This is a genomic window from Mycobacterium sp. (genome assembly GCF_052145595.1).
Taxonomy (GTDB): Bacteria; Actinomycetota; Actinomycetes; order Mycobacteriales; family Mycobacteriaceae; genus Mycobacterium.
Genome location: NZ_JBKQOI010000172.1, coordinates 1 through 56,517, shown reverse-complemented (window position 1 = coordinate 56,517; position 56,517 = coordinate 1). Strand labels below are relative to the sequence as shown.

At 65.3% G+C, this 56,517-nt stretch carries 48 protein-coding genes, 1 tRNA gene and 1 pseudogene; 23 read left to right on the top strand and 27 right to left on the bottom strand.

Annotated features, from left to right (window positions below; all coding sequences use genetic code 11):
• Positions 1-104: 104 nt before the first annotated feature.
• Complete coding sequence (locus ACLP4W_RS16315; RefSeq protein WP_442387619.1) at positions 105-1,301, bottom strand: L,D-transpeptidase; 1,197 nt, start codon at positions 1,299-1,301, stop codon at positions 105-107.
• 327 nt (positions 1,302-1,628) lie between these two features.
• On the opposite strand from ACLP4W_RS16315, the gene ACLP4W_RS16310 reads away from it, so the two are divergent.
• Positions 1,629-1,701: transfer RNA gene (locus ACLP4W_RS16310), tRNA-Lys, on the top strand.
• Between the two features lie 44 nt (positions 1,702-1,745).
• Here the strand turns inward: ACLP4W_RS16310 and ACLP4W_RS16305 are convergent.
• A complete protein-coding gene (locus ACLP4W_RS16305; protein ID WP_442387617.1) occupies positions 1,746-2,213 on the bottom strand; it encodes a tyrosine-type recombinase/integrase in 468 nt (155 codons plus the stop codon).
• Between the two features lie 161 nt (positions 2,214-2,374).
• Between ACLP4W_RS16305 and ACLP4W_RS16300 the strand changes: the two genes are divergently transcribed.
• Positions 2,375-2,521 (top strand): helix-turn-helix domain-containing protein, encoded by a 147-nt coding sequence (locus ACLP4W_RS16300; protein ID WP_442387622.1) that lies wholly within the window; start codon positions 2,375-2,377, stop codon positions 2,519-2,521.
• Here the strand turns inward: ACLP4W_RS16300 and ACLP4W_RS16295 are convergent.
• The 3 genes from ACLP4W_RS16295 to ACLP4W_RS16285 are packed head-to-tail and all read right to left on the bottom strand — an operon-like array spanning position 2,506 to position 5,725.
• The gene (locus ACLP4W_RS16295; RefSeq protein ID WP_442387615.1) at positions 2,506-3,129 is read right to left on the bottom strand and encodes a helicase associated domain-containing protein; all 624 of its coding nucleotides are present in this window, start codon (positions 3,127-3,129) and stop codon (positions 2,506-2,508) included. The two genes, ACLP4W_RS16300 and ACLP4W_RS16295, sit on opposite strands and share 16 nt — an antisense overlap.
• Entirely contained in the window at positions 3,014-3,304 is a 291-nt protein-coding gene (locus tag ACLP4W_RS16290; protein ID WP_442387613.1) for a helicase associated domain-containing protein, read from the bottom strand. The genes ACLP4W_RS16295 and ACLP4W_RS16290 overlap by 116 nt, the downstream gene beginning before the upstream one ends.
• Before the next feature lie 48 nt (positions 3,305-3,352).
• Positions 3,353-5,725, bottom strand: coding sequence for a Helicase associated domain protein (locus tag ACLP4W_RS16285; protein ID WP_442387611.1), 2,373 nt, complete (start codon positions 5,723-5,725; stop codon positions 3,353-3,355).
• A gap of 558 nt (positions 5,726-6,283) precedes the next feature.
• On the opposite strand from ACLP4W_RS16285, the gene ACLP4W_RS16280 reads away from it, so the two are divergent.
• Both ACLP4W_RS16280 and ACLP4W_RS16275 read left to right on the top strand, forming a co-directional pair.
• Positions 6,284-6,493, top strand: a complete 210-nt coding sequence (locus ACLP4W_RS16280; protein ID WP_442387609.1) for a dodecin family protein — start codon at positions 6,284-6,286, stop codon at positions 6,491-6,493.
• Positions 6,494-6,640: 147 nt separating this feature from the next.
• The gene (locus ACLP4W_RS16275; RefSeq protein ID WP_442387607.1) at positions 6,641-7,552 is read left to right on the top strand and encodes a universal stress protein; all 912 of its coding nucleotides are present in this window, start codon (positions 6,641-6,643) and stop codon (positions 7,550-7,552) included.
• A gap of 115 nt (positions 7,553-7,667) precedes the next feature.
• On the opposite strand, the gene ACLP4W_RS16270 is transcribed toward ACLP4W_RS16275, so the two are convergent.
• Complete coding sequence (locus tag ACLP4W_RS16270) at positions 7,668-8,267, bottom strand: TetR/AcrR family transcriptional regulator (protein WP_442387605.1); 600 nt, start codon at positions 8,265-8,267, stop codon at positions 7,668-7,670.
• 466 nt (positions 8,268-8,733) lie between these two features.
• Between ACLP4W_RS16270 and ACLP4W_RS16265 the strand changes: the two genes are divergently transcribed.
• On the top strand, positions 8,734-8,970 hold the full coding sequence (locus ACLP4W_RS16265; protein WP_442387603.1) for a hypothetical protein: 237 nt from the start codon (positions 8,734-8,736) through the stop codon (positions 8,968-8,970).
• Between the two features lie 258 nt (positions 8,971-9,228).
• Here ACLP4W_RS16265 and ACLP4W_RS16260 read toward each other — a convergent pair whose 3' ends face one another.
• A complete protein-coding gene (locus ACLP4W_RS16260; protein WP_442387601.1) occupies positions 9,229-9,801 on the bottom strand; it encodes a TetR family transcriptional regulator in 573 nt (190 codons plus the stop codon).
• Positions 9,802-9,879: 78 nt separating this feature from the next.
• On the opposite strand from ACLP4W_RS16260, the gene ACLP4W_RS16255 reads away from it, so the two are divergent.
• A complete protein-coding gene (locus ACLP4W_RS16255) occupies positions 9,880-10,758 on the top strand; it encodes a lysophospholipid acyltransferase family protein (RefSeq protein WP_442387599.1) in 879 nt (292 codons plus the stop codon).
• A 29-nt stretch (positions 10,759-10,787) separates the two neighbouring features.
• Here ACLP4W_RS16255 and ACLP4W_RS16250 read toward each other — a convergent pair whose 3' ends face one another.
• Positions 10,788-11,015, bottom strand: a complete 228-nt coding sequence (locus ACLP4W_RS16250) for a DUF3618 domain-containing protein (protein WP_442387597.1) — start codon at positions 11,013-11,015, stop codon at positions 10,788-10,790.
• A gap of 93 nt (positions 11,016-11,108) precedes the next feature.
• Here ACLP4W_RS16250 and bcp point away from each other — a divergent pair, with 93 nt between their 5' ends.
• Entirely contained in the window at positions 11,109-11,588 is a 480-nt protein-coding gene (gene bcp / locus ACLP4W_RS16245; RefSeq protein ID WP_442387596.1) for a thioredoxin-dependent thiol peroxidase, read from the top strand.
• Positions 11,589-11,668: 80 nt separating this feature from the next.
• Here the strand turns inward: bcp and ACLP4W_RS16240 are convergent, their stop codons facing one another.
• Positions 11,669-12,334, bottom strand: a complete 666-nt coding sequence (locus tag ACLP4W_RS16240; protein ID WP_442387594.1) for a TetR/AcrR family transcriptional regulator — start codon at positions 12,332-12,334, stop codon at positions 11,669-11,671.
• A gap of 209 nt (positions 12,335-12,543) precedes the next feature.
• Here ACLP4W_RS16240 and ACLP4W_RS16235 point away from each other — a divergent pair, with 209 nt between their 5' ends.
• The 5 genes from ACLP4W_RS16235 to ACLP4W_RS16215 all read left to right on the top strand — a co-directional run bounded on the left by ACLP4W_RS16235 (position 12,544) and on the right by ACLP4W_RS16215 (position 18,330).
• Entirely contained in the window at positions 12,544-13,329 is a 786-nt protein-coding gene (locus ACLP4W_RS16235) for a spirocyclase AveC family protein (RefSeq protein WP_442387592.1), read from the top strand.
• 13 nt (positions 13,330-13,342) lie between these two features.
• Positions 13,343-14,539, top strand: coding sequence for a cytochrome P450 (locus ACLP4W_RS16230; RefSeq protein WP_442387590.1), 1,197 nt, complete (start codon positions 13,343-13,345; stop codon positions 14,537-14,539).
• A gap of 76 nt (positions 14,540-14,615) precedes the next feature.
• Complete coding sequence (locus ACLP4W_RS16225; protein ID WP_442387589.1) at positions 14,616-15,725, top strand: NAD(P)H-dependent amine dehydrogenase family protein; 1,110 nt, start codon at positions 14,616-14,618, stop codon at positions 15,723-15,725.
• Positions 15,726-15,831: 106 nt separating this feature from the next.
• Complete coding sequence (locus ACLP4W_RS16220; protein ID WP_442387587.1) at positions 15,832-16,902, top strand: dihydrodipicolinate synthase; 1,071 nt, start codon at positions 15,832-15,834, stop codon at positions 16,900-16,902.
• Positions 16,903-17,052: 150 nt separating this feature from the next.
• A complete protein-coding gene (locus ACLP4W_RS16215; protein WP_442387585.1) occupies positions 17,053-18,330 on the top strand; it encodes a spirocyclase AveC family protein in 1,278 nt (425 codons plus the stop codon).
• On the opposite strand, the gene ACLP4W_RS16210 is transcribed toward ACLP4W_RS16215, so the two are convergent.
• From ACLP4W_RS16210 to ACLP4W_RS16195, 4 genes are all read right to left on the bottom strand, one after another.
• Entirely contained in the window at positions 18,254-19,588 is a 1,335-nt protein-coding gene (locus tag ACLP4W_RS16210) for a dipeptidase (protein ID WP_442387584.1), read from the bottom strand. The two genes, ACLP4W_RS16215 and ACLP4W_RS16210, sit on opposite strands and share 77 nt — an antisense overlap.
• 37 nt (positions 19,589-19,625) lie before the next feature.
• Positions 19,626-20,018, bottom strand: coding sequence for a holo-ACP synthase AcpS (gene acpS / locus ACLP4W_RS16205; RefSeq protein ID WP_442387582.1), 393 nt, complete (start codon positions 20,016-20,018; stop codon positions 19,626-19,628).
• A gap of 28 nt (positions 20,019-20,046) precedes the next feature.
• Positions 20,047-29,301 (bottom strand): fatty acid synthase subunit beta domain-containing protein, encoded by a 9,255-nt coding sequence (locus tag ACLP4W_RS16200; RefSeq protein WP_442387581.1) that lies wholly within the window; start codon positions 29,299-29,301, stop codon positions 20,047-20,049.
• A gap of 503 nt (positions 29,302-29,804) precedes the next feature.
• Positions 29,805-30,527: a DUF1906 domain-containing protein gene (locus tag ACLP4W_RS16195; protein WP_442387579.1), complete on the bottom strand. Its 723-nt coding sequence runs from the start codon at positions 30,525-30,527 to the stop codon at positions 29,805-29,807.
• Between the two features lie 482 nt (positions 30,528-31,009).
• On the opposite strand from ACLP4W_RS16195, the gene ACLP4W_RS16190 reads away from it, so the two are divergent.
• A complete protein-coding gene (locus ACLP4W_RS16190; RefSeq protein ID WP_442387577.1) occupies positions 31,010-31,207 on the top strand; it encodes a hypothetical protein in 198 nt (65 codons plus the stop codon).
• Between the two features lie 23 nt (positions 31,208-31,230).
• Here the strand turns inward: ACLP4W_RS16190 and ACLP4W_RS16185 are convergent.
• The 4 genes and pseudogenes from ACLP4W_RS16185 to glsA form a co-directional block, all read right to left on the bottom strand.
• A pseudogene (locus tag ACLP4W_RS16185) lies at positions 31,231-31,329 on the bottom strand (NADPH:quinone oxidoreductase family protein); the annotation flags it as partial.
• 34 nt (positions 31,330-31,363) lie between these two features.
• Entirely contained in the window at positions 31,364-32,407 is a 1,044-nt protein-coding gene (locus ACLP4W_RS16180) for a zinc-binding metallopeptidase family protein (protein ID WP_442387576.1), read from the bottom strand.
• A 5-nt stretch (positions 32,408-32,412) separates the two neighbouring features.
• Positions 32,413-33,873: a C45 family autoproteolytic acyltransferase/hydolase gene (locus ACLP4W_RS16175; RefSeq protein WP_442387574.1), complete on the bottom strand. Its 1,461-nt coding sequence runs from the start codon at positions 33,871-33,873 to the stop codon at positions 32,413-32,415.
• Between the two features lie 2 nt (positions 33,874-33,875).
• Positions 33,876-34,832: a glutaminase A gene (gene glsA, locus ACLP4W_RS16170; protein WP_442387572.1), complete on the bottom strand. Its 957-nt coding sequence runs from the start codon at positions 34,830-34,832 to the stop codon at positions 33,876-33,878.
• Positions 34,833-35,026: 194 nt separating this feature from the next.
• Here glsA and ACLP4W_RS16165 point away from each other — a divergent pair, with 194 nt between their 5' ends.
• Entirely contained in the window at positions 35,027-36,175 is a 1,149-nt protein-coding gene (locus tag ACLP4W_RS16165) for an aromatic ring-hydroxylating oxygenase subunit alpha (protein ID WP_442387570.1), read from the top strand.
• A gap of 84 nt (positions 36,176-36,259) precedes the next feature.
• Here ACLP4W_RS16165 and ACLP4W_RS16160 read toward each other — a convergent pair whose 3' ends face one another.
• Positions 36,260-37,630 carry a secreted hydrolase gene (locus ACLP4W_RS16160; RefSeq protein ID WP_442387569.1) on the bottom strand — a complete coding sequence of 457 codons (1,371 nt, stop codon included), beginning with the start codon at positions 37,628-37,630 and terminating at the stop codon, positions 36,260-36,262.
• A 108-nt stretch (positions 37,631-37,738) separates the two neighbouring features.
• Between ACLP4W_RS16160 and ACLP4W_RS16155 the strand changes: the two genes are divergently transcribed.
• The gene (locus tag ACLP4W_RS16155; RefSeq protein WP_442387567.1) at positions 37,739-39,205 is read left to right on the top strand and encodes an aldehyde dehydrogenase; all 1,467 of its coding nucleotides are present in this window, start codon (positions 37,739-37,741) and stop codon (positions 39,203-39,205) included.
• Here the strand turns inward: ACLP4W_RS16155 and ACLP4W_RS16150 are convergent.
• From ACLP4W_RS16150 to ACLP4W_RS16125, 6 genes are all read right to left on the bottom strand, one after another.
• Positions 39,200-39,754 carry a maleylpyruvate isomerase family mycothiol-dependent enzyme gene (locus ACLP4W_RS16150; protein ID WP_442387565.1) on the bottom strand — a complete coding sequence of 185 codons (555 nt, stop codon included), beginning with the start codon at positions 39,752-39,754 and terminating at the stop codon, positions 39,200-39,202. The two genes, ACLP4W_RS16155 and ACLP4W_RS16150, sit on opposite strands and share 6 nt — an antisense overlap.
• Positions 39,735-40,190 (bottom strand): MaoC family dehydratase, encoded by a 456-nt coding sequence (locus tag ACLP4W_RS16145; protein ID WP_442387563.1) that lies wholly within the window; start codon positions 40,188-40,190, stop codon positions 39,735-39,737. The genes ACLP4W_RS16150 and ACLP4W_RS16145 overlap by 20 nt, the downstream gene beginning before the upstream one ends.
• Complete coding sequence (locus ACLP4W_RS16140) at positions 40,187-40,669, bottom strand: FAS1-like dehydratase domain-containing protein (RefSeq protein WP_442387620.1); 483 nt, start codon at positions 40,667-40,669, stop codon at positions 40,187-40,189. The genes ACLP4W_RS16145 and ACLP4W_RS16140 overlap by 4 nt, the downstream gene beginning before the upstream one ends.
• 70 nt (positions 40,670-40,739) lie before the next feature.
• Positions 40,740-41,165, bottom strand: a complete 426-nt coding sequence (locus tag ACLP4W_RS16135; protein WP_442387561.1) for a nuclear transport factor 2 family protein — start codon at positions 41,163-41,165, stop codon at positions 40,740-40,742.
• A 92-nt stretch (positions 41,166-41,257) separates the two neighbouring features.
• On the bottom strand, positions 41,258-42,865 hold the full coding sequence (locus ACLP4W_RS16130; RefSeq protein WP_442387559.1) for an AMP-binding protein: 1,608 nt from the start codon (positions 42,863-42,865) through the stop codon (positions 41,258-41,260).
• 22 nt (positions 42,866-42,887) lie between these two features.
• Positions 42,888-44,015: an aromatic ring-hydroxylating oxygenase subunit alpha gene (locus ACLP4W_RS16125; RefSeq protein WP_442387558.1), complete on the bottom strand. Its 1,128-nt coding sequence runs from the start codon at positions 44,013-44,015 to the stop codon at positions 42,888-42,890.
• Between the two features lie 110 nt (positions 44,016-44,125).
• On the opposite strand from ACLP4W_RS16125, the gene ACLP4W_RS16120 reads away from it, so the two are divergent.
• Positions 44,126-45,376 carry a cytochrome P450 gene (locus ACLP4W_RS16120; protein WP_442387556.1) on the top strand — a complete coding sequence of 417 codons (1,251 nt, stop codon included), beginning with the start codon at positions 44,126-44,128 and terminating at the stop codon, positions 45,374-45,376.
• Between the two features lies 1 nt (position 45,377).
• Here ACLP4W_RS16120 and ACLP4W_RS16115 read toward each other — a convergent pair whose 3' ends face one another.
• Together ACLP4W_RS16115 and ACLP4W_RS16110 are read right to left on the bottom strand one after the other, a co-directional pair.
• Positions 45,378-45,569, bottom strand: coding sequence for a ferredoxin (locus ACLP4W_RS16115; RefSeq protein ID WP_442387554.1), 192 nt, complete (start codon positions 45,567-45,569; stop codon positions 45,378-45,380).
• Between the two features lie 12 nt (positions 45,570-45,581).
• A complete protein-coding gene (locus ACLP4W_RS16110; RefSeq protein WP_442387553.1) occupies positions 45,582-47,978 on the bottom strand; it encodes a CoA transferase in 2,397 nt (798 codons plus the stop codon).
• Positions 47,979-48,071: 93 nt separating this feature from the next.
• Between ACLP4W_RS16110 and ACLP4W_RS16105 the strand changes: the two genes are divergently transcribed.
• Positions 48,072-48,905: a FadR/GntR family transcriptional regulator gene (locus ACLP4W_RS16105; RefSeq protein WP_442387551.1), complete on the top strand. Its 834-nt coding sequence runs from the start codon at positions 48,072-48,074 to the stop codon at positions 48,903-48,905.
• Between the two features lie 14 nt (positions 48,906-48,919).
• Complete coding sequence (locus tag ACLP4W_RS16100) at positions 48,920-49,639, top strand: SDR family oxidoreductase (RefSeq protein WP_442387549.1); 720 nt, start codon at positions 48,920-48,922, stop codon at positions 49,637-49,639.
• A 3-nt stretch (positions 49,640-49,642) separates the two neighbouring features.
• Here ACLP4W_RS16100 and ACLP4W_RS16095 read toward each other — a convergent pair whose 3' ends face one another.
• The gene (locus ACLP4W_RS16095) at positions 49,643-50,512 is read right to left on the bottom strand and encodes an LLM class flavin-dependent oxidoreductase (protein WP_442387547.1); all 870 of its coding nucleotides are present in this window, start codon (positions 50,510-50,512) and stop codon (positions 49,643-49,645) included.
• Between the two features lie 73 nt (positions 50,513-50,585).
• On the opposite strand from ACLP4W_RS16095, the gene ACLP4W_RS16090 reads away from it, so the two are divergent.
• Genes ACLP4W_RS16090 through ACLP4W_RS16070 form a run of 5 tightly spaced genes read left to right on the top strand, consistent with a single transcriptional unit; the run spans position 50,586 to position 56,347 of the window.
• The gene (locus ACLP4W_RS16090; protein WP_442387545.1) at positions 50,586-51,674 is read left to right on the top strand and encodes an acyl-CoA dehydrogenase family protein; all 1,089 of its coding nucleotides are present in this window, start codon (positions 50,586-50,588) and stop codon (positions 51,672-51,674) included.
• Positions 51,671-52,768, top strand: a complete 1,098-nt coding sequence (locus ACLP4W_RS16085; RefSeq protein ID WP_442387543.1) for an acyl-CoA dehydrogenase family protein — start codon at positions 51,671-51,673, stop codon at positions 52,766-52,768. The genes ACLP4W_RS16090 and ACLP4W_RS16085 overlap by 4 nt, the downstream gene beginning before the upstream one ends.
• The gene (locus tag ACLP4W_RS16080; protein ID WP_442387541.1) at positions 52,765-53,922 is read left to right on the top strand and encodes an acyl-CoA dehydrogenase family protein; all 1,158 of its coding nucleotides are present in this window, start codon (positions 52,765-52,767) and stop codon (positions 53,920-53,922) included. Before ACLP4W_RS16085 ends, ACLP4W_RS16080 begins: the two co-directional genes overlap by 4 nt.
• Positions 53,919-54,854 (top strand): acyl-CoA dehydrogenase family protein, encoded by a 936-nt coding sequence (locus tag ACLP4W_RS16075; RefSeq protein WP_442387539.1) that lies wholly within the window; start codon positions 53,919-53,921, stop codon positions 54,852-54,854. The genes ACLP4W_RS16080 and ACLP4W_RS16075 overlap by 4 nt, the downstream gene beginning before the upstream one ends.
• Positions 54,851-56,347 (top strand): class I adenylate-forming enzyme family protein, encoded by a 1,497-nt coding sequence (locus tag ACLP4W_RS16070; RefSeq protein ID WP_442387537.1) that lies wholly within the window; start codon positions 54,851-54,853, stop codon positions 56,345-56,347. The genes ACLP4W_RS16075 and ACLP4W_RS16070 overlap by 4 nt, the downstream gene beginning before the upstream one ends.
• Positions 56,348-56,517: the final 170 nt, after the last annotated feature.

Below are 56,517 nucleotides of genomic sequence, written 5' to 3'. Positions count from 1 at the left end.
TACCCCACCGGCCGGAGGGTATTTTCCTTTACGCCGAAAGTGCAACTAGCGACGCGCTTTCTCGGCGTTTGCGTCGCCGAATGCACTTTCGCGAAGTTCTCCCGTCAGGTGTTGGCGTTGCCCGCTTTCCACACCGGCCAGGGGATGTTCCAGTCGCCGAGCCCCTCGGTGCCCGGGAGCGTGGACCCGACGGTGTTGGTGATCTCGACGATGTCTCCGCTCTTGCTGTGGTCGTAAAACCATTCGGCGTTGCTGGGGCTCACGTTCAGACACCCGTGGCTGGTGTTCCTGTGTCCTTGGGCGCCCACCGACCAGGGCGCGGAGTGCACGAAGACACCGCTGTAGGAAATCTGCGTGGCCCAGTCGACATCGGTGCGATATCCGTTGGGCGAGTTGACGGGTACTCCGTAGGTCGAGGAGTCCATGATGATGTGCTTGAACCGCCCACCGACGATGTAGAAGCCATTGGCCGTCGGGGTGCTGTCCTTCCCCATCGACGTCGGCATCGTCTTGACGACTTCGCCGTTGACCCGCACGGTCACCATCTTGGTGGTGTCGTCAGCGGTCGAGATGACCTCATCGCCGATGGTGAAGCGCGTCTTGACGTTGTCCTCGCCGAACATCCCGTCGCCCAGATCGACGCCATAGGTGTTGACCGCCACGTCAATGGCCGTGCCCGGCTTCCAGAAATGCTCTGGGCGCCAACGTACTTCGCGGTTGTTCAGCCAATAGAACGCACCCTCAACGGGCGGGTCGGTGGTGATGGCGATGGCCTTCTGGGCGGCGGCGCGGTTCGCGATGTTCTCGTCGAACCGGATCGCCACCGGCTCGCCGATGCCCACCACCTCGCCGTCGCCCGGGTTGACGTAGGGCATCGTCAGGTGGGCGGGAGAACTGGTCTGGAAGCTCATCTGGCGGTTCGCCGCACCACCGAGCCCGAGCGCCTTCGCGTTGAGCGTGTAGCGCCTGTTGTAGCCGAGCTGCTCGGTGGTCGACCAGCGCAGCCCGTCGGGGCTGAGCTGACCGCTGATCGTCCTGCCGTTCTCGTTGACCATGGTGACCGACGCCAGCACGCCGTCGGCAACGTTCACCGTCACGGGCGCATCCACGGTGACGCCGACGGCGCCCTCGGTCACCGAGGAGGTGAGCTTGGGGACAAGCAAATCGGCGAACGGCGTGCCCTTGTCGAAGATGACCTTCGCCGGCGCGGCGGCGTGGGTGCTGCTGCAGGCGGCACCGACCACCGCAATCATGATCATCCCAGCAGCCAGCCACGATCGACGTCTGCGCAAAGGCGCCATCAAGTGACCTTCCCCGAGATTCTGTTTATTTTGGTCACAGCTGACCCTGAATAATTGCGAGCATTTTAGTGCGATTGCGCCCCTCATCGCGCCAACATGGGCCGGTTTATCCGGTCCTTGATGCCATCGCGACGAATCTCACACCAAAGCGTGAGCCGCGCGCTGGTTCGGCGACGTTAGACACAAGCCAGTGACCCTAAGCCAGCGTTGCGGCGTCCGCAAACGGCAGAAGGCGGCCACCGCGCAGGTTCTACACTGGAGCGGTCCGGGATTTCGCTCTGCGACAGAACGCCTGTTATTGTCGCAACGCGATCTCGGCCGACCAAGGCGCCGTTAGCTCAGTTGGTAGAGCAGCTGACTCTTAATCAGCGGGTCCGGGGTTCGAAACCCTGACGGCGCACTTCAAAGCCCATCTTTGGAGTCTCACGGGCTCCGGGGCGCCGTTTATGCGCCGCTTATTGCGTCGTCGAGCAGGTCGGCCACCTGCGCATGCACTTTGCCACGCGCCATGTAGACGTCCTGCGTCATGCTGACCTTGGAGTGCCCCAGGTGATCGGCTCCAACGCGTGCGGACAGGCCGCCCTCGTCGATGAGGGTCGCGAGCGTCTTGCGGAAGCTGTGTGCGGTCACGTCCGGCACACCCAGGTCCTTGCGGACGGTGCGCCAGTCCCTGCCGAAGTTGTTCGGGTCGCGCCATGTTGCCGCCGTGGACGGGAAGATGATCTCGGGATGTTGGCCCAGGTAAGGCAGTGAGCGTCGTTGCCGCAGTACGTCGATGGCGAAGCTGGGGAGGGCAATCGTGCGACGACCGGCTGCGGTCTTGGTTTCGTCCATCCGGATCAGCCCCTTGCCCGTGATCCGCACCACTTTGCCGGACACCGCCAGCGTTTCCCGCCGTCTCGTCGAAGTCACTCCATCTCAGCCCCAGCAGATCGTGAACGGGTCGGCAAGGTCATGCTTCTGGCAGTATTCGGAGGCTCGCAGCCTCACCAACAGATCGCGCGACTGGTCAGCTGTCAGTGACGGAGCGCCCTTCGGAGGCCGCTTGGACTTGATCTGTTCCACGTCACGAACTGGGTTGGTGGCCAAGACATTCGCCAGCACCGCAAGCTGCAGCCAGTGAGCTACGCGAACGCCTGGCCAAGGGCGAATCTGCTACCGCGCTCGCCACGGAATACCGTGTAAGCCGTCAGACCGTCTACAACTACAAGACCGCTTGACGCCCCTCTGTAGACTTCATGGCGCGAGTCGGCCATGACCATCCCGGCAAGTCCTGAAGTCGGATTCGGCGGTCGTCGTCGAGGATGCCATTGGCGAAGTTACTGCGTTGCATGTTGACCCAGTTGCCAAGCCGGAAACCGTCAATGACGTGGGACTGTGGCACACGAGCGTGGCCGTTCTTTTTCACGTATTCCTGAAGGTATCGAAATCCCTTGTCCCATCCGGCCTGTCGGGAATCCCATGTCCAGCCTGGCTGGGCTTCCAGGCGTCGTTGACGTTCGGGATCAAGGCGTCCCCTGGAGCGGAAAATCCGTTGTGTGTTAACCCATTTGCCTAGTTTGTACCCGTCAACGGTGTAGTTCTGGGGGACGAGGGCGTCGCCGTGGCGACGGATGTACTCATGAAGTCGGCGAAATCCCGCCTCCCACTCAGCGGCGCGGGCGTCCCAGAACCAGCCGGGCAATGCATCGAGGCGGCGTTCGCGTTCGGAATCAAGGGTCCCTTTGGCATGCTTGTGCCGCTGCACCGTGGCCCAGGAGCCGAGCTTGTAGCCGTCGACAACATACGATTGCGGCACGAGCGAGTCGCCGTGGTGTTCGATATACACCTGAAGTCGGCGCAGTCCTTCCTCCCACACGCCGTCGTAATCGGTCGCGGTCCACGTCCAAGCAGGCAGTTCTTCGAGACGCTGCCGGGTCCAGGTTTCCCTTAGCGTATTTACCGCGTTGGATGCTCACCCAGTTGCCGAGGTTATACCCGGCCGCCTTGTTGGACTGCGGCACGCGGGCATCTCCGTGCGCCTTGACGTAGGCCAGAAGTCGCCCGAACCCCTATTCCCATTGAGCGTCCAAAGGGCTCCAGACCCAGCCTGGAAGGGCTTCCAGTCGAGCGCGACGCTCATGATGAAGGGTTCCCTCGGAGTGCCTGTCGCGTTGCACGTTGACCCACTGGCCGAGCCGGTAGCCATCGACGTTGCAGGACAACGGGACACGGGCGTCACCGTGGTGTTCGACATAGTCCAGGAGCCGGCGGAAGCCTTCATCCCACTGCTCCGCATGGGCGTCCCAGGTCCAGCCGGGAAGGTTCTGGAGTCGCGACTTACGGTCGGCGGCGAGGGTGCCGTTGGAGTACTTGTTGCGTTGTCCGTTGACCCAAGCCCCGAGACGGTAGCCATCCACTGTGCACGGTCGTGAGACGCGGGCGTGACCGTGACGTTCGACGAACTGTTCCAACATCCCAAACCAGAACTCCCACGACACGCTGGACTCCTCCAACAGCCGCACGTCGAAGGCGGCGACGAAATCCAGACCCACCTTGACCGGAAGGTCGAGGTGAATCTTGTCCGGCAACTTCGGGACACCGCCGATGCGCCCAAGTTGGCGTCGCAGTTCGTCGATCTGCTCAGCCAACTCCTCGTCATGGGCGCGGAGCGCCTGGATCACGTTCCACACAGGCTTGAAAGACGAGTCATTCAGCGCGATCTCGGGATCGGTCTCGGTATCGATAAACACCGGGATGACGATGGTGCCGACGTTCTTGTCCTCGGACTTACGGATCGCACGCCCGACCGCCTGGACGATGTCCACCTCGGACCGACGGGGGTCGATGAACGCAACGCCGTCGAGGGTCGGCACATCGACGCCTTCGGAAAGGCACCGCGCATTGGCCAGCAGACCCCGCTGCCCGTCGTCAAGGCGGCTCAAGTGCAGGAGGCGAACGTGCCGCTCGCCAGCGGTCATCTCACCCGATGCGTAACTCGACCACAGCGCACCCTTCGGGCGCTGCCGGGCAGGCATCCACGCGATGACTTCGGGGATTTCTGCGGCGAACTCGCGGGCACGGGCGACGCGGGAGTGGAACGAGATGGTCCGGTGTAAGTCGTACTTCCGCATCGCCTTAGCCAGACCGATCTGCCCCGCAAGCGTTCGTGCGTCGGTGACCTTCTTCCCATCGAGGGTGACGAGAGTGCCCCTCTCCGCCCAATCGAGGTAGGTGTCATTGTCCACGCCGACCACGGCGACCTGGTAGTCAGTGAGCAGGTCGCGTTTGATCGCCTCGCCGAAAGTGAGTCGGTGGAACACCGTCCCGAACTTGGAGTTGTCGTCCATCGAGGCGACCTCAAGGTCGGCTTCCTGCGCCGCCTTTAGCACCCTGCCTGTGAAGTAGCGCGGGGTCGCGGTCATGAACAACCGCCGCCGTGCCTTGATCGCCGCATCGTCAAGAACCGTGGCGAAATCGGAGGATTCGATTCCAGCGACCCTGTGCGCCTCATCGGCGATCACCAGATCGAACGTTGGTAGCCGCCCAACGGCGAAGGCGGCGGCGATCTTGGGGGAGGACTGGTAGGTCGAGAACACCACACGCGGTCCCGACCGGCGTCGCAGGAACGCGCCGATGTCATTCGGATCGGTAGTTACGGGCACACCCAGCTCGCTGGTATGCGCGACCGCCGCGTCTTCGCCGGACAGCCCCACGGTCTGGTCGCTGCACACGGGCAGTGCCTCGAACGGAACCCTTCTGCTGACCGTCCACATCTGCATCGTCTGCTTCAGAAGAGATAGCGAGGGCACCAGGACGAGGGTCCGGTCGGCGGCGAGCTTCTCCTTAATGAAAAGAGAGGTCAGGGTCTTGCCTGTCCTGCACGCCATGATGAGCTGACCGCGATCCGACTTCGTGAATCCCTTCACCAGAGCGCGGATTGCCTCGCGCTGATGCTCTCTCGGCTCGGCGGGCTTCGGCGGCGGGGACGGGCGCATGTCGAGGGGGTTGGTGTGCCAGTTCACCTCAGAGGTGAGAAGGTCGCTCAACCCGACGAAGGCGACCTGCTTCTCCTGGTCGTTGATCGTCCGCCGTGCGACGTGGTGCAGCTTGTCGGTGGTGGCGATCAGCAGTCGGTAGGAGAACACCGCCCGCGAGGACTCTGCCAGGAACTTGTCCACGTCAGCCTTTGTGACGGTGTTTTCGGGGGCATACGCCTTCGCCTGGATCGCCCACAGCCGTCCATCGTGGTCTTCGGCGACCAGGTCGATACCCGCGTCTCCGCCCCACCGACCCGTCCACTCGCTCCACACCCACACCCTTCGCAAGGTGTTCTTGTACATCGGGTCGTTGGTGAGAAACCACTTACAGACATGCTCGAACTGCTTGCCTCGGACCCTCGGGTCGGGGTCGAGGCGGGCGAACAGGTCGCTGAATGTCGCCACGGCGGGGATGCTAATCGACGGCTGCGACGTTAACGACGCTTTCCCCACACCGGTGCGCCGTCATGGCAGCACCGCGAACGCCACCCTGGAAGTGTTGACCGGTGTGGCGTTTGGCGTAAGCATTAGCCCATCACGGCGTTATCCGCCAACCACCTTCGCGTCGTATGTCAGGTGTGTGGTGGGCCGAAATTCAGACAAACGTCTAGCCGTCGGCGGGCTCGTCTAGGAAGCTGTGCCCGCGGCAGTCCAGGACAGCACACCGCCGCCTCCTGGGCGAAATTTCTATCTGATGCTTCTCACCGTCCCGATGCACAAAACCGACCGAAACCAGCTCCGTTTCGCCCCCACAGATCGGGCAGCGATGGTGAGGGTCACGTTCAGTAATTGCCTCTACCGCGTCCATGTCCGGCATGCTAGAACCTGGTGGATGTTGCAACGAGTGGCCGAAAGTCCTCAGGCGCGGAGTACATCTTCCCTACTTTGCTTCTGTCGCGCCGGAGTTGAATGGTCACGGTCTGGGATCGTCCGATCATCCAACATCGACTCTGGGAGGTCATCATGCCAGGAGGCACTGTCGCTCGCGTCACCGAGATCAGCGCGAGGTCCGACACCAGTTTCGAAGACGCCGTGAAGACTGGCATCGCTCGGGCCGAGCAGACGCTGCGTGGTGTCAAGTCGGCCTGGATCAAGGAGCACTCTGTGGATGTGCAGAACGGCGGGATTGTTGCCTACCGCGTCAACATGCTGGTCACATTCGTCCTCGATTAGAGCCGGGGACGGCATTGGGATTCCATCCAGATAGATAAGGCCCTGGGTCAGCTCCCCACAGAAATTCGCAAGATACTGCAACCCCCGCAGTGAACTTATGCGCGTCGTGTAATCCCTAATCGCTTAACGACAGAAGCAGGGGAACGAATGTCCGGCTCCGAAACCCATCGTGGCATTTTGGTCGGCGTCGACCGATCAGCGTCGTCGATGGCGGCGGTCGACTGGGCGGCTCGCGATGCTGCGATGCGCAATGTTCCGCTAACACTCATGCACGTCGTCGCACCGGTCGTGCCAGCGGTTGCGCCGTGGCCGGAGATTCCGATACCTCAAGACTATTTCGAGCGGCAGGACGACAAAGCGAGGCGAATTCTCGAAGACGCGCGCAGGGCGGTCGCCGACAGCACCGCCGACCATGGCCCGCCGTTCGTGTACAGCGTGGTGGTGCATGGCCCGACCGTTTCCACGCTCGTCAATGAGTCCAAGATTGCGGACATGATGGTCGTGGGATGCCGGGGCGAAGGCGCGTTTAGCCGGGTCCCGTTCGGCTCGGTCAGCACCGGCCTTGTGAACTATGCGCATTGCCCGGTCGCGGTCGTCCATGATGAGGCCCCGCCGCTCGCGCAGGCACCGGTGCTGGTGGGAATCGATGGTTCGCCCGCATCGGAACTGGCGACGGAGATCGCCTTTGACGAGGCCTGCCGCCGGGGTGTGGACTTGGTGGCACTGCATGCGTGGTCCGACGTCAGCATGTCGGAAGTGCCGGGTCTGGATTTCGCGACCATGGAAGTGCAGGCACAAGAGGCGCTGGCCGAGTGGCTGGCCAGATGGCAGGAGCGCTACCCCGATGTCACGGTGCGACGTGTGGTGGCGTGCGATCAGCCGGCTCGTCAACTTGTCGAGCACTCGGAGTCCGCACAACTCGTCGTCGTCGGCAGTAACGGTCGAGGCGGATTCGCGGGCATGCTGCTGGGTTCGGTGAGCACGGCTGTCACGCATGCGGCGCGGACGGTGGTGATCGTCGCCCGCGAGTCATACCCGCCCAAGCGGGCATCACGCTAACCCGTGCATCTCACACGCCCGTCAGGCCGCTATCGAATGCGCGCGAGCATGTGGCCTACACCGGGTTTCCTAAACGCCGAAGCGCACCGTTTCCGCGCGGCGTCGCCGCCCGTGGTCAGCGGCCGCCGCGGCGGCGGCGACGATTGGGGCCTGGCTCTTGTCGCGGTGAATCCGCGACGAGTTCGCGGAACTTGGACATCATTTCATCGAGTAGGGCGAGCGCCAGTGCGCGTGTGTCTGGCGGGTGGTTGGAACGCGCGATCTCAAATGACAACTCGGTGAGCGCTCCGTTCATTGTGGCGGTCAACATGGCGGGTGAATGCTTGACAAGGCCCGCAGCGACGAAGCTGCCGATTAGTTCGCGGACGACGTCTGAGAAGTTGTCCCGGTAACGTTCGCGCCATCGCTGCCATCCGATTGCCGCGGGGGCTTCCTTCAAGACCACTGCCTGGTATTCAGCATCGGTGTAGACGTCGAGGAGCACCCCGATGACCGCCCGTGCCTGCTCCCATGGATCATCGTGATCGCCGAGAGCATCTGCTACGCGGCTGGCGCCATCGCCTTGCAGACCGTCGAATATCGCCATGAATAGCCCCAGTTTGCTGCCGAAGTGGTGTTGCAGCGCACCGCGGGTGACCCCGGCCCGCACACAGATCTGCAGACCGGTGATCTCAGCGTAGGGCTGGGTAGCGAATAGCTCCCGGCCAGCTTGCATGATCACCTGCTGGGTCGCTTCTGCGTTCCTGTCACGTCGCGTGCTGCCCTGTATCACGGTGCGCCTCACACATGCTACGTTCACCATGAATGATAGATCCGCGGTGAATGTCTATTGAATGGTCCTGGCGAAATTCTGGCATCCAGCGTGGCGGTCGAGCGCTAAGCGCCCGGCCGCGCGCCGTGTGATTCCGATGTCAATGTGCACCTCACACATCTTACGTTCACGATGAATGCTAGATTCGTAGTGAATGTTGTTTGCGAATGGTAGAGGTGACGTGCCCGGCGCCCGAGAGCTTGAGGAAAAGCTGCAGATAATGCCCGGCCAAAGCGTGGCAGTGGTCAATGTGCCACCCGAATCGAGGTTGAGGCTGCTAAGGACTGCAGGCTCGAACCCGGATCAGGCTGACGTGGTCATTGGCTTTGCTCCCCGGCCGACGGACCTGGCGTGGCTCAGGTCCGTATATGTGGCGGCCCGCGCTGGCCGCCTGGCCTGGCTGATCTACCCCAACCCCGGTCAGCCGGGGATCGATCTTCGCCGGGACTGGCTTGTTCGAGCTCTTCGCCAATATGGCGTTGAGCCGGTCCAGGACGTGTCGATCAACAGCACCTGGTCAGCACTGCAGCTGGATCCGGCTAAGGATGACCACCAACCCGACAGTTCCACGGCGCTTGGCGACGAGTGGGGAAACCTCGACAGTTGAGAGTGTCTGTAGCTCGTCTAGCTCCACGCGACGCGACAGCAAATTTGCCATCGCGAATAAGGCCAGGTGCCGCTTATGCGGCGCAAATGACACGCAATTGACCGGAATCGACCGGCTGCGACAGGAAGTAATCAGGTAGGCGAAGCATTGCCGCCCAACGGAATAGGGCACACAACCGGAGACAGCGGGAAGCAACCAGAACCGCCCGTTCTTAATCAGCGGGTCCGGGGTTCGAAACCCTGACGGCGCACCAAGATTTCAGGTTGCGGGAGCCACGATGCGCCGCGCGGCCTCCACGGCGGCTGCGCGCCGCGCCGCGATGATCTCGGGTTCGGCGGTGCCGGCGTCGGGATGGGGTGACTGCGCCCACGCCAAGCCGACGCCGAATAGCAGAACCAGCAGGTCCATTGGTTTCCAGGCCGCATCGACGTAACCGGCGGCCTGGGCGGCCTCGATGGTGGCGATGTCCCGCGCCGCTACGGATTCCCGATCTCCGACGGGTGGCGGGTCCAGAACCAGCCCCTCGAGGCTGGCCCAGGTCATCATGCGCAGGTGCTCGGGTCGTCTGCAGGCCAGATCGTAGATGTCACCCACGAATTCCGGTACGGCATCCGCACGCAGTGTGATGGCGGCGAAGAACTCCGTCATGTCGGCGGCGACCACGCTGCGGAACAGCGCTTCCTTGTCTTTGAAGTGCGCGTAGAGCCGTTCCTTGCTGGCGTCGGCGGTCCGGGCGATGCGGTCGATCCGGGCGCCGGCAAAGCCGTATTTGGCGAACTCCGAGCGCGCGGCGTTCAGGATCGTTTCGCGAAGCTCGCTTGTGGTCCGCACAACAAAATGATATCCCATACGAACTAGTTCGTTTGGTACGATTGGAGGGAACACCCCCGAGCCCGAGTTGAGGTCGCCGTGAACAAGCCAATCGATATCGATGCAGTGATGAACCATCCGCGCCGTGTGCAGCACTTGCGAGGTGCACTGGACAAGGTTCACGACGGCATCGCGCCGTTGATCGACCTTTGGCGGCCCTACGTTGTCGGTCTCGAGACGCTGCCCGCCGACGGCCGATTCCTGTTGGTGGGCAACCACACTCAGTTCATAGGCGGCGAGGTGTTGCTGATCCCGCACTTCGTACGTCGCGCGATCGGCACCCGGGTCCGGCCGCTGGCCGATCGCCGATTCGGGCAGAAGTCCGGGTTCGGCCACGATCTGATGACCGCCTACGGCGGTGTCGTCGGCGCCCCGGAGACCGCCCGAGAGCTGATGCGGCACAACGAGACCATTCTGGTGTTCCCCGGCGGAGGCCGCGAGATCGCGAAGTTCAAGGGCGAGGAATACCACCTGAACTGGCATGGCCGCTTCGGATTCGCCCGCATCGCCGTGGAAAACGACTACCCGATCATCCCCGTCGGCCTGGTCGGCGGAGACGACGTCTACAAGAGCCTGGTCACTCGCGACAGCGTCCTGGGTCGGCTGAGTAGGACCATCAGCACCAGGCTGACCGGCGATGCCGATATGGCGATGCCGTTGATGCGTGGCATCGGCCCCACCCTCATCCCTCGCCCGCAGCGGATGTATCTGCGCTTCGGCGAACCGATCGCCACCACGAAGCCAGACCGCGTATCAACAGACAATTGGGTGGCCTCGGTCAGGAACAAAACTCAGAAATCGCTCGAAACCATATTGGCCGAACTGCTGGCCATCCGAGCCTACGATCCTTTCCGCGAACTCAACCCGCTGGCCTGGGTCGGCGCGGCCGAAGCGGAGGAAAGGGCCGAATCCGCCTAAATCCGAAGTGCCGCAAGAATTTTTGCGGGTCAGCGATCCCTGATCCTGCGGACCACCACGAGCACGACGACCGACGAGATCCCCACCAGCGAGACGATCACCACAGGCTTCTTCACAAATTCGACCGCCCGGGCCTTGAGGTCGTCGGCGAGACGGCGAGGGTTAGCGCGCTCAGCAAGTGAATCGACGGTGGCCGCCAGCTGGTTGCGGGCGAGGTCGATGTCCTGCTTGATGGCTTCGGGGTCCCGGTCCGCCACTGTGTCCTCCAAGTCCTCCTGATGCACCTGAGGCACTACCCTAGATCAGCTGGCGCTGATCCCAACGCTCCGGTGAACAGAAAGGGAGGGACGTTGACCGAGACCACGCGGCTGGCGCCGGGCGACAAAGCGCCCGCCTTCAGCCTGCCCGACGCCGACGGCAACAAGGTATCGCTGGCCGACTACAAGGGGCGCCGGGTCGTTGTGTACTTCTATCCGGCCGCCTCGACACCGGGATGCACCAAACAGGCTTGCGGCTTCCGCGACAATCTGCGCGACCTCAACGATGCCGGACTTGACGTCGTCGGGATCTCCCCCGACCCACCGGCCAAGCTCGCGAAATTCCGTGACGCCGAAAAACTGGCGTTCCCGCTGCTGTCCGATCCCGACCGCAAGGTGCTGGCGGCGTGGGGCGCCTACGGCGAAAAGCAGATGTACGGCAGGACCGTCCAGGGCGTGATTCGTTCCACCTTCGTGGTCGACGAAAAAGGCAAAATCGCCGTCGCGCAATACAACGTCAAGGCTGCACACACGGCAACAAATATCCAGAAGATCATCAAGCAAGTTGGATAGCTGGCAGCAACCTGCACGGAGCCGAGATTTCGGAGGACCTTTGAAACGCGAAGACGCCTGCTGCAACGGCCATTAGCTCGTCAGTCTTGCCGATGCAGGAACCCGTGGAGAAGCGCCTGGACGAGTTCCTCGACAATGGCCTCTCTCGATGGCTGCTCAGGTCCGAAATAAGTCGAACGCAATGCGGCCATGCCGGCGATCATCGCCACCGTTGAGTAAGCGGGCAGGTCTGGCTTGCTGGAACGCATGCCGCGGATACGCATTCCCTCCGCGCCGATCTGGCTGAGCACGGTGAGGGCACGCCTAATGTCGGCAATGCCCGTATCAGCGATCTCCTCGTCGCTGAGAGCCTGCGCCGCCATAAGTGTCAAGAGCAGGCCATGGCGTTCTACGAAGACGTCGTAGAGCTGCCCGACGAAGCGCCGAGCCAGCTCCTCCTCGTCGGTCTCCTCGGGGATGACCGATTCCCACGTGCGGCCAAAGTCGTCGACGAATCCCGTAAATGGCAAGACGAGGGCCTCTCGGAATAGCCCCGCTTTCGAACCAAAGTTGCGGAACAGCAGATGTTCGGTTACGCCAGCGGCCTCCGCGATTTCACGCGTCGTCGTGCTGCGGTAGTCCTGGCGGGCGAAGAGCTCGCGAGCCGCGGCGAGCAGAAGCTTGCGTGGAGCGCCACGCGGCCGACGCAATCCCGGGGCCGGCGTGTTCGCCTCGGCCTGCTTTCTGGCGGAAGGTCGCTGGGCCACGCTTGTTCACTCCTTGAACCGCGTTAGGTGGTTGACTGTTCTTAAGATAGTCGTCACTATCTAATGGATCGAGCTCGTATCGAGAGGGGTACGGACGTGGGCGCTGTGATCATGCTAGGCACGCTGTTTGGACTGATTGCTCTGGCATTCGGCCTGGTGCTCCGCTACGACCCGGAAGCGCGGCGCACTCCGGGTAACGAGGGTCGCCCGTGAGCACGAAGATGACGCCACTGTTGACGGGGCAAATGTACTTTGCTTATGTCTCCGGCATCGCGTTTCTTCTCATCGGGGTCTATCTGAGCTATCGCCGCCGACGCCTGCACCCGCTACTACTGCTGAGCATCTCGGCGCTGTCGTTCTCGTGGATCGAGTCACCCTACGACTGGGCGATGTATGCACAATTTCCGCCCGCTCTACCCCGGATGCCATCGTGGTGGCCGCTGAACGTGACGTGGGGCGGCTTGCCATCGTCGGTGCCCATCGGCTACGTGTCCTACTTTGTGCTTCCCGCCTTGATCGGAGCCGCCCTCGGACGCTGGCTGAGCGCAAAACTCAACTGGCGCAGGCCAATCACCCTCCTCACGGTCGGCCTCGCCGTAGGGTTCTGCTGGGCTTTCGTCTTCAATGCCATTACCGGGGCCCACTTCGGCAACTTCTATTACGGTTACGTGATTCCTGGACTTGCAATATTCGAGGGAACCAAACACCAGTACCCGCTCTACGACTCCTTGGCCATGGGCATCCAGATGATGGTCTTCACCTACCTGCTCGGACGCACCGATTCCGAGGGTCGAAACATCATCGAGATGTGGGCCGACAAGAGATCGGGAAGTCGGCTGCAGTCGTCGGTCCTGTCCGTCGTCGCGATCGTCCTCGTCGGGCACTTGGTTTACGGCTCGGTCTTCGCGCCCCATCTCATTACGAAGTTGGGCGGTTGGGTGACCGCGGGCCCCTCCGAGGAGCTGTACCCGGGCACGCCCAACCAGCCCCGCTAGCAGAAGGCACATCGTGACGAGCAATTCAACAGTCGAGTTGTATTACGACCCGTTCGACCACACCATCGACGACGATCCCTATCCGGTGTGGAAGCGCATGCGCGCTGAGGCGCCGCTGTACTACAACGACAAGTACAACTTTTACGCGCTCAGTCGTTATGACGACGTCGCCCCAGCGCTGCACGACTGGCAGACATATCGCTCAGGGCGGGGCACCACCGCCGACGTTTTGTTCAGCGGCATCGACATCCCGCCCGGCATTTTGCTGTGGGAAGACCCGCCCTTGCACGACCTGCACCGCCGCCTGTTGTCACGGGTTTTCACCCCCCGCCGCATGTTGGCGGTCGAAGGGCTGGTGCGTGACCTCTGTTCGCGCGCACTGGATCCGCTCCGTGAGCTGGACGGATTCGACTTCGTCGCCGATCTCGGCGCAATCATGCCCATGCGGACGATCGGATACCTGCTCGGTATCCCCGAGGAGGGGCAACAACAAATCCGCGAACGCAACGACAAAAGCATCACGGTCGAATCCGGGGGCAGTCTGCTCAGCGCGACGACCCTCGAGGAGTCCATCGCACAGTTCGCCGATTACATCGAGTGGAGGGCGACACATCCTTCCGATGATCTGATGACGGAGCTGCTCAATGCACAGGTGGAAGAGCCAGACGGAACCTTGCGCCCCCTCGACCGCACCGAGGTTCTGGCCTACACCGCGATGATCGCCGGCGCGGGCGGCGAAACCACGGCTCGGCTGATCGGATTCATGGGTGAGCTACTCGGTGAAAATCCAGACCAGAGGAGAGAACTGGTCGCCGATCCTTCGCTGATCCCGTCGGCAGTCGAGGAGACGCTGCGCTACGAGCCACCGTCACCGGTCCAGGCGCGTTACGTCGCTCAATACACCGAGCTCTATGGGCACCCGGTGACCGAAGGTTCCTACATGCTTTTACTCAACGCGTCGGCCAATCGCGACGAGACTCACTTTTCTGAGCCCGACCGTTTCGACATCCACCGCAAGGCGGGGCATTTGAGCTTCGGGCAAGGTTTGCATTTCTGCCTCGGCTCCTCGCTGGCACGGCTGGAAGCGCGGGTCGCGTTCGAGGAGGTGTTCAAGCGGTGGACCGACTGGGACGTTGACTACGAGAACGCAAGCAGGGCCCGGACTTCCAGCGTGCGAGGCTGGGCTCGGCTGCCCGTCAAGACGGTATAGCGGACGTCAGGGATGCAAGCGTCTGACAACTAATCACCTAAAGCACAAGAGATTGAGTGCAACTCAGGAGGAAACCATGGCCGCAGGCAAATACCGCGTGGTGGTGTGGGCGACAGGAGGGATCGGGTCGATCGCTATTCGCACCATCTCCAACCGTCCCGACCTCGACCTGGTCGGAGTGTGGGTGCATTCCGAGGAGAAGGTGGGCAAGGATGCCGGCGAGCTGGCCAACGGTGATCCGATCGGTGTGGCGGCGACCAACGACGCCGATGCCCTGATCGCTCTCCAGCCGGACTGCGTGATCTATGCGGCCAGCGGGCCTGAACGGGATGCCCTGGCGATTCCGGACTACGTGAAATTACTCGAAGCAGGAATCAACGTCGTCACCACCAGCACGACTCGGCTGGTCAACCCGCATGCCTATGAGCCTGCCGAGTGGCGCGAGCAACTGGCCGCCGCGGCCAAACAAGGACAGGTATCGCTTTACGCATCGGGCATCGAACCTGGATTCGCCGCCGACTACCTGCCGCTCGTCCTGTCCACGCAATCGTCCTCGATCGAGAGGATCCACTCCTACGAGATCGGGTTGTACGACGACTACGGCGTACCCGAAATCATGATCAACGGATTGGGGTTTGGCCAACCCTTGGACTACCAGCCCTGGATCTCATTTCCTGGCGCGATCGCCGGTGAGTGGGCGGGTCAACTCCGGCTGATCGGCGACGCCTTGGGTGTCGAAGTCCAGGAGATACGCGAGAGTTTTGATCGCGCCGTGACTAACGAGACCCTCGAAGTCGCGATGGGTACGGTCGAGGCGGGAACGTGCGGCGCGCTGCGAATGAAGGCTATCGGCGTCGTTGAGGGCCGCGAGGCAATCATCGTCGAACACGTCACGCGGCTGGCTCACGGCGTTGCTCCGGACTGGCCGACCGGTATCGGCGACCTGTCCTACCGCGTGGTGATCACGGGCGATCCCGACATCGACTGCACAATGGCGGCAACCCTGCGCAATCCCGGGCGGGCCGGGATCGCCGCAATGACCTCTGGGGCAGGCGCGATGGTGGCCACCGCGATGCGCGTCGTCAACGCGGTGCCATACGTCGTCGCTGCCGCGCCCGGGCTACTGAGCGCGGTCGATCTTCCGTTGACCATTCCCAAAAATGCCTTTGTCACACAATCAGTTTGAGCAAGAGTCAAGGCGAGATCACCGGCAGCACCGAGGGCCGGCATCGCTAAGGCAACACATCTGCTAATCCGGAGGCGTTAGTGCGTTTAGTCTGTTGGGTTCAAGCGTGACAACCCGGGTCATTCAATGGGCCACCGGTCCCGTGGGCTCCGTTCAGCTCGCCGAAGTTATCGACAACCCCGAATTCGATCTCGTCGGGCTCTTTGTCTACTCGCCCGACAAAGTGGGGGTCGACGCCGGAGCCTTGGTGGGGCGCCCTGACACCGGCATCGTGGCGACCGCTGATAAGGCAGCGATCTTGGCTCTTGATGCCGACGCGGTGTTGCATTCGGCAAGCAAGGCTTACGGTTTCGATGCCAACACTGACGACATCGTCGCGCTGCTTGAATCCGGCAAGAGCGTTATCACGGTGACGTCATACGCGCATTTGCCGACTCTTGGCTCCGATGTCAGTGAACGGATCCGCAAAGCCTGCGAGGCGGGGAACTCGCGGTTCTGCCCGGCTGGCGAGCACCCGGGGTTCATGTTGGAGAAGCTGGCGGTGAGCCTGACCGCTCTGTGCCAGCGCGTCGACACCATCACGATTCAGCAGTTCGTCGACTGTTCTCACGTGCCAGAAGAACGGATGCTCGTCGACCTGATGGGCATGGGTAAGCCACCCGAGGAGATCTCGGTGCAATCGCCCGCATTCCGTGCCGTGTCGACCCAATCCGAACAGGCAATCGGCGCGGCGGCCGAGGCGCTTGGCGTCCACATCGACAAGATAGATCACGTCATCCGAACGGCGGTGTCGCCCGAGGACGTGACCCTAGACTGCACGACGCTGCCGGCCGGCACCGTCGTCGGCCAAATCCTGTCCTGGACGGGGTACCACGACGCCAAGCCTGTCCTGGTGGTCGAAGAGTTCTGGACCTGCACAGCCGACATCCCAGACTGGGATCTGGTACTTGACGGCCACACGGTGCGGATCCGGGTCGACGGCGTTCCTAACATCGCCGCCGAGGTTCGTTTCGATACCGACCCCATCGCCCACTTCGGTAATGCCTCGGGAGGTTATGTCGCTGTGGGGATTTCGGCGCTCCGAGCGATGCCTTACGTGCTCAAGGCACCACCCGGCATCGTGGTTCCCGAAGTGTTCGGTGCGTATAGGTGGCCGGGTGCCCCAGCGATCAGGTGAGAGCAAGTAGAACGATGCTCGTGATGTACACCATTGAGCACGGGGACACCGGCGCCGGGCCGGACTCGATCAACGCTTCGGCGATGGCTCCAATTCCACTCTTCCGCAGGGTAACCCGGCACCCGTGGCCTCGGCTCAAGCTGTGAACCTGTGACGACCGAACAGCTCGGCAGGCCCGACAATGTGTCCAAGAAACGCTCACCGTGGTTGGTGGCGGCGATCGCCGTCGGTTCGGCTCTCCTAGGACTGATCATCCACAACGCCCGGTATGGGGCGGTCTCTCCGCGGATTCGCAACCCCAATGACACCGGTGGTCCCCACCCGCTGTCGGATCCGCTGTTCGGTTATGGCCACTGGATCGTGACCATCGAAATATTCAGTTACCTGGCGCTAGTGAGCATCGTCGCGCTGGTCGTCGTCCTGTGGCGCCGCCATCCCGAGCATCCATATTTGCTGATGACCATTGCGGTCAGCACACTCGCGTGGCTGGACGCTCCCATGAACTGGGTGACGTTCGCGGCGTACAACCCCGATTTGTGGCACTGGCCCGAGGACTGGCCGATCGTGTCGCTGTCTCCGACTGTCGAGCCGCTGTTCATTGCGGCCATTGCGATGTTCGTGGTGCCGCCGTTCTTTCCGGCGATCTGGGTCTTACGGCGCCTGCAAGCGCGCCGCTCCTCGGATTCTTTCGTGTCGCGGCATCCGCTGATCAGCTTGTCCGGTCTGGTCTTCGTGTTCGGCTTCGTCTACGACTTCGCAATGGAGGCGTTATGCGTCCGCATCGGTCTGTATACGTTCACCCAAGTCATTCCCTTCGGGTCGGTCTTCGTTGGTACGCGCTGGCAGTTCCCCTTGTTATGGCAATCCTCGCTCATCAGCATCCTGATGATTCCGGCCGCGGCGCTGATCTATCGCGATGACACCGGACGCACCGTCGCCGAGAGACTGGCGCGGCGGGCCAAGATCTTGCCGAACCGGCCGGCGCTTGGCTCGTTTGTCATAATGCTCGTCGGCGTCAACCTTGCCTTCATGGCCTACGGATTGGTCTACACGGCCGTCACTCGGTGGTCGGGCGCGGCAACGTCAGTCGTTTGCCCGTGGCCGTGGCCGAGCGCCAAATCTATGATCCGCAGGGCTTCTACGAGCAGAACGGTGCACCGGGACCCTTCTCGGAGGGAATCTGGTCCACCTGGGAGAGCGCTCAGCCCGACGGGCGCCCAGTGGTGCCGGCTCCGCCGGGTGGCGGTCGTTGCACGCCCGTTCGTGAAAACCAGTGATTCGATCTCCACGCCAAAGAGTGGTCTCGACATCATCGCACTGTTGATGGACACGGAGCGCGTTGACCGCCACCTCAGGCCAGATTGGCCAACAGCAGCGCTTCGGCGACCGCTGCGCGTTCCAGCACACCCAGGTGCAGGCTCTCGTTGACGCTGTGCGCTTGTGTTCCGGGGTCTTCGACGCCGGTGACGAGGATCTTCGCCTGCGGGAACGCGGCGGCGAACTCGGCGATGAACGGGATTGAGCCGCCCATGCCCATATCGATCGGCTCGACACCCCATGCCTGCCGAAACGCCGAACGCGCGGCGTCATAGACCTCGCCGCTGGCCTCGATGGCGTAGGGCTGACCGACGTCGCCGCGAGTGACGCTGACCTGCGCGCCCCACGGGGCGTGCCGCTGCAGATGAGCGGTCAATGCGTCCAGGTGCGCCGCGGCGTCGCCGCCGGGCGCGATCCGCATGCTGATCTTGGCCCGGGCCCGCGGGATCAGCGTGTTGGATGCGGCCGCGATCGGTGTGGTGTCGATGCCGATCACGGTGATCGCCGGCTTGGCCCACAGCCGCTGCGGCACCGAGCCCGAGCCGATCTCGGACACACCGTCCAGCAGACCGGAATCGGCGCGGACCCGCTCCGCCGGGAAGTCGGGATAGTTGAGGGATGCGACATCGGTTTCGTGCAGGCCGGCCACTGCCACGTTGCCGTCGTCGTCGTGCAGGCTGGCCAGCAACCGCACCAGCACGCTCAGGGCGTCGGGAACCACGCCGCCCCAGATTCCGGAGTGCAGCCCGTGGTCGAGCGTGGCGACCTCGACCACGCAGTCGGCCAAGCCGCGCAGCGAAACCGTCAGCGCCGGGGTGTCGGTGCTCCAGTTGTCCGAGTCGGCGATGACGATCACGTCGGCGGCCAGCGCGTCACGGTGGGCGGCGAGCAACCGGCCCAGTGACGGCGACCCGGATTCCTCCTCGCCTTCGACGAAGACCGTCACACCCACCGGCGGTTGCCCGCCATGCGCCCGAAACGCCGCCAAATGCGTTGCGATACCGGCCTTGTCATCGGCGCTGCCACGACCGTAAAGCCGCCCGTCACGCTCCGTCGGCTCGAAGGGCGGCGACTTCCACTGGCCACGGTCACCTTCGGGCTGTACGTCGTGGTGGGCGTACAGCAGCACGGTGGGTGCACCCGGCGGCGCCGGATACTGGGCGATGACCGCGGGCGCGCCGCCCTCGCTGACGATGCGCACATCGCGAAAACCCGCCCGCGACAACAGATCCGCCACCGCTTCCGCACTGCGGTGCACCTCGTCGCGCCGGCCGGGATCGGCCCACACCGACTCGATCCGCACCAAGTCCTCAAGGTCACGGCGTACCGACGGCAACACCTCGCGGACGCGCTCAATCAGATCGCTCATGACCTCGAGGCTAATCTCTGGACCCTTCGGCGCGAGCTCAGGACGTTTCCAGGATGGCCACCGCGGCCGCGGTATCACCTTCATGCGTGAGCGACACATGGATCGTCACGTCGGCCAGATGCTTGGCGATCGCGCCGGTCAACCGGACTCGCGGTCGCCCCCACATGTCGGTGACCACTTCGATATCGCGGTGGATGTCCTCGCGGAGCATGGGCCGTTGGGCGAACCGCGATCCGGACCAGGCCTTGATCACCGCCTCCTTCGCGGCCCAGCGGGCAGCCAGGTGACGTGCCGCCGACGAACTCTTGTCGGAAGCGTCGCGCCGCTCGCCGGGGGTGAAGGTCTCGGAGAAGACCGTTCCCGGCTGGTCGACCTGCTCGGCGAAATGAGGAATGGAGACGAGGTCGATCCCCACTCCGACAATGCCCATGGCTGGCCAGGTTAACGGATGACCGAAGTCATCCGGCAGAGACCTCGTAGGCATCGTCTTCACCCAGCCGAGCGGCCGGATTCAGCAGCATCGAAGCCTCCTGGCGCTTCTCCGGCGCGTCGTGGTCGAAGCGACGGTCCGGTGGCCGCTGGTACATCGGCGCACCGCCGGCGATGGCCGAGGCCAGACGGCGCTGACCGGCCAGCAGGCGGGCGGCCGCGCGCCGCTGGTAGTCCGCGCGCTGCCCCGGGTCCAGCGCGGCGATGAAGGCCTGCGGATGCACCAGGGCGACCAGGCCGGACACATGGCCGAACCCGAGGCTGGTCAGCATCCCGGCCTTGAGCGGGAACTTACCGCCGAGTCGCAGCGTGTCGCGCACCCAGACGAAGTGCGCCGAGCCGGCCAGTTCTTCGTCGACGCAATCCAGGCTGCGGTTGGGCGGGATCACCCCGTCGCGCAGCATCTGGCACAACCCCATCATCTGGAAGACCGCCGCGCCACCTTTTGCGTGGCCGGTCAGGCTCTTCTGCGACACCACGAGCAGCGGGGCGCCCGCGGAGCGGCCCAGCGAGTCGGCCAGCCGCTCGTGCAGTTCGGTCTCGTTGGGGTCGTTGGCCAGCGTCGAGGTGTCGTGCTTGGAGATCACCGCGACGTCGTCGGCGGCCACGCCCAACTTGGCCAGCGCACGCGCCAGCGGCGACTCCTTGCCGCCGCGGCCCGCGCCCAGCGCGCCCAGGCCCGGAGCCGGAATCGAGGTGTGCACGCCGTCCCCGAACGACTGCGCGAACGCGACCACGGCAAGCACCGGCAGCCCCATCTTGAGCGCCAGGTCACCGCGCGCCAGCAGGATAGTGCCGCCACCCTGAGCTTCGACGAAGCCCAGCCGGCGCCGGTCGTTGGGCCGGGAGAACTTCGAGTCGTGGATGCCGCGGCCGCGCATCATGGAAGTGTCGGCGGTGGCCGCCATGTCGCCGAAGCCGATGATGCCCTCTAGCGTCAGGTCGTCTATGCCACCGGCCACCACCAGCTCGGCCTTGCCCAGCCGTATCTTGTCGACGCCCTCCTCGACCGACACCGCGGCCGTCGCGCACGCGGCAACCGGGTGGATCATCGAGCCGTAGCTGCCGATGTAGGACTGAACCACATGCGCGGCAACGATATTCGGCAGCACTTCCTGGAAGATGTCGTTCGGCTTGTTACGGCCCAACAGGTTTCCGTGGTACATCGTCTGCATCGAAGCCCCACCGCCCATGCCGGTACCCATGGTGTTGGCCACCAAACTCGGGTGCACGTAGCGCATCACCTCGGCCGGGCTGAAGCCGGCAGTCAGGAACGCGTCCACGGTCGCCACGATGTTCCACACCGCCAGCCGGTCAATCGAGGTGGCCATGTCCGGGCTGATGCCCCACACCATGGGGTCGAACCCGGTCGGGACCTGGCCGCCGACGACCCGCGACAGCTTGGTCTTTCGCGGCACCCGGACCTCGGTGCCGGCCTTGCGAATCACCTGCCAGTCGCTCGAGTCGGGCACCGGCCGGATGATGGTGTGCTCCGGGTCGAACTCGGCGAAGGCACGGGCGTCGGCCTCCGAGGACACCACGAAGGCGAAGTCCTTGTCCAGGAACACCGAGACCAGTAGCGGGGACGCGTGGTCGGGGCCGATCGCGCCGTCATAGACGAACTCGCGGATGCCGCAGCGCTGCACCACGGTGTCGTGGTAACGCTCGACCAACTCGGACTCGTCGACCAGATCGCCGGATTCGCTGTCATACCAACCGGGTTGCGGGTCGTCCTCCCAGCGGATCAACCCGGTGGTCCAGGCCAGCTCCAGGACGCCGGCCGCCGACAATTCGTTGTCGACCTCCATCTCGAACCGGGTGCGTGACGAACCGTACGGGCCGATTTCGGCGCCGCCGACGATCACTACCAAGTCGGCCGGGTCGACATCGAGGGCAGCCCACACCGGGGGTGGCGCCGGGGTGAATCCGCGCGGCGGGGAGGGCAGGGCGGCGATGGTGCCTTCGGCCTCGGGGGCGTCGGCCGCAGTGCCGTCGGCAGCCCGGTCGGCTGCCGTCTGCTCGCGCGCCTTGGCGGCCAGTTCGGCCATGTCGAGGTCGGCGTCGCCGAGCCCGCCGGTCAGGTCCGCCTTGATCGGCGCGCCGGCCGCTGCCACCTTTGCCTCGATATCGCACAAGGCCAGCAGCATTGCGGCCATCTCGTCGGTCGAGTAGGTGGTGACGCCGGTCTCCTCGACGGCATCGACGATGGCGTCGTTGTGGCCCATCAGGCCGGTGCCGCGGGTCCAGCCGATCAGCGCGTGCGCCAGGCTGACTCGGGCCGCCCAGGAGGACTCGGCGTGCCAGCGGCTCACCACGGCGTCCAGCGCCGACTTGGCTTCGCCGTAAGCGCCGTCGCCACCGAACATTCCGCGGTTCGGCGAGCCGGGCAGCACCACGTGCAGCCGCGACGCGATGTCGCGTTCGGCGCCGATCTTCGACAGACCGCCGATCAGCCGCTGCACGGCCCACAGCAGGACCTTCATCTCAAGCTCGGACCGCGAACCGGCCTCGGACAGGTCTCCGACGACCCGCGGTGCCGCGAAGGGGAACAGCAGCGTTGGGGTCTGCGCGTCCTTGATGTGGATCGACTGTGGCCCAAGGCTTTCGGTCTGCTCGTGGCCAATCCAGTCAACCAGGGCGTCGATGTCGGAGTAGGAGGCCATGTTGGCGGCCACCACCCACAGCGCAGCGCCGTAACGAGCGTGGTCTCGATACAGCGTGCGGTAGAAAGCCAGGCGCTCCTCGTCGAGCTTCGACGTCGTCGCGATGACGGTGGCACCGCCGTCGAGCAGCCGTGCGACCACCGACGCCGCGATCGAACCCTTCGAAGCGCCCGTCACCACCGCGATTTCGTTGCTGTGGGGACCCGGGTCCGGATTCTCGGCACCCGCAGCGATCCGGCCGTACAGCGATGCGTGGATCTGACGGCCCGCGGCCAGCGCTTTGCCCTGCCACCAGGTGGCCTGGGTGGCAACGACGTGACCGGCGCCCTCGAACCGCTCCGACAGCCGCACCCAGTCGGCGTCGATGTCGCCCTCGTCGGCCAGCCAGAGCCTGACCAAGTCCTCGCGGGCGCTGGCCCAGCGGTCGTCGAAGACGACGGCCTTCTTGGCATCGAACACCGGAGCGACCAAACGCGGCCAGTCCGCGCCCAATTCGGCGGTCACCAGGTCGATGAGCTCGGCATCACTGGCCGCCGGCAACGCGCTGACCGGGTCGTCCAGGCCCAGTTGGCCCAGCACCAGGCGGGCCGCCGACGCGAGCACGCCGTCGCGACCCGTGATCTGGTCGGTGAATTCGCTCAACGCGGCCGCGTCGATGGTTGCGCCGCCCCCACCGCCGGAAGAGGGCAGTGCCACCGAAATGCCGCGGCGCGCGGCGACCGAAGTGACCGCGGCGTCAATGACCTTGTCGACGGATGCGGCTTCGGCCAGTGCGCCCTCGTGCAGGTGGCCCATGGCACCCCCACGAACACTGGTGCCTTCCCGGGTTCCCAACGCGACTTCGACGGTGACGTGCTTGGCCCAACCGTCGCCGAGCTCCCATGTCTTCTTGACCCGCTCGGCGATGGCACCGGGCCGCTTGCCCGAGGGACCAAGAACGGTCCGCAGCTGATCGTTGATCGCGTCGGAAAGCACTGGGCCGTAAGGCTTATAGGTGCGCGCGAGCTTGGTCATCTGCGAGCGCAGCCCGGCCAGGTCGGCCTCGGCGGCACCGTCGATGGCGCCCAGGTTCAACTCGGAGCCCAGGTCCACCAGCAGCTGGTTGCGCCGCGAGGACGCGCCGTCGGTGATGGACTCGATGGAGTCCAGCTCCTCAATTTGGTCGATGCGCATCTTGGCCGACAGCGCGATCAACGCCAATGTGGCGTCGGCGGCGTCGAATCCGATGTCGTCGGGGCGCGGAGCTCCTGACGGAGCTCCGGCGGGAGCCGGAGCGACGGCAGGGGCGCCATTGGGGCTGGGCGCGCCTTCCGGCGAGGCCGAAACGGACTCGTCGGAATCAGCCGGCACCCCCATGTCCTCCGGCTCGGGGTCGGTGTCGGTGGCGAACAGCACCGCCGAGTCACGTTCGGCGTTGAGCACTTCCACTGTGCTGTGGGCATATTCGGGCAGCTTGAGGGTGTTGGTGGCCAGTCCGGCGACGGTCGGCGACGACTTCACGCCGATTTCGACGAACCGCTCCACACCCAGGCCACCCGCCGCCTCCTCGATGAACAGCAGATCCTGCGTCTCGATCCAGCGCACCGGGCTGGCGAACTGCCAAGCCAGCAGTTCGATCAAGACGGTGCGGGTCATCTCGCCCGGGCGCTCGCGGCGCCAGGTGTCGTAGTCGGCGAGGATCTCATCGAGCGGCTCGGCCGGCACCAGATCCCGGATTTCCTGGATGAAGTCGCGGTCGAGCGTGAACGGCCGCGGCACCAGGTTGGGGATGTACCGCCCGATGATCAGGGCGGGATCTGCATCGCGCGGCATGACCCGCTGCAGTGAGCGGCGGAAATCGGCCACACCGACCCGCAGCACCCGCGAGTGGAACGGCACGTCGATGCCCGGCACCAGGATGAACGAGCGCCGGCCACCGCTGAGCTCGCGGCGACGCTCCACCTCGGCCTCCAGCGCTTCCAGGCCGCGAACCGTGCCGGCGATCGCGTACTGCGCGCCGCGCAGGTTGAAGTTCACGATCTCCAGGAATTCTCCGGTGCTCTCGGCGATTCCGGCGACGAACGCCGGAACCTCGTCATCTGGCAGGTCGATCTGCGAGGGCCGGATTGCCGCCAACCGGTAGTTCGAACGGCCCAGCTCGTCGCGCGGCACAATATCGTGCATCTTGGAGCCGCGGTGAAAGACCGTCTCCAGCAAGGCTTCCAGTTCGTAGATGCCCGTCACGGAGGCCAGCGCTGTGTACTCACCGACCGAGTGACCGCACGCAATGGCATCTTCGACGAAGGCGCCCTGCTCGCGCATCTCGGCAACCTGTGCGGCGGCCACCGTCGCCATCGCGACCTGGGTGAACTGCGTCAGGTATAGCACGCCCTCGGGGTGGTTGTAATGCACACCACTGGCGATGATGCTGGTCGGGTTGTCGCGCACCACGTGCAGCACGGAGAAGCCGAGTGTGTCGCGGGTGAACTTGTCGGCTTTGTCCCACACCTTGCGGGCAGCCTTGGACCGGGCCCGAACCTCCATGCCCATGCCCTTGTGCTGGATGCCCTGGCCGGGGAACGCGTAGACCGTCTTCGGAGCGGACAGTCGCGCGGTGGCCGACATCACCAGATCCGTCCCGACCCGCGCGGCCACTTCCAAAACCTCTGCGCCCTGGTCGATTCCGACGCGGTCGACGCGGAAATCGACCTCGTCGCCGGGACGCACCATGCCGAGGAATCGCGCTGTCCACCCGATCAGCCGGGCCGGTGGACGGGCTTGCCTTTCGGTCGCGGTCACCGCGTGCTGTGCGGCCGCCGAAAGCCACATCCCGTGCACGATAGGCGATTCCAGGCCCGCCAGCAGCGCGGCCGCCCGGTCGGTGTGGATTGGGTTGTGGTCACCGGACACCACCGCGAACGGGCGCATGTCGACCGGCGCGGCCAGCCTGACATCGCGGCGGCGGCGGCGCGGAGTGTCGGTCGCGTTCTCGGATGCCGCACCGCCGGCCCGCACCGGATCGGTCAGTTCGGCACTGCCGGTGCGGCCGAGGATCGCGAACCGCTCTTCGAGCGAAGCGATCACCGCGCCGTCGGCTCCGGCGATCGTCACCGAGACCGGGACGACGCGGCCCATGTCGGTGTCGGTGGCGTCAGAAGCCGTTGCGGTGACCGTCAATTGAGCTGGCTCGGTGGGCAGCTTGCCGACCACGCGCGCGGCGTGGTCCAGGTGCACCAGGCTCAGCAGGCCCTCCACCACGGGGACCCCGGCGTCGGTGACCGCCGAGCCGATCGCGGCGAAAACGGCGGGCCAGCAAGGCCCGACCAGTGCGTCGGGCACGGTGGTGAGGCTGGGCGCCAACGGCTCGCCGAAGGTGGCCGTGACCCCAGTGTGGTCGGCGACCCGTTCGGGGTCCCAGTCCACCGTCACGGTGGCCGTCCCGTCGGTGACCGCGGGCAAGAAGTCGGGCCCGTCGACTCCGGCGGCGATCGCCAGGACCGCGCGCATGGCGCTGGCGGCGTCCTCGGTGGAGACCACGGGCGTACCGCCGTCAACGGTGTTCGCGGGCAAGCCGAACGGGATGTCGACCCAGGTGCCCGAAACCGGCACACTGAGCACCACCCCGTCTTCAGCGCTCGCCTGCAGCCGCGCGCCGGTGGAAGAGTTTGTGGCACTGCGATTTTCGTTGACCTGCCAGTCGGCCGGGTCGGCGATTCGATGAATCGGGTTGGTCGTGGTGCGGCCCGCCCACTGCACATCGGGGGCGTCCAGCACCACGGCCAGCGGTCCGGTGACGTCGGGGCGGCCCAGCCGGCGCGACGTGACCGCTCGGGGCTGCGCGCCAGAAGACAACACCTCGTCGATGGCCGCCTGCTCGAAGCGGTCCAGCAACTCCCCGACGGGTTCGTCCATCCGGGTGATGCCGGCCACCGCGGCCGTCCCCGGGATGATGCACACCTGGTCGGCGTCGTAGCGGGCATCGTGCGCTTGCCACAAAGAGTCACTGCGCCACCAGCGCCGCACATCCTTGTCGATGATGGGCACGAAGTTGACCGGCTTGCCCAGCGTCTTGCACAGGGTGACGAAAAACGGAACGTCCGCCGGATGCAGGTGCACCGATCGGGCGTCGGGGTAATGCGCAAGCAGGACGGCGATGGCCTCGCCGGGATTTTCCAGCAGCGCCTCGTCCGAGGCGAACAACGTCTCGATCGGGCCGAAATCCTTCGAATGCAAACGCGCTTCGGCGCGCTGCAGCATCTGCTGGAACCGGTCACGCCACGTGTCGGCCAGCCATGGGCTGTCCGGTGCGGCGGTGGCGGCGGTCGAGTCGCCGTCGCCGATGGTCAGCTCGACGTAGCGCTGCAACCACTGCAGGTAGGTCATCTCCCCGACATCGCCGAAGTACGGCTTCGCGGTGCTGGCCATCGCCGCGACGATCTCGTCTCGGCGCTCGGCAACCGCCTCCGCGTCGCCGGCGACCTCGTCGAGCAGCCGACCGCAGCGCGACGCGGCGTTGTCGATCTCGTGGATGTCCGCACCGAGCTGGCTGCGGCTGGAAGCCATGCCGCCCTGGGCTTTTCCGGCGCTGATCCACTGATCGGTGCCTTGCGTTTCGACCAGCATCCGCTTGACCGAGGGCGACGTGGTGGACTCCTTGGTCGCCATCGCCGCGGTGCCGACCAGGATGCCGTCGATCGGCATCAACGGGAAGCCGTGCGCCTGCGCCCAGCGACCGGTCAGGTACTCGGCTGCCCGCTCGGGGGTGCCGATGCCGCCGCCGACGCAGACGGTGATGTTGGAACGCGACCGGATTTCCGAATAGGTCGCGAGCAGCAGGTCGTCGAGGTCTTCCCAGGAATGATGGCCGCCGGCACGCCCACCCTCGACGTGCATGATCACCGGCTTGGTGGGCACCTCGGTCGCAATGCGGATAACCGAGCGAATCTGCTCGATCGTGCCGGGCTTGAACACGACGTGGCGAATGCCGACGTCGCCCAGCTCGTCGATCAGCTCGACGGCGTCCTCGAGGTCCGGGATGCCCGCGCTGATCACCAGACCATCGATCGCCGCGCCGGACTGACGCGCCTTCTGCACCAGCCGCTTGCCACCGACCTGCAGCTTCCACAGGTACGGGTCGAGGAACAGCGCGTTGAACTGATAGGTGCGGCCGGGCTCGAGCAGGCCGGACAGCTCCTCGGTGCGGTCGGCGAAGATTTCTTCGGTGACCTGCCCGCCGCCGGCCAGCTCCGCCCAGTGCCCGGCGTTTGCCGCGGCGGCGACGATCTTGGCGTCGACCGTGGTCGGGGTCATGCCCGCCAGCAGGATCGGCGACCGTCCGGTCAGCCTGGTGAACTTCGTCGAGAGCTTGACCCTGCCGTCAGGGAGGCGAACCACGGTCGGGGCGTAGGTCGACCAGGCCCGCGCCACCTCGGGGACGGCCCCGATGGTGAAGAGATTGCGCTGCCCGCCGCGGGTTGCCGCGGGCACGATGCCGACGCCAAGGCCGCGGATCACCGGCGCGGTCAGGCGGGTCAGGATGTCGCCGGGACCCAGGTCGAGAATCCATCGGGCCCCAGCGCCATGCACGCGGGTGATCTCGTCGACCCAGTCGACGCCACCCACCAGGATGGCCTCGGTCAGCTTCCGGGCCAACGCGACATCCAGGCCTGTCTTCTCCGCCCAGCCACCGACGATGTCGATGCCGTCGGCCAGCCGCGGCGTGTGGAAGCCCACCTCCACCTGCACCGGATCAAAGACCGGGGCGAAGACGTCGCCGCCGCGGATCTTGTTCTTGCGGTCGGCCTCTTCCTTCTCGGAGATCTGCTGGCAATAAAGTTCGAAACGCGAGAGCTGCTCGGGGGTGCCGGTGATGACGACCGATCGCCGGCCGTTGCGGATGGACAGCACCGGGGGCAGCACGGTGCGAACGTCCTGCGCGAACTCGTCGAGCAGCCGGCGAATGCGCTCGGCATCGGCGTTGGTGACCGATACCATCGGCGGGCGGTCGCCGAGCACGGAGATGCCGCGCCGGCGGGCCACCAGCGTCCCGGCGGCGCCGATCAGCTGGGCCAGCGCCAGCAGTTCGACGTCGCGGGCGCCCGCGGCCTGGAACGCCTCGACGGCGAGCACGCCTTGCGAATGCCCGGCGACGGCCACCGGCGGCGTCGCGCCCCAGTCCATGCCCTGCCGCGCCAGGGCACGCACGGCCGCGACCTGGGTGAGCAGCACGCCGGGTATCGACACCGCGGCGGACGTCAGGTGCTTGTCCGAGGGGACCGGATCTTCGGCTGCCAGCGCACGCACCCAGCCCAGCGGCTCGAAACCGATCGGACGGACCACGACCAGCTCTTTTGCCACCGGCTCGAGCAGCAATTCCACCTCACCGACCAGCGTTGCCAAGTCGGATTCGATCCCGGCCGATGACACGAGTTCTTCGAGGGCCTCCAGCCAGGCAGCGCCCTGGCCGCCGAATGCGATAGCGTACGGCTCGCCGGCCGTCAGACGGTCGACCAGAGCATGGGTGTCGTGCGGGCCAGTCCCGTCGCGGTCAGCGGACACCCGGTTGTGCTCGTGGATCGTCAACTTCTGTATCTCCCTGTATGCGTCTTTTCGTATCGGTTCGTTCGGCCGCGTTAGAGATGCGCCTGGTCGGTTCCAGTCGATTCCGCGTCGAATCACGGCCCACAAGCGGCCGGCCGGTGCGTCGTCGGCGGACCGCCCCCGGTTGGCCTTGCGGCGCTGCGGACTGCACCGGCTCTACTAAGAGTGTCATAAGGATCAGTGCCCTTTTTGCATGTAGATCGGTTACTGGTGAGTTCTACGCACGGGTAACCGTGTCGTGGGTAACACCGCGTTTAACCGGCGGCGCGGGCGCGGCGAACAAACTTGCTGCATGCAGGTGGTTACGGTCGAGTAGCTATAACTGCGCTGATCAAGGCAGTATTGTTATGTAATCGTTATGTTAAAAATATCGGGTTGTCCGCGGCGCGTGACGTCGCGTCAGCCCGGGCGTCTCGCGGCCGCTGATGGCCGCGGCGCCACGAAATGAGCGAACGAGTGTTTGCTGGAGTTCTACGCGCCGGGGCTTAGACCCACTGGCCGAATTGGGGTTTGAGGATTTCGTTGATGTCCACCCCGACCCCGCCGACGTTGCGCTTGTCGATCTCGACCTGGTGCAAATTCGCGGCCGGATGGGTGAATCCCTTGGGCGAGCCCCAGTTGTGCTGCCAGAAGTACGCGCCCAAGCCGTCGTGCAGGGCCCAGTCGATGGTTTTCGAATTGCCGTACACGCCCGTGCGCTGGTGCCCGATCACCGACTCCCAGGACCGCAGATACGGGACGATCTGCTGTTTGTACTGGTCGTACGACGGGTCGTCATCGATCGACGCGTAGATCGGGGCGTTGGGCGGACCGCCCGCGGCGGCGTGCAACTGCATCCCGCGCTGCGCATGTTGCGCGCCCGCGCCCGCTCCGCCCAGCCAGTCGGCGGTGCTGCCCTTGCCGTACTGGTAGCACGAAACGATCTTGAGCCCGTTGCCGCTCAGGTCGCGGGCCTCAGAGACCTGGATTGGCTTGCCCAGCATCCAGTTGCCGCCGGGCCGGCGATCGGACACGTACCGAATCGACCCCACCGCCCCGGCGGCCCTGATCTGGCTGGCGGGGATGACTCCCGCGGCGTAGTCCAACAGGGTGCCGAGCGAAGCCGATGCCGGGGCGGCGCGCAACGACGCGGCTGCGACCCCGAGACCTACCAGGGCTGGGGTCGCGGTCGCGAATTTGAGCAGCTCACGTCGCGAAACCGATGACACACGCCACAGGGTACGGCAGAAACACCATAGGGCACACTGGCCACACCAGTTGCATCTGTATCACATTGCCGCAACGGCCGTCCTTGGCCGCCGCGAGCGGATTCCTAGACCGCCCGTCTAGGCGTTTGCCCGCGTGGTCGGGCAACGAGGCCACCCAAGTGGCAGCGAGTTCAAGATTGACAGCGTGCAGACGAGTATCGCCGTCGTCGTCACCTAAAGGAGACTGAAGGAACCATGGCGGCTGAACCGCTCGATGAACCCGATTTCACTGCCCGGCTGTCTCGCGATCAGGAGCTATGACGCCGGGCGGAACCGGTCGACAGCGACCGACGACCGCGCCATGATGACTTCACCGATGTCTACACACCAACGGCATTATCGAGACCATCCAGGCGGCGACCACCAATGCCGCCAACGAGATCTCGGGTGCTGCCGCGAATCTTTACGCAGCTCTGCTTCCGACGGCAGACATCGTGAATACCGTGGTTACCGTGATCCCGGCCTATGACGTCAACCTGTTCCTGAGCGGGATCCAGCAAGCGATCAACGGGAACGTTCTCGGCGGATTGCAATATGCACTCGTCGCTCCGTTTGCGGCCTCCGCGGGATTGCTCACGGTCGCAGGTGGTTTTGAGCTTCTAGTGCTGTTGCAAGCCCTGATTGAGCTGGTTGGCGGATGAGCCGGGCCCGGCCTCGCTGATTCCTACGGCTCGAGCACCAACTTGCCGAGCACACCGCCGTCGGCCAGGCACTGCGGCGCCGCCTGGGCTTCCGGCAACGGATAGCGTTGCGGCGGAGGCGGTCCCATTCGAGCCCTGACGGATTCCTAGACCCCTTTAGCGGGCTTCAGCCTTGATAAGCACGTCGTGGACGAAGCCGAGCTTGGCCACCACCGGAAGGTTGAGCCGGAAGGGGTAGAGGGCCTCCTTGCCCATCGCGTGGTTCACCCGGTTGAGCACGCCGGAGAGCACCTCCCAGTCGTGCACGAGCGCTTCGAAGTCGCCTTTGCCGTAGTGGACCCGCGGGTCGATGTCGGCGTCGAGATCGAAGTGCACCCGATCGGCGCGCAGCATCATCCCGGAGTCGGCGGCGGTCGCCAAGGTTCCCGTGATGTGCAGATAGTGGGCGAAGGTCTCTGCCCAGTCCTCCCAGGGGTGGGCGGTCGCGTAGTGCGAGATGTAGTCGTGTTCCCAGTCATCCGGAACGTGCCCGGCGTAATAGTCCGCCAGCGCGGCCTGGTAGTCTCGGCGCTCGTCGCCGAAGAAGGAGCGGGCCTCGTCGATGAGTGCACCGCCGGTGATCAAGATCATTTCGTAATAGTGGCCGACCTCATGGCGCATGTGACCGAGCATGGTGCGGTAGGGCTCTTTGAGGATGATCCGCAGCCGTTCGCGGTACAGCTCAAGCGATTCGGCCAGGTCGATGGTGATGACGCCGTCGGCGTGCCCCATCGTCACCGGATGTCCGACGGACTTGCTGGAAATCAAATCGAATGCCAGGCCCTTCGGGTCTTCGTGAAAGGGCGTGATCGGCAAACCTAGGTCGAGCAGTTGAAAGATCAGGCGCCGCAGGGCTTTCAGGGTGCTGGCCAGTTCGCTCTGTGCCTCGGTATCGTCAGCATCCGGTCCGGTCCGTACAAAGCCGTCGGCGAAGCAGACACCGGTTGGCGAGCCCTTCTCGACCAGCCAGTTGCAGCCTCGATCCCAGTGGGCGCACCGCACCCATTCGGCGTCGTCGATCATGGTGGATGCTCCGGCGGCGGGCGCGAGCGCCACCGACATCCAGGGCTTGTGGAATGCGACGTCAGTCGCGCAGGCTGCACAGCATTGGTCTTCGAAGGCCACTGCGAAGCCGCACTGCGGGCAGCGGTATGCGCGCATCGACGCTATCCCTCGTTGTCCGTGGCGGGTACGTATGTCCAGGGCTGTTGCGGGCGGCTCTTCAGGTAACCCTTCTGCCAGTTCCACTGCGGGTGCTGGCGCAGGAATTCGTCGGCGTCGAACGGCGCACCGTCGGCCCGCCCATACCGCGCCCACAGGTTCATCTCGGCGATGTCGGCGGCGCAGGCGACCTTCGCGTCGATGGAGCCGAAAGGTGTAAACGGCGTCAAATCACTGTTCTCACAATGGTCTTCGTCTGAATGCGCGCAGATTGTGCGCGCCGACGGGTGCGTGTAGTTGAGGTACGGATCGAAGGTGTCACCGATCATGCGCTTGCCGACCTCGACGTCGATCCGCCCGTCGAACTCCCCGAGCAATTGTTGCCAGCGCACCTGGCGGGCGCCATTGGGCGTACGGATATCGCTGAACCCCGTCCCGAAGCATTCCAGGTTGCGGATCCGCGGGTCGGTCGGTGCATTGTCACCCCAGAAGTAGCCGTCGGTCTTGCGCGCCAGGCTCTGATAGAGCAAACCCTCTTCGTAGCGCGCGATCTCACCGGTCTTGATGTCGCCGATCAACCACGAGTTGGCGTACCCGCCGTTGTTGTTGGCGTTCATGAGGCTGATCCAGTGGTCGATGTCGTTGGCGTACTGAGTTGCGACGCGCGCCCGGCAGAACTCCGGCGTCCTCGTCTCGTCATACCCCTTGAAACCCTCGTACCCGCCGATGGTCGTTTCGGTGATCGCCAGGCCTGACGACGATAGCCAGAAGTCGGTCATGCTCGCGATCCATCCGGGCGCGGTCTGCATGACCATTCGGTTGCCGTCCTCGGGGGTCAGGTCGAGGATCACGTTCTCAAACTGGCCCTGCCAGAAGTCGGTGAAGCTGGTGTGACCCAGCACGATTGAACCGTCACCGGTCGCGCTACCGGTCGCGATGAATGCGCTGCAGTGGTTGCCCTCGCCGCCGGTCGGGGCAAGCGCGGTGTAGCGGCCCGAGTTCTTGGGCCACCAGTAACCGGTCAGCTCCATCCAGTCGTTGATCCCCAGCACGTCGTCGAACGTCGACGGAACTCCGGCTGCGGTCAAACCGGCTGCAACACCTTCGATTTCGGTGCGCAATTCGGACGGTATCTTGGCGGTGTGCAGTTCGACGGCCTTGCCTACAAAGAAATCGTAGGTCATACCAATGTCCTGATAGGTCATCTCCCGGTAGACCCGGATCGACTCGGCATACTCGTCGGCGACGAGGTAGCCGTACTGGAAGCCGCGTTGGAACGGTGCGCCACCGATCGAGACGTGCACCCACCCGCCGACGTCGTGCCGCGAAGCCTTGGCAAGCCAACCCTTCTGCTCGTCTGTCAGCTTGGCGGGGGCGGTGCGAGCGGGTGCGGCGCTGGGAGCGACCGGCGGCTGCACGTTGTGGGGCGGCGGCTCGGCAGATCGTGCCGACGGCTGAGTTGCCATGATCACTCCTTGTAATGGTTGCCGAACAGGCCCAACTTCAGCCGGTTCACGACTTCTGCGACGGCAAGCCAACCGCGCACGCTGTTGCCGGCCGAATTCAATCTCGGCGAGAAGGCGGCCACCGCGAGTCGGCCCGGCACCACAGCCAACACACCGCCCCCGACACCGCTCTTGGCGGGTACCCCGGCCGTGTAGGCCCAGTCCCCGGACTGTGTATACATCCCCTCCATCACCATTTCAGCCAGCAGGTAGGGGACGTTGGAGTCGGCGATGACCCGGGCGCCGGTGCGGGGATTGACCCCGCCGGAGGCCAAGGTGGCGCCCATGGTCGCCAAGTCGGCGGTGTTCAGCATCGTCGAACACTGCTGCGTGTACACCGCGCAGGCTTCCATCGGGTCGCAGAAAATCGTGCCCGCGCTGAACATCAGCCAGGCGATGGCCTTGTTGTGCGCGTTGGTGGCCTGCTCGGAAACATTGATCTCCTCACCGAGGGACAGCGAGCGCCCCGCGAATGCACTCTGGATATCCAGGATTTTGCGCCACCGATCGGACGAATCGGTGGCTTTTACCAAACTGGTCGTGGCCATCGCCCCCGCGTTGACCAAGGGCGACGTCGGCTTGTCGTGATGTAGCTCGAGTGCCAGGACCGAATCGAACGCAGCTCCGGTCGGGTTCACTCCGAGCTTGGCGCGCACCGCCGCATGGCCTTGCTGCTCGATAACCAACGCCAGGGTGAACACCTTGGAAATGGACTCGATCGGGAACTCGTGTTCGACGTCTCCGATGGAGGCGATGTGGCCAAGCGGAGTCATCGCGCACAATGCGAAAAGGCCCGAGTCCACGTCGGCAAGTGCGGGGATGTAGTTGGCGTTGTGTCCCTCAGCGTTATGCCGGTGCACCGAATAGGCGTGTGCCACAGCGGACTCGATCGCTGCCGGGTCCAACGGGTCTTGGGCCATGACGAATCACTCCCAGCCCAGCGTCGGGCGAAGCACTTGTACTCCGGGTCAGGCCGGTCGCGGGAGGGTGCCCGCGACAGCGAGCGTAGCAGAGTGGATTCGCCGTGAGCCGGCTCGAGCCTGAGCTTGATAACGCAATAATCAACGCAGGAGGTTCCGGCCACGGGACCACATTTGACTGCAGGGGACTTCCGATGGATCACGACCAGCTCATCGACCTGACCCGGCGCGCGCTGAAGTTGGCGCGCGACCAGACGACCGACCTGGCTCCCGCGCAGCACCGGGTCGACGCCCGGGACTACACCTCGGTCGAGCGACACCACCAGGACCGGGCCCTGCTGCTGGCCAGCCCCCAATTGGTCGGCTACGTCTCGGAGCTTGCCGATCCCGGCGCGTATTGCACCAAGACGGTGATGGGGCGATCGATCCTGCTGACCAGAACGTCCGATGGGTCGGTCAAGGCGTTCGAGAACGTCTGCCTGCACCGCCAGTCGCAGGTCGTGGCGGGGTGCGGCAGCGCGAAGCGGTTCACCTGCCCGTACCACGCGTGGACGTACGACAACGCCGGGCGGTTGGTCGGCCTGCCGGGGCGTGAAGGCTTTCCGGACGTGACCGTCAAGTCGGACGGTTTGACCGAGCTTCCGGCGGCCGAGTTCGCCGGATTCCTCTGGGTGGCACTAGATCCCGGTGCCCCCCTGGACGTCGCCGCGCACCTGGGAACGCTGGCCGACGAACTGGACTCGTGGGGCATCGGGCGGTGGGCTCCGCTGGGCGAGAAGGTGCTCGACTTCCCGATCAACTGGAAACTCGCGGTCGACACCTTCGCGGAGAACTACCATTTCGCCACCGTGCACCGGCAGACCTTCGCCACCATCGCCCGCAGCAACTGCACGGTTTTCGACTCGTACGGACCCCATCATCGATTGATCTTCCCGCTCAACACGATCCTGGAACTGGACAACATCCCCGAAGAACGGTGGGACCCGTTCCACAACATGGTCGTGATCTACGCGCTGTTCCCCAATATCGTGCTGTCGGTGACAATCGCCAACGGCGAGCTGTTCCGGATCTACCCGGACGACCAACCGGGCAGGTCGATCACCGTTCACCAGAACTCGACGCCGCTGGACCTCTCCGAGGAATCTGTCGCCGCCGGCGCGCAGGCCGTCTTCGAATACGCGCATGCGACGGTGCGCGACGAGGACTACCGCCTGGTCGAGAGCCTGCAAGCCAACCTCGAGTCGGGCGCTCGTGATCACCTGCTGTTCGGGCGCAACGAACCGGGACTGCAGCACCGCCACATCGCCTGGGCCCAGGCGCTCGCAGCTTTCCGCCATAGCTGACGGCCGCCGTTCGCGACACTGCAACCACGCACACGACACCCCGCAAAACGTGTACGTGGTTTCAGTATCGACGCGGGTGCGAATTTACCCGCTCGGCGCAGCAGCCTCCGCGCCGTCGTCGGATAGCACGGCGATCAGATCATCGAGAATGATTGCCAGCGCATCGTTTTGGATGGGACGAACCCCGGCCAACAGCCCGGCCGCCGTGCCGCGACGGCCGGAGGCCACGAGCGGCACCAACTGATCCACCACCGTCTGCAGGTCCGGGGCCGGTGGATCGACGTTCGCGACGGTGGTGGCCAGCACCTCGATCAGCTCCCAATCCCGGTACAGCGCCAGCGAGCGCTCGTTGAACGCAAAACCGGTCACCGGCTTGCCCCAGAGCGTCCCGTGGTAGCGGTAGGGACCTTCCATGTATTCGATCGGCAGGCCGTGTGCCGGGGCCGCCACCAGCGGCTCTCCGGTGATGTCCAGTTGCAGTGTGGCGCAGGTGATCCGGTGCCGGTCGGGCATGTACCGGGCCTGAGCAACCGGCCGCACCAGCGGTCGCACCGCGTTGGGCCAGCGGACGTAACTGCTGATTGTCACCTCGACGTCTTCGGCGCACCCCGGCGGCGTATTGGGGTCGGGATAGCTTGTCGTCACACCGGTAAACGGCTGCAGCGCATTGCCATTTGTGCGGTCGAACTGCCGCCAAATGCTCAAGTCCACGCCGTTGTCGAAGTTGATGGTGCGCCATTCGTGAGACATGGCCCGCGGGTCTCCCCCGGTACCCCCGCCGCCGGCATATTTCGGAAACCACTGCCGGTCGACATGCCCGCCGCTGCCGGACACGTGCTCGACCACATCGCCCCAGCGCAGGGTTCCGGTCATCGCCATCCCGGTCTGGAAATACGAGTACGTGTCGGGTTGGCCGAAGCAGACGATCTTGCCGTTATGGGTCGACGCACCCACCGGTGTCGGTGCGCGCGTTGGTGTTACGGCCAGGTCCAACCGCATGCGGCGACCGGAGTGGTCCTCGCCCACCAGGCTGACCCGGTAGGTGTACGGCAGCAATTCTCCGTCGCCGTTACGGCAGCTGGTCCACGACGCGGTGCCGGCACCGCTGTGGTAGCTGATGTCGAGGTAACCCGGGGACATCGCCAGCTTGGGCTGCGCTCCCGGCTCGAGGTTGGCCGGCGGCATGTCGTAATCCGTATAGGTGCCGTAATCGCCGGTATCCAGGTCGAACAGCGCCATGGTGTAGAAGTCCGCGACGACCGTTCCCCCGGGCCGGTTCTTGTTGAAGATGGTCAGGAAGGCAAATGACCGGCCGGTTTGGGTGGCGTCGAGCCGACTGGCGATGAACCAGGTGTCCGACTCCTGGTCGAGGTGTTCGCCTTCGGCGGCCGGGAAATCCAGCTGGCTGTCACCGGGCACCAACTGGAACGGGTAACTGCGCCAATCGTCGGTCATGTCACACGGGCTTCCTTGCCACGGCACAATCCTGCTTTTTTGGCTATGTTAGCGTCAATAGCGAAGTTACGGTCACGTTCCCTACCCCTGCCTGCAGGAAGTGCCCCGATGACAGAAAATTCCGGCCATCGCTCGTATGACGAACTGTTCATCGGAGGGCAGTGGCAGAAACCCGCCAACCCGAGGCATCTCGCCGTGATCTCCCCACATTCCGAAGAGCCGGTCGGCCACGTCCAGGTGGCCGGGCCCGAGGACGTCGACGCCGCCGTCGCCGCCGCACGACACGCTTTCGACCACGGGCCGTGGCCACGCATGGACGTCAAGGAACGGATGGCCAAGGTAGACGAGCTCGCCGCGATCTACGCCGGCCACATGGACGAGATGGCCGACCTGATCACCGACGAGATGGGATCCCCACGCAGCTTCAGCCGGCTGGGCCAAGCACCGGCTGCGGCGTCGCTGATACACCTCACGCTGGCGGCCGCCCGTGACTTCCCCTGGGCGGAGCGCCGCCAGGGAGTGCTCGGCGAAGTGCACCTGCGCAGGGCCCCGGTCGGGGTGGTCGCGGCGATCGTGCCGTGGAACGTGCCGCAATTCCTGATAATGCCCAAGTTGATCCCGGCCCTGATCGCCGGATGTACGGTCATCATCAAACCCGCGCCCGAAACACCTTTGGACGCTTTGTGGTTAGCCGAAATGATCGAGCGGCTGAACTTGCCCGACGGGGTCGTGTCGGTGCTGCCCGGCGGGCCCGATGTGGGCGAGGCGCTGGTGCGCCATGCCGGTGTGGACAAGATTGCGTTCACCGGTTCCAGTACCGTCGGGCGCCGGATCGCGGCCCTGTGCGGCGAGCGGCTCAAGAGGGTGAGCCTGGAACTGGGCGGCAAGTCGGCGGCGATCGTTCTCGACGACGCCGACATCGACAAGACGGTGGCCGGGCTCAAAACGGCCGGCCTGATGAACAACGGCCAGGCCTGCGTTGCCCAGACGCGCATCCTGGTCAGCGAGCGACGCCACGACGAGGTCGTCGACGCACTGGCCGAGATGATGTCGGCCCTGAATGTCGGGGATCCAGCCGACGTGGCGACCGACATCGGACCTCTTGTCGCGCAACGGCAACAACGTCGGGTCCAGGACTACATCCGGTCCGGGCAGCAGGAGGGCGCCCGCATGGTGCTCGGTGGCGACGACAGTCCGACGAATCGCGGCTGGTATGTGCGGCCGACGCTGTTCGCGGACGCCTCCAACGACATGCGCATCGCCCGGGAGGAAATCTTCGGCCCGGTCTTGACCGTCTTGCGCTACCGCGACGAGGACGACGCGATCCGAATCGCCAACGACAGCGACTACGGACTGGCCGGTTCGGTGTGGACCGCCGACATCACCCACGGCATGGAGATCGCGGCCGGTGTTCGCACGGGCACCTACGGCATCAATATGTACACGCTCGACATCGGCGCTCCGTTCGGCGGCTTCAAGCAATCGGGCATCGGGCGCGAGTTCGGTCCGGAGGGCCTCCACGAGTACGTCGAGCTTCAGACGCTGGTAAGCAAGGGGAAGTTGCCGCCGCTATAAAGGGTCCGATCGCCATGAAGGATCGCGACCGAGCCGCGCGAGAAGCCTTGTTTGCGCGTCAATTTCGCTGGTCTCGATGTTCACGGCAAACGGAGCTTTGAACATTCCCGACGAGCTCAGGGCCTGGAGATCCACCGGCAAGTCGGCGTAAAACAGCTCACACCAGGCGGGATCGAGCCGATCGTCGGCTCCTACCGCGCGAGCGAGGTCCCAGGTGTGCACTAAAACATCGCGGGTCAGTTTCGGTATCAGCTGGCGAGTATCCAGCTGTGTTACCGTGCCGGGTGCTAGGGCCTCTGTCAGCGAGTCGTAGGTCAGTTGCCATCGCACCTGCGCATCTTCTGGTGGCCGATTCGGCTTCAATCCCAGAGGACGCAACACGAGCACGTCATGAAAACCAATCACATGCTCCAGCACGGCCCGGGCATCCCACTCATCACACGGAGAGCGATGATCCCATTTGCCATGCGCCGACCGAACGGCCTCGCCGAACCGCCGGCACACCGCCAGATGCAGTTGGACTACGCACTCATCGGTCGCTTGCGCCATTGGGCATCTGCAAGGTGAGCTCGACCGGACAGCACAGCACGCCGTGCTGATTGGTCACCTGGATCTGGACGTCGATGAGGCAGCGCGGCGGGTCAACCGAGGTGTCCCGCCGCTTGGTCACCGCCCGGCCCCGGCCGATCATGGTGTCGCCGGCATACACCGACCCGGCCAGCCGCATGGAGCGGCGCACCACGCGGCTGCTCGGGCCGGCCCAATCGGTCGCGACGCGGTCGGCGAATCCTGCGAGGTGCATGGTGTTGACGTAAATCGTCGGATTGCCCTGGCTTTGGGCGTAGCCGGGATCGAAGTGGCCGGGAAAGTAGTCCCAGGTTGCTCCGGCGTTCTCCACCACCCGCTGGTAGCTGATCTCGTCGACCACCTCGGGCAGGTCGACGGGAACGGTGATCTCACTCCAGTTCAGATCCTCACCGGTCACGACGATCCGCCAGGTGTAAAGCGGAACAGGGTATTTCGGCAGGTCGCGACCACCGCCCCGTCTTGGCGGCGATATGTCTCCAGCGTTTCTACGAAATGACCGACGCCCAGGCGGGTCCGCTTTTCCGGCGACACCGACACCAACTCCTCGACGACGGTGAGCAGATCGCCCTCGACGATCGGCTGCAGGAACTCAACGTCGTTGGCCGCGTTGATGAACGTGGTGCCCGGCAATGGCACCCGCAGCACCATCGATGCCGCCGGCCTGGCACTTCCCTGTTGGGGCGGCTTCCACGGCGGAGGTATCAGCCATCCCATCAACAAGGCCGGCGGAGCCAGCAGGCCTCCCCATTTCTGCCGGGCAAAGTCGGCGTCCCAATACGAGCGGTTACCGTCGTGGACCATCGCGGCGAACAATTGGATACGCGCGCCGCTGACCGGGGTCGCCGCGGTTCGCGGCTCGCTCTTCGCGCCGACCATCCGCAGCGCGTCTTCATAGGTACCGAAGGTCAGCCGGTAGCTGAGGTCCCGATCCACGTATCGGTGTCGCTCACATGACGAGCGGGTGCCGGCTCGGCACCGTATCCCAGTGCAGCGTCCGGGAAGTGAAGTACCAGCCGCCGCGCTCATAGATCAGTGTGTCGCGAAATGTCCCGGTGGCGCGGAGGGTGGTGTCGCCGTACATGGCGGCGAAGAGCACGGCGACACAACGCTGGGTCGCTTGCACACCGTCGATGCGGATCTCGTGATCGAGCGTGACCAGGCGCTGCCCATCGCCACCGTCAAACGCCGCGCGCAGGTCGGTGTACGCCTCGCCGTCGCGGGTGTAGCTGGCTCCGGAGTGGCGGAAGGTGGCGACCCAGCGCTCGCGGTCGCCGTCGGAATAGGCCCGATTCTGCCGGGCGTTCAGGTCCAGGATGGCGGCCCGGCCCGTGGCGGCCTGGAGGAATTGCTCTTCCTGATAGGTCATGGTCATCTTTGCTCAGCCTCTCTCGGGCATGGCGGCCAACAATGGAACTTGCGTAACGCTACCGTAACTTTCCTACTGCTACGTAACATCAGCGTAACTTACCGGCTAACGATGTAGCCCTGTTTTTCACGATCCCACGCGCTCGGATTCAGGCCCCGGGTGCGTAATAGGTCCTTACGTATCCGTCCAATCGCGTTCTTCGGGAGCTCATCAACCCTCTCGACGTACCGCGGCACGCAGAAGTAGGGCATCCGAGCCGCGCAGAAGTCGAGCAACTCGGCGCAAGCCAGCGCTGCCCCGGGGCGCAACGTCACGACCACCAGGATGTCGTCTTCGCCTAACTCACTGGGCACCCCGACCACCGCGGCCTCGGCTACCGCGGGGTGGCGCATGACGACGGCCTCCACTTCCACCGAGGAGACATTTTCGCCGCGTCTGCGCAACGAATCTTTGATGCGGTCCACATAGGTCAGGTTCTGGTCCCCCTTACCGTCAGGGTCGAGACGGCCGACGTCGCCGGTCCGAAACCACTCCGGATGCGCATCCACGTGCAGACCGCCGACCCCCTCGCCTATATAGCCGTTGCTCATCACGTGCGGGTACCTCGGCCGGCAGGCGATCTCCCCGACGGCGCCGGCGGGCAGCGCGTTGCCGTGGTCGTCGACGATGCGCACGTCGAAATTGGGATTTGGCCGGCCCGATGTCCCGGGCACCCCCTCGTCGGCCACGCCCTTGACGGCGATCGGGAAAGCCTCGGTCATCCCGTACATGGTGACGATGCGACAGCCGTAGCGCTTTTCGATGGCGTGGTAGGAGTTCGCGTCGATGGGCGCGGCGGAGATGAACCGCAGCGGCAGTTGCGCGTCACGCGGATCCGCGGGCAGATTCAGCAGCATCGAAACCATCGCGCCGGCGCCGGCAAAGCCGACGGCACCGTGGGCGCGGATGTCATCCCACACCTCGCCGGGGTGGAAGGTCTTCGCCAATACGGTCGTTCCGCCGACCAGCATCGGGGCCAGCACGCTGGGTGCTGCGCTCAGGTGGAAAAGCGGCATCGCGGTCCACAGCACCTCCCCCGGGCGAAATTCCCAGGCCGAAGCGACGGTCGCGGCCACCGAGAACAGGTAGTGCCACGTCGTGGCGACCGCCTTCGACGGCCCGGTGGTGCCCGACGTGTAGAACAGCGATCCGATTTCGTCGGGCTTCGCGCAGGTGTCGGACCCGGTGGCGATGGCTCCGCGCGCGAGCGCGCTGCTGAGTGAATCGTTTTGCACCACAATGTCGGTCAGCGTCTTCACCGCGCCGGCAACCTCGTCGACGCGGGGGCGTCGCTCGGCATCGGTGAGGATGACCTTGGCCTGCGACAAGCGGAGCGTATGCAGCAGGAAGTCACCCTTGTTCGCGGCATTCACCGTCGCGCTCACCGCGCCGATGCGCGCCGCCCCCAGCCAGAAGTAGACCCATTCCGGGCAGGTGGCGGTGAACAGGGCGACGCAGTCGCCGCGGCCGATGCCCAGGTCGGCCAGCACGTTGGCCGCCGCGCAGGACCGCTGCCGCATCTGCTCGAAGGTCACGTCGGTACCGGCAATCGACATCATCACCCGGTCGGGATGCTGCTCGGCCCGGCGATCCAGCACGGCCGGGACGGTGAAACTCTCGACGCCGAAATCGGAGGGCCCGAAAGGTTTCCTCCGGTCAGGGCACATCAGGCTGCCGATCAGGCTCTGGTTAGGCCTCAGCGGCCGCCGGGTCGGGCTCGCCGTCGGAGGTGTAGCCGAAGTCCGAGGGCGAGGGTTGCGTGCCCGGGTAGAAGCGGTGTGCCCAGCGGCGAAGGGCGGCGTAGTCGTGTGCCTCTTCGGGGGCCAGGTTCGGCTTCTCCAGATATTTCATGTTCTCCCAAGTGAAGAAGTCCTGTCTGATGACCTCTTGCTGCAGCGCCAGAAACTTGGCGGCGCGCCCGGTGGGCACGTCGCTCGTGTCGCCGGGCTCACGAATGGAAGCCTGCGTATAGAAGTAATCGGTGTAGTCCTCGTCGACCGGTGTCTGACCGGTGACCTGGACGGTGGCCACCAACTCGCTGGGAAAGCGAACCAGTCCGACTCCCAGCGAGTAGTTGTCGTAGATGATCTTGGCGTCGACGGGTCCGTTCGGGGTCAGCCAGGTCGACGCGCGGCCGCCGCCGAAATGGGCGTTGACGGTGGCGTGCAGGTGATAACCCGACGCCTCGAACGAGGCGGTCGTCGCGGGATTTGCGGCCTTGTGTACGTATTGAACGTGGTACGGGTCGGCAGCGTTCTCGATGATCATTTGTGGGTGGACCTTGACCCGGTTGAGCATCTGGGTGTGCGGGTGCAGCGGGTAGTACTCGTTGGTTTCCAGTTCGGGCAGCACCGGCGGCTGCCAATACGGCGCGCGTCCGTGACGCTCGTGCCAGGCGAGGATGAAGCCGTACCACTCCACAGTCGGATAGGTGCGGATGCGGACGTTGTTCTTGCAACCGATCTTGCTGTAGGGAATCAGCGCATTGGTGCCGTCGCCGCGCCACCGCCAGCCGTGCCAGGGGCAGACGATGTTTTCACCTTCCACCGTGCCGCCGACGCCCAGGTTGGCACCGAGGTGCTGACAGTACGCGTCGAGCACGTGCACGCTGCCCGATGCGGTGCGGAAGATCACCAGCTCCTCACCGAAGTAGTGCGCGCGCTTGACCTGCCCTACCTCCAGGTCCGAGGCGAAGGCGACGATGAACCAGCCCGTGGGGAACCGGTAGGTCGACAGTGCGATGCCGGCCTGGCCGAACTCACGTTCCGACGGATCTCCGGCCGAATCCGACGCCGAGTCCGAAATTGTATGCGTCACGAGCACTCCAGCGGGGTTCGACTACTACGTCTATTTTTACTATTTTAAGCATTGAACGTCAACGCGGCGCCGACCGGATGGTGTGGCGTCGAAACGAACCGGGGTTTCAGATGACGACTGCGGCGATAGACCTCTCGGATTTCGCCTTGTGGCGCAATGGTTTTCCTGACGAGCTGTTCGCCGAGTTGCGGCGCTCGAGGCCGCTTTTCCGGCACGAGCTGACGCCCGGTGTCGCCGCGCTGTTTTCCGGGGGGGTGCAGCGCGAATTCTGGGTTGCCACCAAGCACCGGCATGCGGTCCGGCTGCACCGTGATGTCGACTCGTTCACCGCGGTCGACGGCCCGCTCATCCAGCCGGTCGGGATGTTCGCGTCGTACCCGACGATCATCAACATGGACCCGCCGGATCTGAACAAGCGCCGCAAGCTCATCTCCAACGCGTTCAACCCACGTGCGATCGCCAAACTCGAGGACGGCATCCGGGCGCGTGCCGCGCGGATGATCGACCGGCTGCTCGCCGAGGGCGGCGGCGATTGGATCGCCGACGTTGCCGACGCCCTGCCGATGACGGTGATCGGCGACATCATCGGCATACCGGAATCCGACCGGCCGCGGATCTTCGATTGCTTCGACCGCATCCTCAAGGCCCGCTCGCCCGAGGCGCAGCTGAACCGGAAGGAAGAAATCGACCTCTACGCCATCATCTTTGGCTACGCGATGGAGCTCACCGCGGACAAGCGACGCACCCCCACCGATGACATCTGGAGCACGCTCGCCTCCGCGGTGATCACCGGTGAAGACGGAGAACAGTTCAGCCTGCCCACCAATGAACTCGAGTTCTTCTTCTTCGTGCTGGCGTTTGCCGGCAGCGACACCACCAAGAACGCGCTGGCCGCCGGGCTGCAGGCGTTCGTGGAGAATCCGCAGCAGATGCAGCGGTACCGCGAACAGGAAGGGATGCGGCCCAGCGCCATCGAGGAGGTGTTGCGCTGGGCGTCACCGGTGGCGTACTGGACGCGCACCGCCAAGGTCGATGTCGAGATGGATGGCCAGCACATCGCGCGGGGCGAGCGGGTGGTGTCGACGCTGCGTTCGGCGAACCGCGACGAGGAGGTCTTCGAAAAGCCGTTCACGTTCGACATCGGCCGTCAGCCCAACCCGCAGGTGGCTTTCGGGGGCGGGGGCCCGCATCATTGCCTGGGCGCCATGCTGGCGCGCGCGGAACTGCGCGCGGTGTTCGACGAACTACTACTGCGATGCGACGACATCGTCCTCGGGCCGGCCAAGGTGGCTTATCCGAATCTGCTCACCAACATGTCGATCTACGACGAGATATCGATCTCGCTAACCGCGCGGGGGTAGGTCAGTCGACTATGCGCAGCGCGGCCTTGGGGCACTGGTCCACCGCGGCGCGCACGTCGATCTCCAGGCGCGGCGGCACCGGGCCGTCCGCGATCTGCACCACGTCGGCGTCGCCCAGTTCGAATACCTCCGCGGCGAGCGACTCGCAGAAGCCGTTGGCCTCACACAAATTCTCATCAACCGTCACGCGCATCGGATACCCTCCTTACCCTTGTTTTTCGAGGCCCACCGGACGGGTCCCGATGACCCCGCTGCTGGCAAGGGTCGCCAGTTCTTCATCGGTCAGCCCGCACCGATCGCGCAGTACCTCTCCATTGTGCTCGCCCAACCTCGGCGGCGGTCGCAGCAGCCAGCTGCGCTGGCCGGCGAGCGAGGCGAACGGCGGACAGGGATAGAGGCCCGCACCGGTACTCGGGTGGTCCAGCGCCTCGAAGAATCCCCGGTCGCGCAGTTGGGGGTTCTCGGTCACCAGCGACGGCGAGACCACGGGCGCGGCGGGAATACCGGCGCCGGCCAGGCGCTCCACGGTCGATCGCAGAGGCTGACCGGCGAACCAATCCCGCAGCCGGCGATCGATGTCGTCGGCTCGCTCTCGCCGCCCGGCGACCTTGGCTAGGCCCTCGTCACACCAGGCCGGTCGATCCAACAGGTCGACCAGCGCACGCCACTGCCGGTCGTCACGGACGGTGACCGCGATCCAGTCGTCCGGGCCGGCACACCGGTAGAGGTTCTGGATCGCCTCGCAGTGACCGCGGTTGCCCCGCCGACTCAGCGTCATCCCGAAGACTTCTGATTCGATCGCCTGGATCGCAGTGGCGTTGAGGACCGTTTCGAGCATCGGCAGCTCGACCAGCTGACCCGATCCGGTTCGGTCGGCGAAGTTCAGGGCGGCCAGCACGGCGAATGCGGCGTGCACGCCCGCCAGTGGGTCGCAGGCTCCGCGCGGGGTCACCGGCGGAGCCTCGGGCAGTCCGGTCACCCAGGCCAGGCCCGCGATCTGCTCCATGGTGGGTGCGAATCCGACCCGCTCCCGCCAGGGACCGTCCAGCCCGAACGCCGGCATCCGGGCAACGACAAGTTTGGGGTTGACCTCCAGCAGCACGTCGGCGGTCAGCCCGAACTGGTCCATCACCCGCGGCGAGAAGTTCTCGATCACGACGTCGGCGCCGGCCGCCAGCTTGGTGAACAACCCCCGCCCCGCACGAGAGCCCAAATCCAATGTCACCGAACGCTTGTTGGTGTTCATCGCGTGGAACACCCAGCCGTACTCCCACCAGTCGTCCACGTCGGTGCGCATCCCGCCCGAGTATCGAATCCCGTCGGGTCGCTGGATCGACTCCACCTTGATGACGTCGGCACCGAATGCCGCCAGTAGATGGGTTGCGGCGGGGCCGGCCCAGAAGGCGGTCAGATCGATGATGCGAACACCCGCCAGCGGCAACCCTCGTAGCGCCGGCTCGGATTCGGGTTCGGCTGCCCGCCAAGGCGGTTCGTCGTTGGCCTCACCGAGGGCGGGGGTACCGCGCAGCGGCGCGGGCGCGCAGGCCGACATGAGCCATGGCGGGCGGGGCTGGTGAAAGCCGGCGGGGTTGTCGACGAACACCCCGCGCTGCCTCACGTACTCCGTGTCCCGGATCGTGGCGCCGTTGCCCAACGCCGCGATCGGCAGCCGGAACAATTGCCCGAGTTCGACGATCTCCTCGACGGTCCGCTCGGCCATCCAGGGACCGATCTGTTCGCGGATCAGGTCACGGAAGCCCCACCGGCCGATCTGGAAACGCAGCTGTTCAATCTCCCCCAGCCGGGGGCAATCCACCATCGCGACAAAGTCGAGCCATTGCTGGCCGGTGACCATGGTGATCCCGACGTAGCCGTCCTTGGCGGGTTCGATCGAGGGCACCTCCTGGGTGCGGCGGATCGGCGGAACGCGCAGCAGCTGCGAATGCAGCCATTCGCTGCTCTGCATCGCGGTCATCGCCTCGAGCATGGACAGGTCGAGATGCTCGCCGGGTCCGCCGTGCTCGACGCGGCGGCGCACGGCCAGCGCGCCGAACGCGGCGTAGACACCGCCCATGTACTCGCCCAGGTCGCCGCCGATCGAGATGGGGGGTCCGGCGGGATCGCCGCGAAAGCCCGGCGAGCCGGCCCACGCTTGCAACGTGAACTCGCTTGCGGCGCGGTCGGCATACGGCCCGGCCCAGCCGAAGTCGGAGATCGTGACGATGATCGCCCGCGGAGAGTCGGCCAGCAGCCGTTGTGGATCGATGCCCAGCGCCGCGGCCTGTGCGCGGCCGGCGGTGACGACCACGACGTCGGCAGCGGCCAGTTCGGCACGGTAGCGCTCGGAATCTGGAGCAAAAGTCATGCTGCGCTTGCCTGCGTTGAGGTAGCTGAAGAACGGGGCGATATCGCCGTCAGGGACCGGCGAACAGGTGGCGGAGTACCGCCACAGCCAATCCCCTTGCGGTGGCTCGATTTTACGCACCTGCGCCCCGGCGTCGACCAGCAGCTTCCCGCAGTAGCTGCCGGCGATCCGGTCGCTGATCTCGATGACACGTAAGTCGTGCAGCGGCGTCGGCCGGCCGTCGGATCCGCGACTCACCCGGCTATTTATACCATTACTGCTAAAATAGCTAAGCCTGTCGAGTACGTGAGCCAGCCGCCATGCTTTCTTGTGTCCGCTTGCGAGGATTGGATGACCGCCCTGGGAATTGGCCCCGATGCCCGTCGCCGACTGTCGGCGCCGAGGATCGCCGAAATCGTCGCCGACGAACTGCGCCGCCAGATCATCGACGGCGAGCTCGCCGACGGCGACCTCCTGCCTCGCCAGGAGGTGCTCGTCGAACAGTTCAACGTCAGTCTGGTCTCCTTGCGAGAAGCGCTGCGGATCTTGGAAACCGAGGGGCTGGTCTCGGTGCGGCGGGGCAATCGGGGCGGTGCGGTCGTGCACGCGCCGGCGAAGACCAGCGCCGCCTACATGCTCGGTCTGCTACTGCAAAGCGAGTCCGTTGCCGTCGCCGACCTGGGCATGGCGTTGCAGGAACTCGAGCCCGCCTGCGCCGCGCTGGCGGCCCAGCGGCCGGACCGCGCCGACACCCTGGTGCCAGAACTCAAGCAGGTCAACGATTCGATGGCCGAGCATCTCGACGACGGCCGGCTCTTCACCGAAATCGGCCGTCGATTCCACGATCTCATTGTCCGCGGCTGCGGAAACCACACCATCATCGCGGTCGTCGGCAGCTTGGAGACGCTGTGGACCAGTCACGAACGGCAGTGGGCGGACGAGAGCGCGGCGCGTGGCACCTACCCCTCGCTCGCTAAGCGCCGCGCGGTGCTCAGCACGCATATCAAGCTGACCGAGACCATCGCCGAGGGCGACGTCGACCGGGCCCGTCGCATCGGCGGTCGCCATCTCGCCGACACACAGACCTATGTGCTGTCCGGTCGGCCCGATCAACGAATCTATGCGCTTTCGCCGCAGGCTCTTTCACGCTCGGGGTCGCGCCCGCGGGATATCCGGCACCCTTGAAGCCTTCGACGTCGATGCGTACCGCATTAGTAACCGGCGGCAGCGGCGGGATCGGCAAGGGATGCGCCCGCAAGCTCTGTGAGCTGGGCTACGACGTCGTGCTGGCGGCGCGGCGCGAAGACGCGTTGCGTGCGGCTGCCGAGGAGATCGGTGCCCGTTACATCGTGGCCGATGCGTCCGATGCGGACGGATTCCCTACTGCGATAAGCACATTAGAGAAGATCGATCTTGTTGTTCATGCCGCGGGCACGCTGGGCGGGACGTATGCGCGCAAGCAGTCATTCGAGCAGTGGCGCACCATTATCTCGGCCAACCTGGATTCGTGTTTCGTGGTGACCTCCGCCGTGCTACCACGGATGCGCGCGGGCTCGCGGCTGGTCTTCATCTCGTCGTCGGCGGCGCACGAGCCGATGCCGGCCCGGACCGCCTACTCGGCGTCGAAAGCCGGGATGAACGCGTTCGCCCGGGCCCTGGCGCTCGAAGTCGACCGTGACGGCATCAGCGTCCACATCGTCACGCCGGGACCCGTGGAAACCGAGATGCTGCAGGACGTTCCCTTCGAGATGTACGCAATTCAGGTGGCCGACGTCGCCGAGGCGGTCGCCTGGCTGGACACGGTCGACCCGTCGGTCGATCTGCCGGAGATCCGGCTGGCCGCCGTGCAGCGGGGCCCCTTCGCCCGACCGCCCGTCGTGCCCACGGAAGCCCGGCGGCGCTCCGCCCAGCGAGGTTGACGCTCAGGAGTTCGGGAATGCTTTGATCACCGATTCCCCGAACTCGTGCAGGGAATCCGGGACGGCGAAGTCGGCGAACCACACATAAAACCGCTCGACGCGCTGGTCGGCCAGGCCGGAGAAATGCCCGATCAACTCGTCCGCGTCACCGCACACCAGCCCCGACCCCAGGTTGCCGAATCGCCGGGTGCTCACTTCGCGCACGGCGTTCGGATCGCTGCCCGACCGGACAAAGCCCACCATCTGCTGGACCGACAGCCGGGCCGTTCCCGCCGCCGGGGCAAGCTTGGGCAACTTGTCGATGTGGTTGGCCGGCAGATTCCACCAATCCGCGTATCTACGAACAAGTTCCATCATCCGGCGCCCGGTGCCACCCAGGACCAGCGGTATCGGATGGGACCTGCGCGGGGCCTGCGGAGCCATGCCGGCCTGGCCTGCCTCCCCCGTCCCGTCGCCCCAGTACCCCCTGATCAGGTCGAGGTGGCGTTCGAGTTGCTCAACCCTGGCTACGGGATCCTGCTGACCGACATCGAATCTGGTGAACTCGGCGGGCCACGATCCAGCGCCGAGGCCGAGCTCGAATCTGCCGTCCGACGCGTCCGAAAGGGTGACGGCTTGTTTGGCGAGCACGGCGGGATGCCGGAAGGCGTCGCAGAGGACCAAGTGGCCGATCCGCAGCCGCTCCGTCTTGGCCGCCACCCAGGTGGCGATGCCCATTGCCTCCCAGATGTTTTCATCGGGCAGCCCGGGTGCCTCGAGGTGATCGATGAACGCCATGCCATCGAAACCACTGGCCTCGGCATGGCGCGCCCGTTCCGTGATGTCGGCCGACGACAACCGCACCTGGGGAAGGAACAGATACCACTCGACCATGCGACCACCTATGCGGGTTCCTTCGATTGCAACAGCGTCGCTAGTTTACTATTTTTATTATGTTAGGGGTCTTATGGATGTCGGACTGAACTCGGAGCAACTGTCATTGCGCGACGCCGTGCGCGACATCCTGCGCACCGAATGTCCCCCCGACGCCGCCCGCCAGGCCCTGAACGATTCGGGGACGGATCCGGAGCGCTGGCGCACGCTGTGGAAGACGGTCGTCGAGCTCGGCTGGACGGAACTCGCGGCGCCGGACGCCAGCGACTACGGACCGGTCGAGATGGCAGTGGTTCTCGAGGAATGCGGCGCCGCCATCGCGCCAATCCCATTGTTGAGCAGCGTCGGTCTGGCCGCGGGCGCTTTGCGTGGTACCGGCCTTGACTCGGTGCTCACCGACATTGCCGGCGGCGTCGTCGCCACCCTGGCGGTCCACGCCAGCGGATCGCGGCTACCCGGCGCACCCATGATCCTGCGCCAGGGGCGTCTGTGCGGACGAGCGGTCGCGGTCCCCAACGCGTCGCGCGCGGAGCTGCTCGTCACGCTCGCCCGGTCCGACGATAGTGCCCCTGAGGGCGTGGTTGCAGCGGTCGCGCGCTGTGGCGACGGGGTGACCCTGATCGCGGGCGAGTCGACGGACCCCGCACAGCCGGTGGCCGACGTCGAGATCGACGCCGAGCCATTGGCCACCGCGCCCGTCCAGATCGAATCGGCGTTGACCGCACCGTTGGTAGCCGCCGCCGCCGACCTGGTCGGCGTGGCGAGCGCCGCCTTGCAACGCTCCGTCGAGCATGCGAAGACGCGTCGTCAGTTCGGCACGCCGATCGGCGCATTCCAGGGAATCAAGCACGCGCTGGCCGACAACTACGTCAGCGTGGAACGCGCCCGCAGCCTGACCTACGCGGCGGCGGCCCGGCTGGGCGATCCGAAGACCGCACCCGCGGACGCCTGGACCGCCGCGGCGCTGGCCAAGGCGGCGGCCGGCGACGCGGCGGCCAACTGTGCGCGCACCGCGGTCCAGGTGCACGGCGCCCTCGGGCAGACCTGGGAGCACGACATCCACCTCTACGTCCGGCACGCCTGGCAGGGCGCGGCGATGCTGGGCGACAGTCGCGCGCTCTACCACGAAGTGGGCTGCCGTTTCGCGGGAGGCGCGGGATGAGTGCAGCGGTAGGGGAATTCGGCGAGTGGTTGGCGGAGTTTCTGCCCGACGACTACTACGAGAACTATCGCCAATACCGCTGGGATCTCCCGCTGCGGCGTGACTATCAGCGGGCCGCGTTCGAGGCCGGATGGATACAGCCGACCTGGCCCCGCGAGCACGGCGGACGATCGCTCGGCTTGCGCGACGCAATGGAAGTCCGGATCGAGGCCGCGCTGCGGTCTGCGCCCAAGCTGCCCAACATTGCCGGTCCCAACGTCGCCGCACCCGGCATCCGCCAGTTCGGCACACCCGCACAGATCGACCGGCTGCTGGTTCCACTGCTGCGCGGCGACGAGTGGTGGGCGCTGGGCATGTCCGAGCCGGAAGCCGGATCGGATTTCGCCGGCCTGCGCACGCGCGCCGAGCGCGATGGGGACATATTCAGGGTGAACGGACACAAGATTTGGACCACTCAGGCCCACAAATCGCGGTGGTGCACCCTGTATGCCCGCACCGACCCGGCGGCGCCGAAACACCGCGGCATTTCCTGCCTGATCCTCGACCTGCATGCGCCCGGGGTAAGAATCGAGCCCATCCGGATGGCCTCGATTTCCGACGAGACGTTCTGCGAGGTCTTCCTCGACGACGTCGAGGTGCCGGCGGAAAACCTGCTGGGGCCACTTCATGACGGCTGGAACGTCGCACTGTCGTCGCTGCACCACGAACGCCAGATGATCTGGATCATGAACTGGGTCGAAATCAAGCGAGGACTCGACTCGGTGCGCGACGCGCATCCAACCGACGACATCTGCGCCGAACTGGGCTCGCTGCTCGCCGACGCCGAGGCGCTGCGGGCCACCGGATACCGTGGCCTGTGCAACGAACTGGCCGGACGACCCAGCCCAGAAGCTGATATCCTGAAGCTGCTCGGATCGGTTACCTTGCAACGTATTTGGGAACTCGCCGCGGCCGCGGAAGGACCGCATTCTGCCAGCGATCCGGATCTGCTCTTCGAACGCCAGGATGCGCTGGCCGCGACCATCTACGGCGGGACATCGGAGGTCCAACGCAACATCATTGCCGAGCGACTGCTCGGGCTGCCGAAGGGATGACGACGATGGATTACGACCTCGGCGACGACGCTGGACAACTTCGAAACCACCTGCGGGAGTTGATATCCAACAACATCCCCGCCGGCTTTCTCGGTGCCTGCACGGACGATCCGCGAGACCTGGCCACCACAGAGACGTTCTGCAAGTTGCTGGCCGCCGAGGGGCTGCTGGCGTTGGCGTGGCCGAAAGAGCATGGCGGCGGCGGTGGTTCGATCTGGCAGCAGACGGTGCTGCGCGAGGAAATGTGGGCCCAGCACGAGCCCCGCGGTCCGCAGTATATGGGGATCAACTGGGTCGGTCCGGCACTGATGCGCTACGGGACGGCCGAACAGAAGGCCAAGCACCTGGCGGCCATCGCGTCCGGGGATGTGATCTGGTGCCAAGGATTTTCCGAGCCGGAGGCCGGAACCGACCTCGCCTCGTTGCGCACCCGCGCCGTACCGGACGGTGGCGGCTGGCGCATCACCGGCCAAAAGGTGTGGACCTCGTATGCCCAGATGGCCTCCTGGTGCGTGTTGGCGGCCTGCACCCACCCCGATGCCCCAAAGCCGAAGCGGCTCACCCTGTTTCTGATTCCCATGGACCGGCCCGGGTTCACCGTCCGCCCGATCGCGTCGATGCTGGGACCCCATCACCTCAATGAGATGTTCCTGGACGACGTCGAAGCCTTCCCCGGCGACGTTCTCGGCGAGCCCGGCGACGGCTGGCGGGTGATGCGGGAAGCGCTGGCGTTCGAGCGTGTCGGGATCGCGCGCTACGCGCGGTGCGAATCGCTGCTCGCCCGGATGCGCGCCCAGCTCGGCGACGACTGGGACGGGCTGCCCGAATCGATTCGCGCGCGCTGGGTGCGCGCTCTGGCCGACCTACGGGTGGCCAGGCTGCTGGCGTATCGCGCCATCTCGCTGCAGGATGACCCGTCGGCGGGAGCCGCGGCCAGCGCCGCCCGAATCGCCACCACCACCTGCGATCAGCAGGTCGCCGAGCTGCTTTTCGACGTGCTGGGCCCGTCCGCGCTCGACAGCGGCGCGTCGGCGGCACTGCACGGAGCGATCGAAGACCATTGGCGTTACGCACAAGCGGCCACCGTTGCATCGGGCACCATCGAAGTGCAGCGAATGATGGTGGCGCGGGAAGTCCTGGGGGAACACCGGTGAAAACCGAACTGCCACAAGATATCAGCGATTTCGCCACAGTCGCCGCCAAGCGGCTATCCCGGTTGGGCGGCCCGCCGGCGGCGCTACGGGCCGAGACCGACGACGGCGTTCGGGACGCCGCGCGATCGGCCCTGGCCGACATCGGCGCGTTCGAGCTCGATGTCCGGTCGGCGTCCGACGACTTGCTGGCCGCCGCGGTGCTCTGCCAGGCCGCCGGCGCGACAGCGCTCCCCTATCCCCTCGTCGAAGAGTTGCTGGCGATCGACGGCGCCCGACTGGCCCTGGTCAATCCCGAGGCGCCGCGCATCGACCACGGCGACCTGCCCGGTGACTGGATCGCCACCGACCTCGACGGCAACCGCTACCACCCGCAACCGGCGTCGCGGCCAAACGCCAAACTGGGGCCGTTTCTGGTGCCTGCCACGTTGAGCGCACCGGACGGAACCGTCCCGGCCGCCGACGTTAACCTTCATCTCGTGCTGGGCTCATGGCGGATTCTGGGAGCGATGCAGCAGTCGCTGCGGATCGTCACCGAACATGTGCGCGCCCGGATTCAGTTCGGCAAGCCGCTGGCCGACTTCCAGGCCGTCAGGTTCGGCGTCGCGGATGCCTCTGTCGCGGTGCGCGGCCTTCACGAACTCGCGAAGTACACCATCTGCCGACCGGAATCGCTGCCAATTCACGTGCATTCGGCCGACGCGCTCGTTCTCAGGTTCAAGGCCGCCGACACCGCACGGCAGGTGCTGCGCACCTCTCATCAGTTACTCGGCGCCCTTGGTTTCTGCGACGAGTCCGACGTCAGCGTGCTCGACCGGCACACCCAACCGCTGATCCGGCTGCCGCTGAGTGCCGAGGCCCTCGCGCTGCGCCTCATACCCGACGTGGGCGACGGCTCCCTTGAGACGCTGTTCAGTGGACCGATGTCGGCATGACCCGCGCCGCAGCGACACCCAACCCGTTAGAGGATGGAATCCCGTTCGGGACCCGGCTGCAGCAACTCGCTGAACAGCGGCGCGACGAGACGGCCGTCACCATAGTCGCGCTCGACGGCACCGCCCAATCACTGACCTTCGGTGAGCTCGACGCCCGCGGCAACCAGTGGGGGCGGGCACTGGCCGCGAGCGGTGTCGAAGCGGGTTCCCTTGTCGCACTCGCGATTCCGAATTCGCTGCACCTCGTGTTGGCCACGCTGGGGTGCTGGAAGATCGGCGCGGTGCCCATTCCCATGCACTGGGATCTGCCCGAATGGGAGCGAAACCGCGTGCGCGCGGTGATCGACCCCGCCGTGGTCGTCGACGAACAGAGCCGATGGGAACTGGATGCGCGCGCGGCCGGCGAGTCCGATAGCCCGCTGCCCACAGCCGTCTCCCCCACCGCACACGGAATCTGCAGCAGCGGTTCAACCGGCGTGCCCAAAGTGATCCTCAACCTGGCGCCGTCGCTCTGGACGCCTCAGCACGGTGAGCCGTTCTTGTCGAACTGGACTCCGGTAGCCCAGCCGCAGACCATCATGGTGCCCGCACCGATGTATCACACCAACGGCTTCGCGACCTTCCTCATGCTGTTGGCCGGTGACCACCTGGTGATACTCGAAAAGTTCGACGCGGCACTGGTTTTGGATGTGATCGAACGCTTTCGGGTCACCAACTTCACGGCCACGCCCACGATGCTGGCACGCATCGCGGCCCGGCCCGACGTCCGCCAGCGAGACTTGTCCAGCATCGTGTTCATCCTGCAGGGCGCCGCCGTGATGCCGCCGTCGCTGCTGCATTTCTGGTTCGAGCTGCTCAGCCCCGAGCACATCCTGACGGCCTACGGGATGACCGAGAATCTCGGACTCACCGCGTTGCGCGGCGACGAATGGCTTGCTCACCCGGGCAGCGTCGGGCGTGGTTTCCGGGACACCGAGATCCGGATTCTGGATGCCGAGAAAAAGCCGCTGGGCCCCGGCGAACACGGGGACGTGTACCTGCGCGCGCCGATGAGCGCGGGATACCGCTATCTCGGCGGGGCGCCGCCGCTGCCGTCGACCGACGACGGCTTCCGTTCCGCGGGCGACATCGGCCACCTGGACGAGGACGGCTACCTCTACATCGTCGACCGCCGCGTCGACATGATCGTCACCGGCGGCGCCAACGTCTTTCCGGCCGAGGTGGAGTCCGCACTGGCGGGCCATCCGGGCATTGCCGACGTCGTGGTCATCGGGCTCTCCGACCCGCAGTGGGGACGCCGGGTGCACGCCGTCGTTCAGCTCGCCGACGCAGATGGCGGTCTGTTACTGAGCGAAGAGCACGTGATCGAATACGCGAAGAGCCGGCTCGCCCCCTATAAGGCCCCCAAGACCGTCGAGTTCGTCGACGCGATTCCCCGTACCGCGGCGACCAAGGTCAATCGCTCGGCGATGATCGCGGCCCGCGGCGGCTGACGACACCGGCTCTTGTCGGGCGCGGCTGGTACGCTCGAACATATGTTCGATTCGGTGCGGCGGGCTGAGGTGATCGCCCGGTTTGATGAGCTCTTCGAGCGTCATCACCCGTCGCCGACGGCGCAGTCGGCGGCCCTGGTGGAGGAGATTGGCCGCTTTGCCCGGGCCGA

Excerpts from the sequence above, each read along its gene's own strand:
- ACLP4W_RS16270 (WP_442387605.1), bottom strand. The coding sequence starts at position 8,267 with ATGCAAGCTGGCCGGGAGCTATTCGCTACCCAGCCCTACGCTGAGATC.
- ACLP4W_RS16080 (WP_442387541.1), top strand. The coding sequence starts at position 52,765 with ATGACGACGATGGATTACGACCTCGGCGACGACGCTGGACAACTTCGA.
- ACLP4W_RS16100 (WP_442387549.1), top strand. The coding sequence starts at position 48,920 with ATGCGTACCGCATTAGTAACCGGCGGCAGCGGCGGGATCGGCAAGGGA.
- ACLP4W_RS16275 (WP_442387607.1), top strand. The coding sequence starts at position 6,641 with ATGTCCGGCTCCGAAACCCATCGTGGCATTTTGGTCGGCGTCGACCGA.
- ACLP4W_RS16070 (WP_442387537.1), top strand. The coding sequence starts at position 54,851 with ATGACCCGCGCCGCAGCGACACCCAACCCGTTAGAGGATGGAATCCCG.
- ACLP4W_RS16085 (WP_442387543.1), top strand. The coding sequence starts at position 51,671 with ATGAGTGCAGCGGTAGGGGAATTCGGCGAGTGGTTGGCGGAGTTTCTG.
- ACLP4W_RS16120 (WP_442387556.1), top strand. The coding sequence starts at position 44,126 with ATGACGACTGCGGCGATAGACCTCTCGGATTTCGCCTTGTGGCGCAAT.
- ACLP4W_RS16160 (WP_442387569.1), bottom strand. The coding sequence starts at position 37,630 with ATGACCGACGATTGGCGCAGTTACCCGTTCCAGTTGGTGCCCGGTGAC.
- ACLP4W_RS16130 (WP_442387559.1), bottom strand. The coding sequence starts at position 42,865 with ATGTGCCCTGACCGGAGGAAACCTTTCGGGCCCTCCGATTTCGGCGTC.
- ACLP4W_RS16140 (WP_442387620.1), bottom strand. The coding sequence starts at position 40,669 with ATGGTCGGCGCGAAGAGCGAGCCGCGAACCGCGGCGACCCCGGTCAGC.
- ACLP4W_RS16095 (WP_442387547.1), bottom strand. The coding sequence starts at position 50,512 with ATGGTCGAGTGGTATCTGTTCCTTCCCCAGGTGCGGTTGTCGTCGGCC.
- ACLP4W_RS16175 (WP_442387574.1), bottom strand. The coding sequence starts at position 33,873 with ATGGCAACTCAGCCGTCGGCACGATCTGCCGAGCCGCCGCCCCACAAC.
- ACLP4W_RS16155 (WP_442387567.1), top strand. The coding sequence starts at position 37,739 with ATGACAGAAAATTCCGGCCATCGCTCGTATGACGAACTGTTCATCGGA.
- ACLP4W_RS16105 (WP_442387551.1), top strand. The coding sequence starts at position 48,072 with ATGACCGCCCTGGGAATTGGCCCCGATGCCCGTCGCCGACTGTCGGCG.
- ACLP4W_RS16180 (WP_442387576.1), bottom strand. The coding sequence starts at position 32,407 with ATGCGCGCATACCGCTGCCCGCAGTGCGGCTTCGCAGTGGCCTTCGAA.
- ACLP4W_RS16210 (WP_442387584.1), bottom strand. The coding sequence starts at position 19,588 with ATGAGCGATCTGATTGAGCGCGTCCGCGAGGTGTTGCCGTCGGTACGC.
- ACLP4W_RS16115 (WP_442387554.1), bottom strand. The coding sequence starts at position 45,569 with ATGCGCGTGACGGTTGATGAGAATTTGTGTGAGGCCAACGGCTTCTGC.
- ACLP4W_RS16090 (WP_442387545.1), top strand. The coding sequence starts at position 50,586 with ATGGATGTCGGACTGAACTCGGAGCAACTGTCATTGCGCGACGCCGTG.
- glsA (WP_442387572.1), bottom strand. The coding sequence starts at position 34,832 with ATGGCCCAAGACCCGTTGGACCCGGCAGCGATCGAGTCCGCTGTGGCA.
- ACLP4W_RS16165 (WP_442387570.1), top strand. The coding sequence starts at position 35,027 with ATGGATCACGACCAGCTCATCGACCTGACCCGGCGCGCGCTGAAGTTG.
- ACLP4W_RS16135 (WP_442387561.1), bottom strand. The coding sequence starts at position 41,165 with ATGACCATGACCTATCAGGAAGAGCAATTCCTCCAGGCCGCCACGGGC.
- ACLP4W_RS16280 (WP_442387609.1), top strand. The coding sequence starts at position 6,284 with ATGCCAGGAGGCACTGTCGCTCGCGTCACCGAGATCAGCGCGAGGTCC.
- ACLP4W_RS16315 (WP_442387619.1), bottom strand. The coding sequence starts at position 1,301 with ATGGCGCCTTTGCGCAGACGTCGATCGTGGCTGGCTGCTGGGATGATC.
- ACLP4W_RS16225 (WP_442387589.1), top strand. The coding sequence starts at position 14,616 with ATGGCCGCAGGCAAATACCGCGTGGTGGTGTGGGCGACAGGAGGGATC.
- acpS (WP_442387582.1), bottom strand. The coding sequence starts at position 20,018 with ATGGGCATTGTCGGAGTGGGGATCGACCTCGTCTCCATTCCTCATTTC.
- ACLP4W_RS16150 (WP_442387565.1), bottom strand. The coding sequence starts at position 39,754 with ATGGCGCAAGCGACCGATGAGTGCGTAGTCCAACTGCATCTGGCGGTG.